At 60.5% G+C, this 57,671-nt stretch carries 45 protein-coding genes and 2 tRNA genes (1 of these 47 only partly in view); 35 read left to right on the forward strand and 12 right to left on the reverse strand.

The window, feature by feature from the left end; all coding sequences use genetic code 11:
• A protein-coding gene (locus tag ABVS03_RS00745) for an ATP-binding cassette domain-containing protein (protein ID WP_368017606.1) crosses the window boundary here: on the forward strand, positions 1–348 show its 3' portion. 297 nt of this gene lie to the left of the window's left edge; 348 of the gene's 645 nt are visible here — the last part of the coding sequence; the start codon falls outside the window, past its left edge; its stop codon occupies positions 346–348.
• Positions 345–1,334 carry a hypothetical protein gene (locus ABVS03_RS00750; protein WP_368017607.1) on the forward strand — a complete coding sequence of 330 codons (990 nt, stop codon included), beginning with the start codon at positions 345–347 and terminating at the stop codon, positions 1,332–1,334. The genes ABVS03_RS00745 and ABVS03_RS00750 overlap by 4 nt, the downstream gene beginning before the upstream one ends.
• Positions 1,335–1,483: 149 nt before the next feature.
• On the opposite strand, the gene ABVS03_RS00755 is transcribed toward ABVS03_RS00750, so the two are convergent.
• Complete coding sequence (locus ABVS03_RS00755; protein WP_368017608.1) at positions 1,484–2,257, reverse strand: nucleoside/nucleotide kinase family protein; 774 nt, start codon at positions 2,255–2,257, stop codon at positions 1,484–1,486.
• A gap of 371 nt (positions 2,258–2,628) precedes the next feature.
• On the opposite strand from ABVS03_RS00755, the gene infC reads away from it, so the two are divergent.
• The 3 genes from infC to rplT are packed head-to-tail and all read left to right on the forward strand — an operon-like array spanning position 2,629 to position 3,800.
• Positions 2,629–3,207, forward strand: a complete 579-nt coding sequence (gene infC / locus ABVS03_RS00760) for a translation initiation factor IF-3 (RefSeq protein WP_330971139.1) — start codon at positions 2,629–2,631, stop codon at positions 3,205–3,207.
• A 2-nt stretch (positions 3,208–3,209) separates the two neighbouring features.
• Positions 3,210–3,404, forward strand: a complete 195-nt coding sequence (gene rpmI, locus ABVS03_RS00765; protein WP_330971138.1) for a 50S ribosomal protein L35 — start codon at positions 3,210–3,212, stop codon at positions 3,402–3,404.
• 33 nt (positions 3,405–3,437) lie between these two features.
• The gene (gene rplT / locus ABVS03_RS00770) at positions 3,438–3,800 is read left to right on the forward strand and encodes a 50S ribosomal protein L20 (RefSeq protein WP_368017609.1); all 363 of its coding nucleotides are present in this window, start codon (positions 3,438–3,440) and stop codon (positions 3,798–3,800) included.
• A gap of 389 nt (positions 3,801–4,189) precedes the next feature.
• Here rplT and ABVS03_RS00775 read toward each other — a convergent pair whose 3' ends face one another.
• Positions 4,190–5,374, reverse strand: coding sequence for an MraY family glycosyltransferase (locus tag ABVS03_RS00775; protein WP_368017656.1), 1,185 nt, complete (start codon positions 5,372–5,374; stop codon positions 4,190–4,192).
• A gap of 477 nt (positions 5,375–5,851) precedes the next feature.
• Between ABVS03_RS00775 and ABVS03_RS00780 the strand changes: the two genes are divergently transcribed.
• The 7 genes from ABVS03_RS00780 to rho all read left to right on the forward strand — a co-directional run bounded on the left by ABVS03_RS00780 (position 5,852) and on the right by rho (position 14,084).
• A tRNA-Ala gene (locus tag ABVS03_RS00780) sits at positions 5,852–5,927 on the forward strand.
• 57 nt (positions 5,928–5,984) lie between these two features.
• The gene (locus ABVS03_RS00785; protein ID WP_368017610.1) at positions 5,985–6,923 is read left to right on the forward strand and encodes a radical SAM protein; all 939 of its coding nucleotides are present in this window, start codon (positions 5,985–5,987) and stop codon (positions 6,921–6,923) included.
• A 71-nt stretch (positions 6,924–6,994) separates the two neighbouring features.
• Positions 6,995–7,312: a hypothetical protein gene (locus tag ABVS03_RS00790; protein WP_368017611.1), complete on the forward strand. Its 318-nt coding sequence runs from the start codon at positions 6,995–6,997 to the stop codon at positions 7,310–7,312.
• A gap of 87 nt (positions 7,313–7,399) precedes the next feature.
• On the forward strand, positions 7,400–8,890 hold the full coding sequence (locus ABVS03_RS00795; RefSeq protein WP_368017612.1) for a nicotinate phosphoribosyltransferase: 1,491 nt from the start codon (positions 7,400–7,402) through the stop codon (positions 8,888–8,890).
• A 120-nt stretch (positions 8,891–9,010) separates the two neighbouring features.
• Positions 9,011–10,855 (forward strand): arginine--tRNA ligase, encoded by a 1,845-nt coding sequence (gene argS, locus ABVS03_RS00800; RefSeq protein ID WP_368017613.1) that lies wholly within the window; start codon positions 9,011–9,013, stop codon positions 10,853–10,855.
• 202 nt (positions 10,856–11,057) lie between these two features.
• A complete protein-coding gene (locus ABVS03_RS00805) occupies positions 11,058–11,729 on the forward strand; it encodes a MarR family transcriptional regulator (RefSeq protein ID WP_368017614.1) in 672 nt (223 codons plus the stop codon).
• A 306-nt stretch (positions 11,730–12,035) separates the two neighbouring features.
• The gene (rho, locus tag ABVS03_RS00810; RefSeq protein ID WP_368017657.1) at positions 12,036–14,084 is read left to right on the forward strand and encodes a transcription termination factor Rho; all 2,049 of its coding nucleotides are present in this window, start codon (positions 12,036–12,038) and stop codon (positions 14,082–14,084) included.
• Positions 14,085–14,205: 121 nt separating this feature from the next.
• Here rho and ABVS03_RS00815 read toward each other — a convergent pair.
• Positions 14,206–14,281, reverse strand: a tRNA-Ala gene (locus ABVS03_RS00815).
• Positions 14,282–14,621: 340 nt separating this feature from the next.
• Between ABVS03_RS00815 and ABVS03_RS00820 the strand changes: the two genes are divergently transcribed.
• Positions 14,622–16,148: a hypothetical protein gene (locus ABVS03_RS00820; protein WP_368017615.1), complete on the forward strand. Its 1,527-nt coding sequence runs from the start codon at positions 14,622–14,624 to the stop codon at positions 16,146–16,148.
• A 1-nt stretch (position 16,149) separates the two neighbouring features.
• Positions 16,150–16,608: a VanZ family protein gene (locus ABVS03_RS00825; RefSeq protein ID WP_368017616.1), complete on the forward strand. Its 459-nt coding sequence runs from the start codon at positions 16,150–16,152 to the stop codon at positions 16,606–16,608.
• A 59-nt stretch (positions 16,609–16,667) separates the two neighbouring features.
• Here ABVS03_RS00825 and thrB read toward each other — a convergent pair whose 3' ends face one another.
• On the reverse strand, positions 16,668–17,555 hold the full coding sequence (gene thrB, locus ABVS03_RS00830) for a homoserine kinase (protein WP_368017617.1): 888 nt from the start codon (positions 17,553–17,555) through the stop codon (positions 16,668–16,670).
• A 1-nt stretch (position 17,556) separates the two neighbouring features.
• Positions 17,557–19,050 carry a threonine synthase gene (gene thrC, locus ABVS03_RS00835; RefSeq protein ID WP_368017618.1) on the reverse strand — a complete coding sequence of 498 codons (1,494 nt, stop codon included), beginning with the start codon at positions 19,048–19,050 and terminating at the stop codon, positions 17,557–17,559.
• Between the two features lie 105 nt (positions 19,051–19,155).
• Between thrC and ABVS03_RS00840 the strand changes: the two genes are divergently transcribed.
• Genes ABVS03_RS00840 through ABVS03_RS00850 form a run of 3 tightly spaced genes read left to right on the forward strand, consistent with a single transcriptional unit; the run spans position 19,156 to position 22,638 of the window.
• Positions 19,156–20,289: a homoserine dehydrogenase gene (locus tag ABVS03_RS00840; protein WP_368017619.1), complete on the forward strand. Its 1,134-nt coding sequence runs from the start codon at positions 19,156–19,158 to the stop codon at positions 20,287–20,289.
• Between the two features lies 1 nt (position 20,290).
• Positions 20,291–21,613, forward strand: coding sequence for an aspartate kinase (locus ABVS03_RS00845; RefSeq protein ID WP_330971125.1), 1,323 nt, complete (start codon positions 20,291–20,293; stop codon positions 21,611–21,613).
• 11 nt (positions 21,614–21,624) lie between these two features.
• Complete coding sequence (locus tag ABVS03_RS00850) at positions 21,625–22,638, forward strand: aspartate-semialdehyde dehydrogenase (protein ID WP_368017620.1); 1,014 nt, start codon at positions 21,625–21,627, stop codon at positions 22,636–22,638.
• A gap of 88 nt (positions 22,639–22,726) precedes the next feature.
• Here the strand turns inward: ABVS03_RS00850 and ABVS03_RS00855 are convergent, their stop codons facing one another.
• Positions 22,727–23,098 (reverse strand): YegP family protein, encoded by a 372-nt coding sequence (locus ABVS03_RS00855; RefSeq protein ID WP_330971123.1) that lies wholly within the window; start codon positions 23,096–23,098, stop codon positions 22,727–22,729.
• Positions 23,099–23,214: 116 nt separating this feature from the next.
• A complete protein-coding gene (locus ABVS03_RS00860) occupies positions 23,215–24,762 on the reverse strand; it encodes a L,D-transpeptidase (protein ID WP_368017621.1) in 1,548 nt (515 codons plus the stop codon).
• A gap of 107 nt (positions 24,763–24,869) precedes the next feature.
• Between ABVS03_RS00860 and ABVS03_RS00865 the strand changes: the two genes are divergently transcribed.
• Positions 24,870–25,706 (forward strand): TrmH family RNA methyltransferase, encoded by an 837-nt coding sequence (locus ABVS03_RS00865; protein WP_368017622.1) that lies wholly within the window; start codon positions 24,870–24,872, stop codon positions 25,704–25,706.
• Between the two features lie 86 nt (positions 25,707–25,792).
• Here ABVS03_RS00865 and ftsH read toward each other — a convergent pair whose 3' ends face one another.
• Together ftsH and ABVS03_RS00875 are read right to left on the reverse strand one after the other, a co-directional pair.
• On the reverse strand, positions 25,793–27,694 hold the full coding sequence (ftsH, locus tag ABVS03_RS00870; protein WP_368017623.1) for an ATP-dependent zinc metalloprotease FtsH: 1,902 nt from the start codon (positions 27,692–27,694) through the stop codon (positions 25,793–25,795).
• A gap of 122 nt (positions 27,695–27,816) precedes the next feature.
• Positions 27,817–29,718, reverse strand: a complete 1,902-nt coding sequence (locus ABVS03_RS00875; RefSeq protein WP_368017624.1) for a fructose-1,6-bisphosphatase — start codon at positions 29,716–29,718, stop codon at positions 27,817–27,819.
• Positions 29,719–30,267: 549 nt separating this feature from the next.
• Here ABVS03_RS00875 and ileS point away from each other — a divergent pair.
• From ileS to ABVS03_RS00900, 5 genes are all read left to right on the forward strand, one after another.
• Entirely contained in the window at positions 30,268–33,084 is a 2,817-nt protein-coding gene (gene ileS, locus ABVS03_RS00880; protein ID WP_368017625.1) for an isoleucine--tRNA ligase, read from the forward strand.
• 68 nt (positions 33,085–33,152) lie between these two features.
• Complete coding sequence (gene lspA / locus ABVS03_RS00885) at positions 33,153–33,638, forward strand: signal peptidase II (protein ID WP_368017626.1); 486 nt, start codon at positions 33,153–33,155, stop codon at positions 33,636–33,638.
• Complete coding sequence (locus tag ABVS03_RS00890; protein ID WP_330971116.1) at positions 33,631–34,653, forward strand: RluA family pseudouridine synthase; 1,023 nt, start codon at positions 33,631–33,633, stop codon at positions 34,651–34,653. The genes lspA and ABVS03_RS00890 overlap by 8 nt, the downstream gene beginning before the upstream one ends.
• A gap of 51 nt (positions 34,654–34,704) precedes the next feature.
• Positions 34,705–35,988 carry a glycosyltransferase family 2 protein gene (locus ABVS03_RS00895; protein WP_330971163.1) on the forward strand — a complete coding sequence of 428 codons (1,284 nt, stop codon included), beginning with the start codon at positions 34,705–34,707 and terminating at the stop codon, positions 35,986–35,988.
• A gap of 138 nt (positions 35,989–36,126) precedes the next feature.
• Positions 36,127–37,641 (forward strand): IMP dehydrogenase, encoded by a 1,515-nt coding sequence (locus ABVS03_RS00900; protein ID WP_368017627.1) that lies wholly within the window; start codon positions 36,127–36,129, stop codon positions 37,639–37,641.
• 125 nt (positions 37,642–37,766) lie between these two features.
• Here the strand turns inward: ABVS03_RS00900 and ABVS03_RS00905 are convergent, their stop codons facing one another.
• Positions 37,767–40,598 (reverse strand): molybdopterin-dependent oxidoreductase, encoded by a 2,832-nt coding sequence (locus ABVS03_RS00905; protein ID WP_368017628.1) that lies wholly within the window; start codon positions 40,596–40,598, stop codon positions 37,767–37,769.
• Positions 40,595–41,425, reverse strand: coding sequence for an FAD binding domain-containing protein (locus ABVS03_RS00910; protein WP_368017629.1), 831 nt, complete (start codon positions 41,423–41,425; stop codon positions 40,595–40,597). The genes ABVS03_RS00905 and ABVS03_RS00910 overlap by 4 nt, the downstream gene beginning before the upstream one ends.
• A gap of 207 nt (positions 41,426–41,632) precedes the next feature.
• On the opposite strand from ABVS03_RS00910, the gene leuS reads away from it, so the two are divergent.
• The gene (gene leuS / locus ABVS03_RS00915) at positions 41,633–44,203 is read left to right on the forward strand and encodes a leucine--tRNA ligase (protein WP_368017630.1); all 2,571 of its coding nucleotides are present in this window, start codon (positions 41,633–41,635) and stop codon (positions 44,201–44,203) included.
• Positions 44,204–44,299: 96 nt separating this feature from the next.
• On the opposite strand, the gene ABVS03_RS00920 is transcribed toward leuS, so the two are convergent.
• Positions 44,300–45,244: a LysR family transcriptional regulator gene (locus ABVS03_RS00920; protein ID WP_304137739.1), complete on the reverse strand. Its 945-nt coding sequence runs from the start codon at positions 45,242–45,244 to the stop codon at positions 44,300–44,302.
• 148 nt (positions 45,245–45,392) lie between these two features.
• Between ABVS03_RS00920 and rimP the strand changes: the two genes are divergently transcribed.
• The 11 genes from rimP (at position 45,393) to ABVS03_RS00975 (ending at position 57,594) form a co-directional block, all read left to right on the forward strand.
• Positions 45,393–45,902, forward strand: coding sequence for a ribosome maturation factor RimP (gene rimP / locus ABVS03_RS00925; RefSeq protein WP_330971110.1), 510 nt, complete (start codon positions 45,393–45,395; stop codon positions 45,900–45,902).
• Positions 45,903–45,923: 21 nt separating this feature from the next.
• Positions 45,924–47,186, forward strand: a complete 1,263-nt coding sequence (nusA, locus tag ABVS03_RS00930; protein ID WP_368017631.1) for a transcription termination factor NusA — start codon at positions 45,924–45,926, stop codon at positions 47,184–47,186.
• A 52-nt stretch (positions 47,187–47,238) separates the two neighbouring features.
• Entirely contained in the window at positions 47,239–49,983 is a 2,745-nt protein-coding gene (infB, locus tag ABVS03_RS00935) for a translation initiation factor IF-2 (RefSeq protein ID WP_368017632.1), read from the forward strand.
• A 9-nt stretch (positions 49,984–49,992) separates the two neighbouring features.
• A complete protein-coding gene (rbfA, locus tag ABVS03_RS00940; protein ID WP_304137748.1) occupies positions 49,993–50,394 on the forward strand; it encodes a 30S ribosome-binding factor RbfA in 402 nt (133 codons plus the stop codon).
• 7 nt (positions 50,395–50,401) lie between these two features.
• Entirely contained in the window at positions 50,402–51,442 is a 1,041-nt protein-coding gene (locus ABVS03_RS00945; RefSeq protein WP_368017633.1) for a bifunctional oligoribonuclease/PAP phosphatase NrnA, read from the forward strand.
• Positions 51,439–52,368: a tRNA pseudouridine(55) synthase TruB gene (gene truB / locus ABVS03_RS00950; RefSeq protein ID WP_368017634.1), complete on the forward strand. Its 930-nt coding sequence runs from the start codon at positions 51,439–51,441 to the stop codon at positions 52,366–52,368. The genes ABVS03_RS00945 and truB overlap by 4 nt, the downstream gene beginning before the upstream one ends.
• Before the next feature lie 17 nt (positions 52,369–52,385).
• The gene (gene ribF / locus ABVS03_RS00955; protein ID WP_368017635.1) at positions 52,386–53,450 is read left to right on the forward strand and encodes a riboflavin biosynthesis protein RibF; all 1,065 of its coding nucleotides are present in this window, start codon (positions 52,386–52,388) and stop codon (positions 53,448–53,450) included.
• On the forward strand, positions 53,447–55,381 hold the full coding sequence (gene dnaG / locus ABVS03_RS00960) for a DNA primase (RefSeq protein WP_368017636.1): 1,935 nt from the start codon (positions 53,447–53,449) through the stop codon (positions 55,379–55,381). Before ribF ends, dnaG begins: the two co-directional genes overlap by 4 nt.
• A gap of 39 nt (positions 55,382–55,420) precedes the next feature.
• A complete protein-coding gene (gene rpoD, locus ABVS03_RS00965; RefSeq protein WP_304137752.1) occupies positions 55,421–56,791 on the forward strand; it encodes an RNA polymerase sigma factor RpoD in 1,371 nt (456 codons plus the stop codon).
• A gap of 64 nt (positions 56,792–56,855) precedes the next feature.
• Positions 56,856–57,050, forward strand: a complete 195-nt coding sequence (locus ABVS03_RS00970; RefSeq protein ID WP_368017637.1) for a hypothetical protein — start codon at positions 56,856–56,858, stop codon at positions 57,048–57,050.
• 142 nt (positions 57,051–57,192) lie between these two features.
• Positions 57,193–57,594, forward strand: coding sequence for a hypothetical protein (locus ABVS03_RS00975; protein WP_368017638.1), 402 nt, complete (start codon positions 57,193–57,195; stop codon positions 57,592–57,594).
• Positions 57,595–57,671: the final 77 nt, after the last annotated feature.

Here is a 57,671-nt window from a genome sequence, read left to right on the forward strand (position 1 = left end):
GCTGGCATCAGGAAGCTGATTGGCCCCGGAGAGATTGCAAAAACGCTCGAGCTGGTTGGGCTGGATGCTGATGACGGGCGGCCAGTATCTGAATACAGCCTCGGCATGAAGCAGCGGCTCAACCTTGCCCAAGTCATCATGGAAGAACCTGAGCTCCTGATCATGGACGAGCCCACCAATGCGCTTGATACGGACGGCATAGAGCTGGTGCTCAACATTGTTCGGAAGATGCATGCGTCTGGAGTGACACTCCTCATTTCCTGCCATAACCAGCCACAGCTTGAAGACCTGTTTGATCTCCATATCCATCTGCAGGATGGAAGGATTGTCGGGAAGGAGCGGCGATGAAGATGCATTGCAGACATGGGCATAGGCGCCTGGCTCTTGTCGCAATCGCTGCTGCAGCGGCATTCATTGTCGTAATTGCGGTTCTGTTCAGGACGAGCCTCACCAATGTCGATGGAAAGGATGCAGTCAGGCTCTCGTCTGCGGTCTATGAAGTGCACTATCTGCCCAAGCGATACGCTGCTCTGTCAGATGTAGACGAGGTGGAGCAGGCATGGAGAGTGCGCTATGGATCCGATGGGGATGCTTCGCTCACTCCAGCGCAGAAGTCTGCAGCTTTGGGTCTCCAGCTGGCAGATCCGGGCGAGTATGCCGATGCAATCATGATTGTTACGGCAACGGATGAGTCGCATTATGGGTACCGGGCTTTTGCAAGCAGCTATAGGGTAGACCGTGTGATTCGCGGCCTTGGAAAGGAATCTCGCCTTCTGGCTGATGGAGCAACTTTTGCCCTTCCTGGCGTGCAGCTCATGCCAGGCGACGAGATTTCCGTCTATCAGGAATTTGCAGTCAGCAAGGATGGACAGAACGATGGCGGAAGCGGTCTTCGGATAGGTGCGAGCTCGACGCGCAGCCCCTATACGGGCTATCTCACGCCGACATGTGCCGGACGCCAGTATCTCGTGTTTCTTTGCTGCCTCCCGTCGGATGGTACGAGCAATCCATCTGAATGCAGGTTCATGTTTGCTCCAACGGTCTACAGCGTGCTGCCGCTCGGTGATGTGGATGGCAGGCTGAGCCTCGATCTCAATATCTTGAATGGCGGCTTTCCTGAATCGCCCTATGAGGCGACAGAAGCCTCGTCCCTGAATACGCGGACCCAATCTGTACGGGATGAAACGTATGAGAACGCATATGCACAGGCTGAAGCGATGCTGGAGGAACAGAGCTATGCCGATGCGATGGATACCGATATGTATGTGGAGACAGACGAGACTGAAGCGCTGTTTCGCACGAATGCTCAGCGCATAGCAGATGCCTATCTTTGATGGTGCGTTATGGAGTCGGCCAGGACAGGCAACTGGATCGGGAAGCATGACGTACGTGCAGACGTATCTGATAGCGATAGGACATCAAAAGACGAAGGAAGGCCGGAAGCACGCTTCCGGCCTTCCTTCTTGCTGAGATGTGTTTTCGGCTAGCGGAGCTGGTCCTCTGGGCTTGAAGGTGCTGTCTTTCTGGAGAGATGGTTGATGCCTGACTGCTCGAGCGTAACGGCGCAGGGGACACGGTGCGCCAGAACGCGCTCGACGTTTCTCCTGTCGCTCTTCGCGTAGAATGCCTCGGCTTCTGCCTTCTTCATGCCGCCCTCGACCTTGCGCTCAACGAGGCGTGCCTTGAGCTCGGAGGGCGTGGCCTCGATGAAGACGGAATCGTTGCAGTAGGCGCAGAGGCCTCTCCAGCCCCGCTCGTCGAGAAGCAGGTAGTTGCCCTCGATGAGGACGATCCTCGTGTCGACGGCGATAGCGTTCTCCTCGACCTCGTGGGTCTTCCTGCTGTAGGCAGGCATGAGGACGCGCTTGCCACGCTTGAGCTCGATGAGCTTTGCGCGGAAGGCATTGAGATCGAAGGTCTCGGGTGCTCCCTTGATGTCGGAGAGGCGCACTTCGCGGCCATCGACTTCGGCCACATTCGATCTCAGATAGGAGTTGGGGTAGTGGAAGCCGTCGAGGCTTACAGCCGTCAAGGGCAGTGCCCCTTCGACCGAAAGCGAAAGCTCTTCAAGCGTCTGCGCGCAGCATGACTTGCCAGTGCCGGGCGCTCCTGCCATGAAGACGATCATGCGCCTGCCGAGGCCACGGGCGAGGTTCGACCAGCGCTTCACGAGAGGTATGAGCACTCCATCGATCGTAGCCGAGTCATAGGCGGCCTTGACCTTGAGGCCATTGACGCTAAGTTCGAATTCCTGCATGAGGTACAGCTCCTCGGTCCGTGCGAATGTGCATCGACTAGTGTAGCAAGTGGCAGGCAGCTGGGCAGCGAATGTTTGCAGGGATAAACGTTTCCCACAAAGCAGCGTACGAGCTGAGGGCCCTTCTGCTATGATGTGCTGTGAAGAGATAGCGAAGAGCGGCTCCGACTTGCATACATGCGGTCTGAGGCGTACACTGTCTTTTCGTGTTAACGAAGCGGGATGCGCATGCGTCCCCACCTTGCGGCGCCTTGAGCAGCTGTCTGGTCAGACAATATGAGTTCACCCTTTTGGGCCCATGTCTTCTGGCTGCTGCTTCGCGTGCCGGGAGATTTTCTTTTATATGGCAGGCAACTGCCAGAGAGAGGAAGGTGTCGGCGATAGCTAAGTCCGATGAGCCCCGCATCAACGGGGAGATTTCTGCTCGTACTTGCCGTCTGATTGGTGTGGATGGCTCGCAGCTTGGTCTGTTTGGCGTCCGCGATGCCCTGCGCATTGCCGAGGAACAGAATATGGACCTCGTGGAGATTGCCCCCAACGCAGAGCCTCCCGTCTGCAAGGTCATGGACTACAGCAAGTACAAGTACGACCAGGCCCGCAAGGCCAAGCAGGCCCGCAAGAACCAGGCCAAGATCGAAGTCAAGGAAATGAAGTTCCGCCCGAAGATCGACAAGGGCGACTACGAGACCAAGAAGAACCACGTGCTCCGCTTCCTGAAGAAGGGCGCCCGTGTCAAGGTCACGATCATGTTCCGCGGCCGCGAGATGGCGCATCCCGAGCAGGGTCTCATGGTTCTCGAGAAGCTTGCGGACGAGCTCAAGCCTTTCGCTACGGTTGATTCGCAGCCGAAGATGGAAGGCCGTAACATGCACATGCTGCTTTCTCCCATCAAGGGTGCCTTCGACAACGTGGACACGGGAGAAGATAGCGAGACAGAGAAGGAGAACTGAGTATGCCTAAGATGAAGACGCACAAGGGTACGGCAAAGCGCTTCCGCCGTACGGGTACCGGCAAGATCATGCGTGCCAAGGCTTACAAGAGCCACATCCTGACCAAGAAGTCCCCGAAGCGCATCCGTGGCTTCCGCCAGGAGACCACCGTCGCTCCTGCAGACGTGAAGGTCATTTCCGCCCGCATGGGCAAGTAAGCATTGCATCCAGCTAATAGGAGTTGATTATATATGGCACGTGTCAAGCGCGCAGTCACTGGCCGCAAGAAGCGCCAGACCCTGAAGAAGCTTTCCAAGGGCTACTACGGTACATCCTCCCGCACCTTCCGCGGCATGAAGGAGCAGGTTGCCCACTCCCTCCAGTACCAGTACCGCGATCGCCGCAACAAGAAGCGCGACATCCGCGCTCTCTGGATCCAGCGCATCAATGCTGCTGCCCGCATGAACGATCTGAACTACTCGAACTTCATGCACGGCCTCAAGCTCGCCGGCGTCGATCTCGACCGCAAGGTCCTCGCACAGATTGCCTACGACGACCCCGAGGCCTTCGCAAAGCTCGCTGAGGTTGCCAAGAAGGCCCTCGCTGCTGCCTAAGCCGTCTCGCTAGGTGAATGAATGAGCGTCCCTGCACAGATGTGCGGGGGCGCTTTTTTGCTGAGCACGAAAGGGGGAGAGCGCAGTGCCAGGCATCATGCCTGCATGTGTGGGGACACGCAGCCTGTTCACCCCTGCAGGATGGCCTGCATCCCAGACGCTCTCAGAGCGCATATGAGCTCATGTCTGAAGACTCATGGCTCCCTTGTTCACATGCAATATTGGAAGCGCTGAGGTCGATTCTGGAGGCGCTGGCCAGGGGACTCCCCTGAGGAGCGATCGAGACAGGATCTATAAATATCAGGCAAAGCGACGCTGCATTGCATACAAAGATTGGAGCCTCCGTCTTTCATAGGCGAAGGCTCCTTGTGCGTCTTGATGTGCCAGTCTCAGTGCAGGTGATGGTGGCTGTGATGCTCGAGCTTGTCCTCTTCTGCCTTGAAGGCAGGGTCGTCCGGCGTGATGAGGGTATCGTCTCCCGTGTCTGGGTCCTGGTGGTGCAGAAGCACCGGCTCGAAGAGGTGGAGATGGCGGCAGAAAAGCGCTGAGATCACGAAGAGCAGGAAGAAGATTGCGATGCGGGGCCACAGAGTCACTTGCGTCATGACGTACGAGCCGATGCAGAGGACGCTTGTCCAGGCATACATGAGAAGCACGGCCTGGCGCTGGTCGAAGCCTTCTGCAATGAGGCGGTGATGGATGTGGCCGCGGTCAGCCTGTCCGATGCTCACATGGCCACGCATGCGCCGGACGATGGCAGAGAAGGTATCGATGATGGGGATGCCGGCAATGACAAGTGGGACGATGATCGTCGTGAGGCCGGCAATGCGCGTGACGTTCAGAAGAGAGATCGTGCCCAGGGCAAATCCTATGAGCATCGATCCCGAATCGCCGAGGAAGATTGATGCTGGGTGGAAGTTGTACTTCAGGAATCCGAGGCAGGCGCCGGCAAGGGCAATGGAGAGCCCTGCGGCATCGAAGCGGCCGCCGCCGAAGGCGATGATGAACATCGTGAAGCTTGCGATGACGGCAATGCCTGAGGCAAGGCCGTCGAGACCATCGATCAGATTGAAGATGTTCACGTAGGCAACGAGATAGATGACGGTGATCGGGTAGGTCCAGATGCCGAGCTCGATGAACTCGCCTGTAAAGGGGCTCACGATATTGCCGATAACAAGGCCCGAGCAGGCAGCGAAGGTTGCAGCGAGCACCTGGCCGAATAGCTTCTGGTGGGGCTTCAAGGAGAACTTGTCATCGAGAAGGCCTGTCACGAAGATCGTGAGCATAGCCAAGCCCAGAAGCGGATAGCTGATGGCGCGGCTTCTGGGCGGCATGATCGAGAAGGGCCAGCCCAGATAGCGGTAGCCGAAGACCTGGAGAAGCAGCGCGACGAAAAGACCCAAGAAGACTGCAATGCCGCCCATGCGGGGAATCGGCGTCTTGTTGATGCGGCGCTTCTCCGGGTAGTCGATAGCGCCGACCTTCCAGGCAATCTTCGAAGCGAGAGGCGTCGTCAGAAGCGTCGTGACGAGTGCGCTCAGAAAGAGCAGGATATAGGGCACCCAGTGCTCGATATGCACGCCACACCTCCTGCTTCGGATCAGCTGTGAATGAGATAGAACCTCTCAATCATACCGGAAAGAGAAGGCAAGGAAAACAGAGCACTCACGCCTGCCACAAAGCAGGCAGAAGTATTGGCTTGCTGCAGCCAACCTCAAGTATTTCCCGTTTGCAGGCCACAAGTCAAGACTGTGCAAGGCACGATACATTTCCTATCATGAGTGGTGCCGTCCCCCTGCAGCACAAACTGGGTGAACCGACACGTATTTACAGGGAGTCCATATCTCGTTCCCAGTACAGGTATCCTTCGGTGTTAAGGAAGCTGGAACAGGCGACGAGGACACCCACCTTAGCAAGGTGGGTTCATAAACGTTCTGCAGGAGGCGGCATCTATTGCATCGTGCTGCTGCTGCCTTTACTATATGCAGCCAGAAATTGGGCATTGACACGACCTGCTCGAATTGCGAGAATATCTAACGCACTGCCCAGACGGGGATGTAGCTCAGCTGGGAGAGCGCTGCCTTCGCAAGGCAGAGGCCGAGGGTTCGAATCCCTTCATCTCCACCATTCGTCTATCGGACCCGGATGCTTCTGCATCCGGGTCTTCTTGCATGAAGGAGACTTATGGATTTCCTCTTGGAGGATGCATTCGCTTCCTGCACGCTCTGCCCCAGGCGCTGCGGCGCTGCACGCGCAGCCGGCAAGGCAGGGCTCTGCGGCGCCACGGCAGATCTCAGGATCGCACGCGCCGCACTCCATTTCTGGGAGGAGCCGCCGATATCGGGAGAGGCGGGGTCGGGTGCCATCTTCTTCACTGGCTGCCCTCTGCGCTGCATCTTCTGCCAGAACCACAACATCTCGCAGGAAGGCTTCGGCCACAAGATTACGGTCAGGCGCTTGGCAAAGATCATGCTCGAGCTCCAGGACCAGGGAGCCCTGAACATCAATCTCGTGACGCCTTTCCACTATGCACCCTATGTGCATGAGGCGCTCCTGCTTGCAAAGGATGCCGGCCTCACGCTCCCGATTGTCGCGAACACGTCGGGCTACGAGCTGCCAGAGCTCGTCGATGCCTTTGCAGACGATATCGATATCTGGCTTACGGACTATAAGTACGCATCAGCAGAGCTTTCTGGCAAGCTCTCTGGGGCCAAGGACTACCCGGCTGTGGCCCATGAAGCGCTCAGGCATATGCATGATGCGCTCATGGCAAAAGGCGGAAGGATTGAGGACGCAGACGGACGGATGCTCCAGGGCATCATCGTCCGACACCTTGTACTGCCGTCGCACGCCGATGACTCCTGCCATGTGCTTGACCGCGTCTGGGAGCTCTGCGGCAACGATGTCGACATCTCTGTCATGAACCAGTACACGGCAAACGAGCGCTGCCGGAAGATGGGCGGCCCTCTTGCAGGCGCTGTCACGGATGCGGAGTATGAAAAGGTGCTTGACCATTCGGACGAGCTCGGCTTCGAGCGCCTCTGGTGGCAGCAGGGCGGCACGGTCTCGGAGAGCTTTGTGCCTGCCTTCGATGCAACCGGCGTGGAAGGCCCGGAGCTCTGATGGAAGAGCGCCGTTGAGGGAATAAGCACATCAAGGCAATGCAGATATCTACCAATAGATTGGTGAAGGCAATGGATGAGAACAAGGGCACGGAGCTCACAGATGATGAGAGGCGCGAGCTCGAGGAGCTGAGGGCCGAGAAGGCAAAGCGCCAGGAAGCTGCCAAGGCAGCACAGGAGCGCGCCGAGCTCGAGCACCTGAGGTCCGAGAAGGCCGTGGCCGCAAAGGAGCAGGAAGAGATCAGGCACGAGCAGGCACAGCGCGAGCGCGGACGCAAGCTCATGGAGCCCGACGACGACCTCAAGATGCCGCTCGGCCAGAAGATCACGATTGTAGCTGTCGTCGGCCTCGCGATCATCTTTATTCTTGTCAACATCTTCTCCCACTAGTTGCGCGTTGCTGAGGGGATATGCAGGAAAAGTGGTACCCTTTACCTGCTTGCATATCAGGCTGACAGTACAGGGGGGTCTTCCTTTATGTCGCTGACCGATAGGACGAAGCCGACTGACGTCGCGCTCAACACCGATCTCTATGAGCTCACGATGGCTCAGGGATTCTGGGAGTCGGGACTTGCCGATACCCAGGCATGCTTCAATGTCTTCTTCCGCGAGAATCCGTTCGGAGGTGGCTACGCCGTTGCCTGCGGCATGGGCCAGATTGCAGACCTCGTCGAGAACTTCGTGTTCGACGATGATGCGCTTTCCTATCTCGGATCTCTTCCGGCACCGGGCGGCGGCAAGATGTTCAAGCAGGGCTTCATCGACTATCTCAGGGACTTCCGTCTCCATGTGAGCGTGTGGGCAGTTCCAGAAGGCGACATCGTCTTCCCGCGCGAGCCTATGGTCAGGGTCGAGGGACCGATCATCGACTGCCAGCTCATGGAGACAGCGCTTCTGAACCTCGTGAACTTCCAGACGCTCGTGGCCACGAAGACTGCCCGCGTCGTCCAGTCTGCCCAGGGACATCCTGTGTCTGACTTCGGCCTCCGCCGTGCCCAGGGTCCTGACGGCGGCCTTGCGGTCGCCCGTGCCTCCTATGTGGGCGGCGCCTCCTCGACCTCGAATGTCCTTGCCGGCAAGATCTACGGCATCCCCGTCTTCGGCACCCATGCCCACTCCTGGGTCATGGCATTCCCGTCCGAGCTTGAGGCCTTCCGTGCCTTCGCGAAGTCGAGCCCGAAGAACTGCGTCCTTCTTGTCGATACCTACGACGTGAAGAAGGGCATCCAGAACGCGATCACGGTTGCGAAGGAGATGGAGGCAAAGGGCGAGCGCCTCGCTGCCATCCGCATCGATTCCGGCGACCTTGCAAAGCTCTCGAAGCTTGCACGCAAGGAGTTTGATGAGGCAGGGCTTCCATATGTGAAGATCTCCGTCTCGAACGACCTCGACGAATACACGATCCAGTCGCTCTTCGCGCAGGGAGCGCCGCTCGATTCCTTCGGCGTCGGCACGAAGCTTGCCACCTGCGACCCGCAGCCGTCTCTGGGCGGTGTCTACAAGCTCTCTGCCACGAAGGCGCAGGGTGCCGACAAGTGGACCCCTGTCATCAAGCTATCCGAGATGAGCTACAAGCGCACGATTCCGGGCATCCAGCATATCCTTCGCTTCACCGATGCTGAGGGCGTGCCGGTGGGCGACATGATCGTCGACGACTCCGTCGCACGGGATACGACCTCGACCATCGTCGATATCATGGATTCCGACTACACCTATGATGTCTCCGGCTATGAGTCCCATGAGCTCCTCGTCCAGCTTGTGGAGGATGGCAGGCGCTTCGGCGAGCAGCAGACGCTCGAGCAGTCGAAGCACCGCTGCCGCGAGGCCCTCATGCACCTCGATCCGGCCGTCAAGCGTTTCCTGAACCCCCAGTTCTATCCGGTGGGCATGGAGCCAGGCCTCGCCAAGCTCAGGAGTGACCTTGCCCGCGAGGAGCGCGCCGGCTCTGGCCGCCATACGCTTGCCTAAGGCTGCATATTTCACGTAAAGTGGCGATGCCACCCTGCTCAGATGGGCAGGGTGGTATCTTTTCTTCTGTTGCATACAAGGGGCGCACATGCGCCTATATCAGAAAAGGAGCTGTCGGAGATGCCCGAGAACCTCGATCAGCTGGTGCGTGCCGCTATCAGCGCGGCTCAGGAGCAGGGAGACCTTCCTGCATTCGAAGTGGGAGATGTGGGCCTCGAGCGTCCGAACGATACGTCCCACGGCGACTGGACCTCGACCGTGGCTCTGCGCTCTGCAAAGCTTGCCCACATGAAGCCGCGCGATATCGCCTCTGCCATCGCGAAGCATATCGAGGGCTCGAAGGAGATCGACAAGGTCGAGATCGCCGGCCCCGGCTTCATCAACTTCTATCTCTCGACCGGTGCGAACAACGAGATCTTCCGCACGGTCATCGAACAGGGTGCCGACTTCGGCAAGTCCGATGTGGGACATGGCCAGAAGGTCCAGGTCGAATTCGTGTCTGCAAACCCCACCGGCCCCATGCATGTGGGCCATGGCCGCTGGGTTGCACTCGGAGACTCGCTCTGCCGCGTCCTCGAGCACACGAACTACCAGGTCGAGCGCGAGTATTACATCAACGATCACGGCTCCCAGATGGACGTGTTCGGCCGCTCTGTCTCGAAGCGCTATCTCCAGCTCTTCGAGATCATGGAGAAGGACTCCTGCGGCCTCGATGGCGCTGCCGAGGCGCTCTTCGCCGACCGTGCCCGCTATGTGGAAGACGAAGAGGATGAAGCCCCTGAGACCCATCCTTACATGGATGAATTCAATACCGATCTCGGCGGCAATGCCTATGGCGGAGACTACATCATCGAGCTTGCGCGCAGGTTCGCAGAGACCGACGGCGACCGCTGGGTCGAGGCAGAGGCAGATGCTCGTGTGGCAGAGTTCCGCGAGCGCGGCTACAAGGCAATGCTCGAGACGATCCGCCAGACCTGCCATGATGCCCGCTGCGACTTCGATGTCTGGTTCAGCGAGCGCAGCCTCTATGAGAAGGACGAGACCGGCACGAATGCCGTCGAGCGTGCCTTTGCTGCACTTGACAAGCGCGGCTATCTCTACCGCACGGACGACGGTGCCCTCTGGTTCCGCTCGACCGAGTTCGGCGACGATAAGGACCGTGTCCTCGTGAAGACGAACGGCGAGTACACCTACTTCGCCTCTGACATCGCCTACCACTGGAACAAGTTCCAGCGCGTCGACCATGTGATCGATATCTGGGGTGCAGACCACCACGGCTACATTGCCCGCGTGAATGCCGCCTGCGAGGCACTGGGATATCCGGGCGAGTTCGAGGTGCTCCTGGGCCAGCTCGTGAACCTGCTCAGGAATGGCCAGGCCATCCGCCTCTCGAAGCGCAAGGGTGTCATGGTCACGTTCCGCGAGCTTCTGGACGAGGTCGGCGCTGATGCCGTGCGCTATACGCTCATCTCCAAGAGCTCGAACCAGACAATCGACTTCGATATCGAGGCCGTGAAGAGGAAGAGCAACGACAACCCGGTCTACTACGTGCAGTATGCACATGCCCGCATCTGCTCGATCCTCAGGCGTGCTGCAGGCCTCGAGCTCGAAGAGGCCGAGCCTCTTGGCATGGACGCCGTGGCAGAGCGCTCGATCGGTACCGACTACGACCTCTCGCTCCTGTCCGACCCGGCCGAGCTTGCGCTTTCCCGCAAGCTCTCCGAGTTTCCGGAGCTCGTGGCAGGATGCGCGCGCGACAGGGCGCCGTTCCGCCTCACGCACTACGCCGAGGAGCTTGCAGGAGACTTCCACGCGTTCTACGGCGTCTGCCAGGTGCTTCCGAGCGAGGGACGTCCGGTCGATCCTGAGCTCTCGCGTGCCCGCCTTGCAGCCTGCGATGCGGTGAGACGCGTCCTTGCCCTCACGCTTTCCCTCATCGGCGTGAGCGCACCGACCCACATGTAGCAGCTGCATCAGGCAGCTTCTCTGCGCACCCTTTCCTTTGCAGGGGAGGGTGCGCTTTTGTTTCAGGAAGATGTGCGAATCGATTAAAAGCTTAATACGTATAGGTTCCGACGCTCCGAGCGTCTGCGGTGCATCCATATACTGTTTTCATGCAGCAAATGAATTCCGGGAATCCGGAAGCCAGGATGTTTGGAGGCACTTCTTGGAGCTCAAGGAATACATAGCTCTCAGGAGGGCCTACAGCCTGGAGAGGAGAGCGAGCACTCAGGCGCCGAGGCTCACTTTCGAGGAATTTGCCGTTCTCTGCCACCTGCGCAGTGCAGGCGAGCACATAAGGACATCCGATATCGCCACCTACCAGAGCTCGCTTAGGCCGACGATGACGCACAGGATGAACCATCTCGTGAAGCTCGGCTTCGTGAGCAGAGCTTTTGGCCTCGAGGACCGCCGCAATGTATGGTGTGCGCTGACCGATGAAGGGGCTGCATTCGTGGAGGAGCGCGCAGAGGCGATGAGGCACCAGATCATAGCCGATGCCCCGTCAAGGCGTCTCTCGAAGGACCGCATCGTGCGGCTGGTCGAGGCGATGGGCACGCATGCCTTCCATGCAGGCGACCTCATGATTCTGGGCCTTTCCGGGATGCCTGAGGAAGAGGCCACGATATCAGATCTCGTGAAGCTCCTGGGGCTTCTCCAGCCGACCGTATCGATGTCGATAGCGGCGCTCGAAGAGCATGGCTACGTCATCCGCCGCCAAGGAACGCGCGATACGCGCTCTGTCACGGTCGCGCTCACCGAGGAAGGGAAGAGCCGTGCCCATGAGCTCGAAGAAGAGGTTCAGAAGATGGTTCCTGCACGCTCCCGTGTATCCTGAGCACCCTGAAATGCTCAAGAGAGCGCCTTTTGATGCGTTCTGTGTCCCCTCGGTGGCAAAAATGGCTGCATTTCTTCGTTTTTGAGCGGCAGCAGACATGCTTGTGTTATAGTCACGTTGTTTCGGCACGCCTATGCGTGCATCCATACCTCAAAAGCAGCTGGCATCACATAGAAGGCTTCTGCCCTTGCTGCGGTGCTGCAGCTACCCCGACATGCAAACGCAGCTCATACATCCCGGCATGGCAGGGGATTCATACATATCTGCTCCTATGAGCGAGAAAGCAGGAACATTTTGTCGGACGACATGAACGAGGGCGGAGCCTCGGTACCCGAGGTGTCTGCTCAGCCGGTCCCAGGCGAGAACGAGGAAGCGCCGAAGCCGAAGCGCCGCCGCACGACGCGCAGGAAGAAGGATGCAGAGGATGCATCCGCAGTCGCAAATGTGTCTGCAGAATCTGCAGAGCAGGCAGAAAAGCCTGTTCGCAGGCGCCGTACACGCAAGAAGGCAGCAGAGGCTGAAAGTGCAGAGGCACCTGCAGCCGAGGCTCCGAAGGCAGAGGCCGCAGCAGAAGAGGCACCGAAGCCGCAGCGCCGCCGTCGCACAAGGAAGCAGGCAAGCGCTGAAGCTGCACCTGCCGAGCCTGCACCTTCTGAGACTGCTCCCCAGGAGCCTGCCGTGCATGCAGAGCATGAGAGCGCAGAGGCACCTGCAGAGCATGAGCAGCGCCGAGAGCATGAAGGCCGCGCGGAGCATGCAGAAGAGGCTGCTCCGGCTGCAGAGAAGCAGGAGCACGAGGCTGAGCCTGCAGCCGAGTCCTCCTCCGAGCAGCAGGAAGGCAGCGCTTCCGAGCACGAGCATGAGCACGAGGAGCGTGGCCGTGGCCGCAGGAGGCAGAACCGCCGCTTCGAGCGCAACGGGTCCGAGCATCAGGGTGGCCAGAACGGCGAGCGCAACGGCGAGCGACAGGAGCATGGCCGCTTCAACCAGCGCAATGACCGCTTCAATCAGCGCAACAGCCGCCAGAATGGCCAGAACCGCCGCCGCAACAACAGGCGCCAGGAGGTTCCGGAGCCGAGCCTCACGCGCGACGAGCTCAAGGAGATGAAGGTTGCCGAGCTCAGGAGCAAGGCAGCAGAGCTCGGCGTCGAGTATGTGGGCCTGCGCAAGGCCGATCTTGTCGAGAGCATCTTCGAGGCAGCAGCGAAGGCCGAGGGCTTCCGCCCCGTCACGGGCATCCTCGAGATTCAGCCCGAAGGCTATGGCTTCATCCGCACCGGCAACTACATGCAGGGCGACAACGATGCCTTCGTCTTCCAGCAGATGATCAAGCAGAACGGCCTCAGGACCGGCGACGAGGTCTCAGGCACCGTGGGTCCGAACCGCAACAACTCGAAATTCCCGCCCCTCATCTCCATCGACACTGTTGACGGCATGACCGTCGAGGAGCTCAGGCACCGTCCGCGCTTCCGCGACCTCACGCCTATCTATCCGAACGAGTGCCTCAAGATGGAGCATGGCAAGGACTCGATTACAGGCCGTGCCATCGATATCGTGTCTCCCATCGGCAAGGGCCAGCGAGGACTTATCGTCTCGCCGCCGAAGGCAGGCAAGACGACCGTGCTCAAGAAGGTCTGCGAATCCATTGCAGCCAACAATCCCGAAGTGCATCTGATCTGCCTGCTCGTCGACGAGCGTCCTGAGGAAGTCACGGACATGCAGCGTTCCATCAAGGGCGAGGTCGTCGCCTCGACCTTCGATATGCCTGCTTCTAACCATACAGCGGTCTCCGAGCTTGTCATCGAGCGCGCCAAGCGTCTCGTGGAGCTTGGCCAGGATGTCGTGGTCGTGCTCGACTCCATCACCCGTCTTGCCCGTGCCTACAACCTTGCAATGCCGGCAAGCGGACGCATCCTTTCCGGTGGCGTCGATTCTGCCGCCCTCTATCCGCCGAAGAAGTTTTTGGGCGCTGCCCGAAACATCGAGAATGGCGGCTCGCTCACGATTCTTGCCTCCGCCCTCGTCGATACGGGCTCCAAGATGGATGAGGTCATCTTCGAGGAGTTCAAGGGCACCGGCAACATGGAGCTCAAGCTCGACCGCGAGCTTGCGGACAAGCGCATCTTCCCGGCCATCGATCCGGTTGCATCCGGCACGAGGAACGAGGAGCTTCTGATCGATCCGGAGCTCCAGCCGTTCGTCTGGGGCATCCGCCGCATCCTGGCGAACATGAACAACACGGAACGTGCCGAGATGGCGCTCGTGAAGAGCCTCAAGGCCACCTCGTCGAACGAGGAGTTCCTGATTCGTTCCGCGAAGAAGGCTGCACAGAGCGAATACGTGGACGCGCTGTAAGGCCGAAGAGAGAACTGCCAGAGGGACCGTGCCGGAAGGTGCGGTCCCTCTTGCTTTGAAGAGCCAGCGCACCGAGGCAACAAAAAAGGCCTGCAGCATAATCTGCAGGCCTGAACATTCATGGTGGAGAATAGGGGATTCGAACCCCTGACCTCGTGACTGCCAGTCACGCGCTCTCCCAACTGAGCTAATTCCCCTTGGGCGAAAGATACTATAGCAGAAGAGATGCGATTCTCGCGCGAGAATATGCAAGTTGCCAGAAAAGGCATTCTGGCGCCCGTCTGCTCTGGATAGCTCGGTGCACGCGTATCGCTTTTCGAAATTCAATTCATGGTCTGCCTTGCATCAGGCGCTGCAACCGGTAAAGTAGGTGTAGCTGGTACGGGCCAGTGTCCGTACGGCGACGGCACATACACTCGATACGCAGCAGACCGTTGCCTTCCGCACGCAGGGCCTCCCAAAGACGAGGGATCCCGGGAGCCGAGGCAGCTCTTCGCTCAATGTCCTAGGTGCAGGCGCACCAGGGAGGTTATGCAGATGAAGCCAAAGAGGGTCAATCCTTGCGTCTATGCAGGGCTCATGGGGCCGGCCATGTGGGCCGTTCCCCAGACAGCATTCGCACAGACCGCAGGCCAGGACCTGGATCCCCAGACCATGCTTGTTCCGTTTGCAGCCGGTCTCGGCTGCGGCATAGCGCTTGCTGGCACCGTCTCTGCGATTGCCTGGCATCGCTCGAAGAAGCAGCTCGAGGCAGAGTCCATTGCCCGTGCCGAGGATGCCTGGTTCGGTACCGAGGAGAGCCCTTCCTACGTGCCGCAGCATCTGCGCGCTCCCGGCGAGGAGGCGCATCCCTTCCTCGAGGAGGAAGAGCAGGATGCTGGCCGCACGCTCGAGCTCGACCGCGAGGAAGAGAAGAAGCAGGAGCGCGTCGCGACAGAAGGACCGCGTCTGCGCTCCGTGCCGACGATTCCGGCTGTGGATGCAGACGACGAGCCGAAGCCGCCGACACCGCCTTCAAGGCCGCGTGTATCACCGTCTGAGACGGCATCGGTCTCCACGACGATGACGGGAGGCTTCCCGGTACAGACAGCCGAGAGCATGCCTTACAGCAGCATAGCATCGCGCATCCCTGACATTGCAGCATCTGCCAGCCCGGACGAGACGACGGTCTTCCTCCAGGAAGTGCAGAAGAAGGAAGCGTCCAGGAAGAATGCCCGTACGGCCCAGCCTGGTGCAGGAGCGCATGAGACTGAAGACTACGGCGATATCGCAGAGAACTATGTCCAGCGCCTGAACTGGGCAGAGCGCATGAGCAAGCGTGCCCGTGGCGTGCGTTCGGTCCTCTCAGAGCGTCTTGCGAAGGACTCGATGGACGATCTTCCCGTCATCACCCGTGCCGATGGCACGGTCGGCGATGTGGGCACCGACTGGTGGGAGCGCGAGCACGGCAAGGACATCTCGCGCGACCTCTCGATTCCTATATCTGATGACTACTCGGTTGTCCAGCCGACCATCGACGATATGCCGTTCGCTGCGAGCGTGACCTCCTCCCAGAGGAGCTTTGCAGCAGAGGATATCGCAGCTGCCACGACGCGACCGCGCCCTGACCGCTCCGAGATCTCCTCGCGCATCGCAGAGATCGACTCCGGTCTCTATCCCGAGAAGGAGAAGGACGGGGAAGACAAGGACGCAATGTGGAAGGCTGCGCTCGATGCGCTCGCCGAGAACGATACCGATGCCCCGCAGGCAGGCTTCACGCCGGTCGTGGCAGCTCCTGCCGGGCTCGACGACGATGAGGTGTTCGATGAGCCGACAGCATCTCTTGCACCGCAGGTGCCGGATGCTCCTTCGCCCATCGACACGGAGTCCTATGTCGACTACCTGATCAGCGACGAGATGTCGAAGAATCCGTCATATGCAAGGACCTCGCGCGACTACCTCAAGGTGATCGAGGGTGGCAGCCAGAAGAAGGATGATTCGTCCGCCAAGGCAAAGAAGCGTTCCACGAAGCTCAAGCATCTGAAGCCACGCGGGAACAGGGGCCGCTCGGCCAATGAAGCATAGCGTGCTGGAAGACATCAAGAGGCGGCGGGGAGCTTTCCTCGCCGTCTTTCTCTGGGTCCTCTTCATCTGGGGCCACTCGCTTGTCCAGGGAGGGGCCTCGCAGGCAGAAAGCGGCGTCTTCGTGACGCTCGTGCGTCCGTTCCTCGAAGCAATCGGTGTGAGAGATTCTACGACCCAATCATTCATCGTCCGCAAGTGCGGACATTTCTCCGAATATCTCGTGCTCGGCCTTCTCGTGCATAATGCTGCACGTCCGGACTGGTCGCATATGACCACGCGTCTTGTGGCGATGCTTCTCTTCATCGTCTGTGTGCCATCGCTCGACGAGACGATCCAGGTCTTCGTGCCGGGCCGCTCGAGTGCCGTGCGCGATGTCTTCATCGACCTCGCCGGGGCTGCGACAGGCCTTCTGATTGCGGCGCTCTTCTTCCGCCATAGAGCGAAGAAGGCGCACAGCTGAGCTGAACGCCTTCTGCATTCCATCTATAGCGCAGGAGCTTCTGAGGGCCTGTCTGAGCCTTATGTCTCGAGGTAGCGGGCTCCTTGTCCGCTAGCAGAGCAGATACGGATCCAGAAGCCTTCTGCGGAGCCTCTGACAGCGTCCACGACGTCGTGCGCTGCCGAGTCTGAGCCGCAGATCGCAAGCATCGTCGAGCCAGAGCCGGAGATCACGAACGCGGAGGCGCCTGCCTCAAGCGCACGCTCGCGCAGAAGCGCATAGTCGGGGATGAGCTTTGCACGGTATGGCTCATGGAGCTTGTCCTGTGCCGCCTTGGCAAGAAGGTCCATGTCTCCACACTCGAGCGCGCGGACGAGGGCGACGATGCGGCCCATCTGCCAGACGCAGGTCGAGAGCTCCACCTCGTGGGGCAGCACGCGCCTCGCATCTGCCGTCCTCACCTCGTAGGGAGGGGCGATTGCGACGAAGCGGAGCTTGTCTGCAACGGGGAAGTGGAGAGATACCGTGTCCTTGCCGTCGACAAAGCTCGAGACAAGGCCTCCGAGGATGGCAGGAGCCACATTGTCCGGGTGACCTTCGAGATGCGTTGCCAGATCGAGCGTGAACCGCTCGTCGTAGGGCCTGTCGGCAAGCGCCTGTGCAGCCAGGATGCCGGCAACGACGCAGGCAGAGCTCGATCCCAGGCCCCCTGAGAGCGGGATGGGGGATTCGATCGTGAGACGCAGCGGCACCGGCTCGAGACCGAGCCTTCTGGTAGCGCCGCGGTAGCTTGCGAGCACGAGGTTGTCATCGCCCCGGAAGCGCTCCTCGCAGCCCAAGATCTCGAGATGGTCCGACTTCTCGAAGCCGAAGCGTGCCTCGAGATCGAGGGCAAGCCCCAGGCAGTCAAAGCCGACGCCGACATTGGCAGATGTGGCAGGAACGCCCACCCATACGCTGTCTGCCATGCTAGCTCCTCGCAAAGATCTTGAGAGAGGCATCCTCGACGACGGCACCCATGCCCTCGATGTCGCAGACGCCCGTGTGGAGCTTCTCGGAGAAGCGAAGCGATGAGAGCTGCACGGGCGCTACCGTGTGTGTCGCAGCCTCGAGCGCGTCCATGCAGGCAAAGTCGTTCATGCCTTCGGTCGGCTCGCCGAGCGCCTGGAGCACGTCGGAGCAGAACTTGTAGGGGCTTGCTGTCGAGAGGCAGACACGCTCAGTGCCATCCTTGGGGATGCGGTCGAGCACGCACTTCGCAACTGCGGTGTGCGTATCGATCAGGACCTGGTCCTTCTCATAGGTGCTCTTGATCGTGGCACGGGTCTCGGCATCCGTTGCAAAGCCAGCACGGAACGTCTCCTGGATGCGTGCAAGGATTTCCGGCTTCACGGTATAGAGGCCCTTTTCATTGAGGTCGTTCATGAGGGAAGCGATGTAGTCGCAGTCGCCGTCCGACAGGTAGTAGAGCAGGCGCTCGAGGTTCGAGGACACGAGGATGTCCATCGAAGGGGAGATCGTCTTCACGAAGTCGCGGCGGCGGTCATAGGTGCCGGTCTCGATGAAGTCGGTCAGGACCTTGTTCGTGTTCGAGGCGACGATGAGGTGGCGTACGGGAAGGCCAAGCTGCTTTGCGAACCAGCCAGCCAGGACATCGCCGAAGTTTCCGGTCGGGACGCAGAAGTCGATCGCGTCGCCTTCCTTGAGGGCGCCTCTGCGCACAAGCTGGGCATAGGCATCGAAGTAGTAGGTGACCTGCGGGACAAGGCGGCCGACATTGATCGAGTTCGCGCTCGAGAGCACGATATTCTTCTTCGCCAGGCGCTCCTTGAGGGACGTGTCGGAGAAGATGCGCTTCACGCCGGTCTGGGCATCATCGAACGTGCCGCGGATGCCCGAGACGCAGACATTGGCGCCCTTCTGGCAGACCATCTGGAGATACTGGATGTCCGAGACCTTCCCATCAGGATAGAAGACCGTGACGCCGCAGCCTGGCACATCGGCAAAGCCTTCAAGGGCAGCCTTTCCGGTATCGCCCGAGGTGGCGGTCACAATCATGACATTGCGGCCATCTCCTTCGCGCGCGACGCTCATGAGCTGCGGAAGCATCTGGAGCGCGACATCCTTGAAGGCGCAGGTCGGTCCATGGAAGAGCTCGAGGAGCCAGTCAGCTCCCAGCTCGGTCACCGGCGTCACGGCTGCTGTATCGAACTTCTTGCCATATGCGTTCTCGACGCACTGCGAAAGCTCCTCTTCCGTGTAGTCGGTGAGGAGGGCGCCAAGCACCTTCTTCGCATTTTCGTGGTAGGTGCCAGCCACCATAACGGAGAGCGAAATCTTGTTCTTGCCAAGCTCATCGGAGACATAGAGGCCTCCATCTGGGGCAAGACCTTGAAGGATTGCTTGCTTGCTTGTTACGGTTTGCGCACAGCTGCGTGTACTGTGGTAGAAAGTGTTCACCATTTGATTGCCCCTTGCGTCTGGGTTTTACGGGCGCTTGTGGTCCATGATAGCGGTGTTCATCAGGAAGACGGGCTTCCGTCACACGTTGGAAAGATTGGATGATATATGAACGTAGCCCTGCTTGGCCACGGTACGGTCGGTCGTGGCGTTGTCCAGATCATCGAAAGCTCGGTACCCACCCTCAAGGTCACGCGCATCCTCGAGCTGCCGGACCGCTGCACGGAACCGCGCATGACTTCGAACTTCGATGATATCGCGAACGACCCTGAAATAACTGCCGTCGTCGAGTGCATGGGCGGCCTCGAGCCGGCACATACCTATATCCTGCGTGCCCTCGATGCTGGCAAGTCTGTCGTCACGTCCAACAAGGCAGTCGTCGCAGCCTACTTCCAGGAGTTCGCCGAGCATGCCGCAAAGAGCGGTGCCCGCCTCTTCATCGAGGCTACCTGCGGCGGTGGCATTCCCTGGATCGCCTCTATCCTGAAGGCGAAGCGCATCGACAAGATCTCTGCCATCTCCGGCATCATGAACGGCACGACGAACTACATCATCGAGAAGATGCGCGATGACGCGGTCGACTTCGATGTCGCTCTTGCCGAGGCACAGCGCCTGGGATATGCCGAGCGCGACCCCACGGCCGACATCGACGGCATCGACGTGAAGAACAAGACGATCATCGGCACGTCGGTTGCCTTCGGCTGTGCCTGCCAGAAGGACATTCCTACAACCGGCATCAGGAACTTGAAGATTGCGGACCTCACGTTCCTCGAGAGCAGGGGATACGTCGTGAAGCTTCTCGGCCGCGCGACTCAGCAGGATGGCCGCTACGCCGCAGCAGTCGAGCCGGTCTGCATGCCGCTGCGCACGCTCGAGGCGGATGTCCCCTCGAACTTCAACCTCGTGACGCTCGACGGTGCGACGATCGGCACGCTCAAGTTCTATGGCCAGGGTGCAGGAAGCCTGCCGACTGGCAACGCAATTGTCCAGGATCTCCTCGACTGCGCCGAGGGCGCCGAGCCCACCTACCGGTTCGACGAGCCGCTTGCCTGGGATCCTGCCCTTCTCAAGGGCAGCTACCTTCTGCGCACGAAGGCAGATGCGCCGGAAGGTGCCAAGCCCTATCTCGAGGGCTACTGGCGCCTCGACGGCCTGAATGTCGAGGCCGCCCGTGCGCTCTATGAGAAGCAGCTTGAAAAAGACCCTGCTGCCTTCATGGCAGCATTCCCGCAGGAGGCATAACGTGCTCAAGGTTGCAAAATTCGGCGGCTCCAGCGTCGCTTCGGCAGACCAGTTCAGGAAGGTCAAGAGCATCGTCGAGGCAGACCCTGCCCGCCAGTTCATCGTCGTCTCTGCAGCAGGACGCCGCTCGAAGGACGACGACAAGGTTACCGACCTGCTCTATCTCGTCTGCGCACATGTGAAGTACCACGTGGATGCAACGCCTCTCATGGAGCAGATCAAGGCCCGCTTCGTCGAGATCGCACGCGAGCTCGGCCTTGCCTATCCGATCGAGGAGGAGTTCGACGAGTTCGAGGCTCATGTGACCGAGTATTCGCCTGAGTACATCGTCTCACGTGGCGAGTACTTCACGGGCCAGCTCATGGCTGAATACCTTGGCCTTCCTTTCGTCGATGCTGCTGACGTCATGCGCTTCCACCGCAATGGCAAAGTGAGCATGACAAAGGCGACGCACAACATCCACGAGATGGCAAAGAAGATAGGCCCGTTCCTGATTCCGGGCTTCTATGGTGCGACGCCCGAAGGCGAGATTCGCCTCTTCGACCGCGGCGGCGGCGACATCACCGGCGCTATCGTCGCGCGTGCCATAGGCGTCGACCTCTATGAGAACTGGACCGATGTGTCAGGGTTCCTGTCCTGCGACCCGCGCATTGTCGAGCATCCCCGCCCCATCCACCGCATCACGTTCGACGAGATGCGCGAGCTCTCCTACATGGGAGCTTCGGTCCTCCACGAGGAGGCGATATTCCCGGTACGTGAGGTCGGCATCCCTATTGCAATCAAGAATACGAACGACCCGCATGCCGAGGGCACCATCATCTCCGAGGAAGCGACGGATGACTCTGTCGAGCACCTGATCACAGGCATCGCTGGCAAGAAGGACTTCCTCTGCGTCTACGTGAAGCAGAACCATATGTCGACGGCTGTGGGCGTGCTTCGCCGCGTGCTCTCCATCTTCGAGCGCTACGGCGTCTCGATAGAGCATGTGCCGACCGGCATCGACTCCTTCGGCGTCGTCGTGAATGCAGCCGATGTGCATGACTGCCTCTACTCGATTGTGGGCGACATCCAGGAAGAGGTCCAGCCGGATGAGGTCCGTGTCATCGATGGCCTGGCTCTCATCACGGTCGTCGGCCGCAACATGTCGAAGCGCGTCGGCACCTCGGGCCGCATCTTCTCCACGCTCGGCGAGAACGGCATCAACATCCGCCTGATCACGCAGAGCTCTCAGGAGATCAACATCATCTTCGGCGTGGACAACGCCGAATTCGAACGGGCAATACGTACCATCTACCTGGCATTCGCTGACGAGATGGTGGAATAGGAGCAAGAACCATGGCAGGAAAGCGCGTAGCTATCCTCGGCGCCACGGGCGTCGTCGGAACCCAGATGAGGCAGTGCCTCGAAGAGCGCAACTTCCCGGTAAGCGAGCTGGTGCCGCTTGCCAGCGCGAAGAGCGCCGGCAAGACCTTGACGTTCAAAGGCGAGGAGGTCGAGGTCAAGGAAGCAAAGCCTGAGGCCTTTGACGGCATCGATATCGTCCTCGGTGCAGCAGGAGACGGCATTGCCAAGGCACTTCTGCCCGAGGCGGCAGCACGTGGTGCGGTCTGCGTCGACAACTCGCATGCCTTCCGTCTCGATCCGGATGTGCCGCTGGTCGTTCCTGAAATCAATCCGGAAGACATCCAGAACCATCCCCGCAACATCATTGCGAATCCCAACTGCGCAACGATCATCGGCCTTGTGCCGACCTATCCGCTCCACAAGGCGGCAGGCCTGAAGCGCATGATTGTCTCTACCTACCAGGCAGCATCCGGCGCTGGCATGCCGGGCCTCACAGAGCTCACACGCGAGCTCAAGGTGCTCGCCGAGGGTGGCGAGGTAGGGGATACAAGCCCCTTCGCCTACCAGCTTGCCATGAACCTGATTCCGCAGATTGGCAGCTTCAAGGACGAGGGCTACACGTCCGAGGAGTGGAAGATGCAGAACGAAGGCAGGAAGATCATGCACCTGCCGGAGGTCCGCGTGAACTGCACCTGCGTCCGCGTCCCCATCATGCGCTCCCACTCCGAGTCCATCACGCTCGAGTTCGAGAACCCGCTCTCGCCGGATGAGGCACGCGAGATCCTTTCCACGGCTCCCGGCGTCAAGGTCGTCGATGACCCTGCGAACCTGCGCTACCCGATGCCGCTCGATACCTCCGACCAGGACCTCGTCTTCGTCGGCAGGATCCGCCGCGACCTCTCCGCTGCAGATGGCGTCAACGGCCTCACGTTCTTCTGCTGCGGCGACCAGATCCGCAAGGGCGCTGCAACGAACGCCGTCCAGATTGCCGAGTACCTCGTCTAGAACAGCATTCATAGACACAAAGAAGCCCTCCCATGCTCTGGCGTGGGAGGGCTTTCATGTATATGAGTTCACGTCTTTCGGCTGATGTCTACATATCGTCAGCAGCGATGGAGGAATCGCATTCATTGCGCATGCGCTCTATGCGCCGAAGGAGGCTCTCCTTTTTCTCGTAGCTGTGCGACTGGAAGATGTCGCCGTTGTCCTTCGTGAAGAAGCGGAAGAAGTAGTTGCCCGAGAGCGTCTCGTAGATGCGGTACTTCGGTGCCGGCTCGCGCTTGAAGGCATCGACGGTCGAATCCTCGACAGCAGCAGCCGGTGCATCCTCGCGCACGGCATCGATGCCGGCAAGGCACTCCTCGCGCGACGGGAAGACAAGAGACGTGCCCAGGATGTGGCCATTGCTGGAGCACAGGTTGAAGAGGTAGCGGCCATCCTTCTCGTTCAGAACATACTGGCCCATGGAGGCTCCTTTCGCTCGGGTGCGGATAGTGCCATAAATCTTGCAGCAGATATGGATGAATGCATCCCTTAGAGCGGCAAATGGCAGACCGTCCTGTGCGAACGGAGAAAGAGGCTCTACTCGTGCACGACCACGACGTCGCCGACATGCACGAGATCGTAGAGCTCGTTGGCCGCATCGAGCGGCAGGTTCACGCAGCCGTGGCTGCCTTCTGTCTTGTAGATGTCGCCGCCAAACTCGGTTCTCCACGTTGCATCATGGAGGCCCCAGACCGTGCTGATGAAGCCCATCCAGTTGTATACGAAGTTTTCGGAGGCATCCTCGCCCGTGAGCGTGATGGAGTTCATCATGTTCTGGATCGTGAAGACGCCCTGAGGTGTGTCATTGCCGGCAGCGACATTGCCGGTCACGACATCGGATTCCCAGAGCACCTGTCCTGCATCCACGAGCACGGCATGCTGGTTCGTGATGTCCACGTCGATGTAGCGGTCTCCCCAGTCAGCCGCACCGGCTTCCGTGAAGCCATCTGCCTCCTGTGTGACGTGGATATCGATTGTCGCAGTGTCCTTTGCCATGGCGGCGGCATAGGCCTCTTGAGCGAAGCTCTCAGCATCCACAAGCTGGCCATAGGTGCTTTCCGACTCGGGGTTCGTGTTGCAGGAGACAGTCTTCGTCTCGCCTGCATAGTTCGTGAATGTACGCGTGGTCCCCACGGTATCGAAATTGTCCTCTGCCCACTTCTCGATGGCATCCTGCGTCAGCTGCGGCATGAAGGAATCATCGAGTTCGATCCAGTCAGCGACGACGTTGTCGGAAGGCGTCGCTACGGTCGTGCCGTCGAGCGTGATCGTGAGCTGGGCGCCCATGAGGGAGTTGGCGGCAGGGATGGCAGTGGCGAGGCGCTCATCGGTCGAGAGGACCTCTGGCGCGATATAGGCAGCATCGTTCAGCTTGCAGGAGCTTGCCAGATGCTGGAAAGATGTCCGCACGGCGTTCTCGACGATGTCCTCGTGAAGCTGGGTGCCCCTCGTCTCAGAAGCGACGACAAAGGTTGACTGGCTTGCGTCGTAGGCAAGATGAGCATCCTCAGAGGGCGTGGCTGTCTCGTTCACGTTCTCGACGGCCGTGCTCACGGCATCCGAGAGGGCTTCCTCGTCGAGCGTGACGGCATCAGACGGAAGCACGATATCAGTCTTCGCGAAGAGGGAACGCACAGCTGCGACAGGCCACACGAAGCCGTTCTGGGCCTTGAGGAGCTCGGAAGCAGCCTTGTCTGCATCGTAAGCAAAGCCTGCACTATCGCCCGAGACCGTGAAGCTCTCAGTGCCATCCGCATCGGTGACGGTGACCGAGAAGCCATCAGACGCATCCCTGAGGGTGGCAGAGATCTTGGAGGAGCCTGCGAATGCAATGTCTCTGCCTGCTGCCGTGGTGCCAGGAAGGGCATGGCTCAGGAAGAAGACGGAGCCAACAAGATAGATGGCAGCGAGGACAGCGATGATGATGGGAGCCTTCGAGGCCTTCCTGCGCCTCTGCTTCCTCTGTTCTGGACGCTCCTGCCTGGGCGCCTTGTGCCTTGCCTCATGCTTCGGGGTGCTCTGCCCATCCTGTGCGGTCGATATATGCGCTGCGCTGCGGGCAGGCCTTCTCGTATCGCTTTCCATATGTCTGGACACTGCTCTTCGACTCTCTTTCCTGTCTTGGGTTCCGGAGATGCTATCGTAGCAGCATTGGAAGGCGTACGGCAGAGCTCAAACGAAAGGTCCAGAACGTGAAGCCAGAATTGATCGAAGACCTCGAAGATCCAAGGCTCGACCCGTATCTGAGGCTCACGAACCATCAGCTGAGATGCGAGCTCGAGCCGGAACGTGCCCTTCTCATCTGCGAGTCCCAGATCGCTATCGAGGTAGCGCTCAAGGAAGGCGTGCGTCCGATCTCGCTTCTGGCAGACGAATCGCAGGTCGGAAGCATTTCATCCCTTCTGGCTGTCTGGCCAGACGATGTGCCGGTGCTTCTCCTTCCGCATAACATGTCGGAGAAGGTCATAGGATATAGGCTCAACCGTGGTGTCCTCGCTGCGATGAAGCGCCCGCAGCTGCCTTCCGCAGAAGGGCTTCTGGAGCGCCTCTGCGCAGAGAAGGAGCGCGTGCGCCTCGCGGTGCTCGAAGGGCTCGTCGATGTCTCGAATGTGGGGGCGCTCTTCCGCTCTGCCGCGGCGCTCGACGTGGACGGCGTGATCGTGGCACCTAGCTGTGCCGATCCCTGGAACAGGCGGTCTGTGAGGGTATCCATGGGAACGATCTTCCAGGTGCCGTGGGCAAAGGCGGAGGACAGATGGCCTGGGGACTTCTTCGCACTCCTGGAACGCAAGGGCTTCGCATCGGTGGCATTGGCGCTCACGGATGATGCGGTGCCGCTTTCGGATCCGGCCCTGAAGGAACCTCTCCATGAGGCGCTCTTCTTCGGCTCTGAAGGCTATGGACTCTCCGATGAGGTGCTCTCGCGCTGCGACAGGCACGCTATCATCCCGATGAGCCACGGCGTCGATTCGCTCAATGTGGCAGCAAGCTCGGCAGTCACGTTCTGGGAGCTCTGCGCCAGGCGCTAGGGGAGAGCGCAAAGAGAATAGCTTGACATGAAAAAGCGGGAGGCACTGGTGAGTGCCTCCCGCTTGCTTGCGGCAGAGCAGATGTCCTACTGCTGGGCCGGGGCCTGTGCAGGGCGCGGAGCGAAGCCGTCATCGCGCGTGAACATTGCCATGAACTCCTCGCCCGTGATGGTCTCCTTCTTCTGGAGATAGCGGGCAATCTCATGGAGCTTGAAGCGGTGGTCCTGGAGCGTCTTGAGGGCGGTCTGGTGGCCCTCCTCGACAATCTTCTGGATCATCTCGTCGACCTTTTCGGCCGTGCCTTCGGAGCAGGTGAGCTCAGATCCGCCGCCGAGGTAGCGGTTCCTCTGCTGGCCCAGGGCGACCATGCCGAGCTCTTCGGTCATGCCGTACTGCGTGACCATGGCGCGGGCGATCTGCGTCGCCTTCTCGATATCGTTCGAGGCACCGTTCGTGGCTTCGCCGAAGATGAGCTCCTCAGCAGCGCGGCCGCCGCAGAGGACAGCGATCTGCTCTTCCATGTCCTTCTTCGTGGACAGGAAATGCTCGTTCTCGTCGACCTGCATCGTATAGCCGAGAGCGCCCGACGTGCGCGGCACGATCGTGATCTTCTGGACCGGAGCATCGGAGCGCTGGGTGGCGGCGACGATAGCGTGGCCGACCTCGTGGTAGGAGACGACCTGCTTCTCATGCTCGGAGAGCACCGTCGACTTGCGCTTCTCGCCGGCGATTACGACCTCGACGGACTCCTGGATGTCTTCCTGGGAGACGCGCTTCCTGCCCATGCGGACTGCGCGAAGGGCTGCCTCATTGATGATGTTGGCAAGATCAGCGCCGGAAGCGCCTGGGGTCGAGCGGGCAATGACATCGAGGTCGATGCCCGGCTCCATCTTCACGTCGTTCGCGTGGAGCTGAAGGATTGCCTTCCTGCCGGCAAGATCGGGGAGCTCGACGGGGATGCGGCGGTCGAAGCGGCCTGGGCGCAGCAGTGCCGGGTCGAGCGTCTCGGGCCTGTTCGTGGCGGCAAGCACGACGATGCCCTTGTGGTTGTCAAAGCCATCCATCTCGGAGAGGAGCTGGTTCAGTGTCTGCTCGCGCTCGTCGTTGGAGTTGATCGAGGTGTCGCGCCTCTTGCCGACAGCATCGATCTCATCGATGAAGACGATGCAGGGAGCCTTCTTGTTCGCTTCCTTGAAGAGGTCGCGGACCTTTGCGGCACCACGGCCGACGAACATCTCGACGAACTCGGAGCCGGAGATCTGGAAGAACGTGACGCCGGCCTCGCCTGCGACAGCACGTGCGAGGAGGGTCTTGCCTGTGCCCGGAGGGCCGACAAGCAGGGCGCCACGGGGGCAGCGTGCACCGATCTCGTTGTACTTCTCAGGGTGCTGCAGGAAGTTCACGATCTCCTGCAGGGATTCCTTTGCCTCGTCCTGGCCTGCGACATCCTTGAAGGTCGTGTGGACCTCTTCGCCCTTGACCTCCTTGGCAGAGGACTTGCCGAGGCCGCCTCCTCCAAGGCCGCCAAAGCCCGATCCGCCCGAGAAGTCCATCGTGTCGCCCATCTGCTTGCGCATGCGGCGGTTGATGAGCCAGCCCAAGAAGAACACGATTGCAAGCGGCAGGATGTAGCTCAGGAGCATATAGTAGAGCAGGTTCTGGTTCTCGTTCGGGATGGATGCCGACATGTCGACTTTGTGCTCGGTGAGCCTGTCCACGAGTCCGTCATCGTTCGGGAATGCGGTCGTCGAATAGGTCTTCTCGACACCCGAGGAGTCCTTTGCCTTGAACGTGATCTCGTTCGTGCTGGTATCCAGGTCGACCTTGGAGACCTGGTTGTCATCGACCATCTCGAGGAACGTGCTGTAGCTTACATCCGTCACCTGCTGGTACATGGTGGGGTTGAAGTACGAGTTCAGGCCGAAGATCAGCGCGATAGCGACGATCAGGTACAAGATCATCGACTGTCGTTGCTTCTTGTTGTCCATCGTCTTCTCCTTGCGGGCGCCTGAGCACCCATTTCCAACTGCATTGACAGAACATGTACCCTAAGGCCGGAAATAGAGACACACATCTCCGAATTCTGGAGAGAATGCGGCAAATCGTCCCGTCAGTGTGCGGCGTGCTCCACAAGTAGGCCGCATCGGTAGGCATCGAGAAGCGCCCTGAGATCTGCTATCTGCTGCCGGATCTCAGCGCCGGTGTCCGTGTCGCCGATCAGGAGCGGCCTCTCCTCATACTCGAACTTGTCGGTATCGGAGACGATGTCCTCGTTGAGGTCGAGCACATCATGGATGGAGCTGAAGGGGCGGTGCGCCTTGATGCGCATGCCTGTGGCCTCGGCGATGAGCGTGTATCCTGCAATGCCTGTCGTGTGGTGGTAGGCGCGGCAGAAGCCGCCGTCGATCACGAGGACCTTGCCGTCTGCGCGGATGGGGCTCTCGCCCGCCGAGGCGTGCACCGGCGTGTGCCCGTTCACGATGTGGCAGTGCGGTCCTGTGAGGCCGAACTCGGCAAGCACGCGGTCTGCGATCTCGGGCTTGCTCACGAGCGCATAGTAGGGGTCTCTCGGCTCCTTCCAGGTAGTCTGATCCTTCACATAGGTGCGCTCGAAGGTCCTGACCTCGCGGCCCGAGAGCGGCGAGAAGCGGCCGCACCAGAGATACCACATCCAGTCGAGCGAGAGCTGGTCATGCTGGTGCCAGGCGGTCCTTGCGACACGCTCTGCATAGTCAAGGTAGGCCTTGCCTGCATAGAGCGTATCCCCGTGCTTCACGGGATTGAAGGAGCCATCCTGCTTCATCGGCAGACAGGCATGGAAGAGGACATTCCTGTTGTGCACGAGATACATGGATCCATGGTCATAGAGGAAGCCGATGTCGCGCTGCAGGCGCTCCGATGAGCGTGCACTCTCGACGAGATGGGCCATGACCTTGGACTCCTCGACGCTCAGCTGATAGGGGTGCTCGGAATCGACGGTCGGGAAGTCGGACGTCGCGAGCTCATATTCCTTGTCTCCGATGCGCACACAGCCGCGCTCCTTGTCGATGTTGCCGAGAAGGAGACGTCCTTCCATCTGCCAGTTCGGATGACGCTGGATCGTCTGGCCTTCGAGCTTGAACATGATGACGGAAATGGCCTTCTCGAAGGGGGAGAGCACGTCGTCCTTCTGGTAGGTGCGTTCGGCGAAGAGGGCAAGCTCCCTCAGGCTTATCCCATAGGAGTTCTCGAGGATGGCAAGAGCGTCGTAGTGGATGTTGTTGCGGATGATGGCGGCAAGACAGACGGGAGACCCTGCTGCTGCCCCCATCCAGAGGATATCGTGGTTTCCCCACTGGATGTCGACCGAGTGGTAGCGCATGAGGCGCTCGATGATGAGCTCGGCGTGAGGGCCACGGTCATAGATGTCTCCGACCACATGGAGCGTGTCGACCGCGAGGCGCTTGATCAAGGAGGCAAGAGAGCAGATGAAGTCGTCAGCAGACCCCGTGTCGATGATCGAGGTGATGATGCGCTCGTGGTAGACCTGGCGCACCTTGCGCTCGTCCGGCGTGAAGTGAAGGAGTTCGTCGATGATGTAGGCATAGGCGACGGGCATCGCCTTCCTGACCTTCGAGCGCGTGTAGGAGCCCGAAAGGTAGCGTGCCAGACGCACGAGGCGTGTAAGGGAGATGGCATACCATTCCTCGGTCGCGCGCCCCTCCTCCTTCATGCGGCGGAGCTTCTCCTGCGGATAATAGATGAGGGTGCAGAGGTCCTGCTGCTCGCTTGTCGTGAGCTCCAGAGAGAACGTCGAGCGCACCCTTTCGCGGATGACGCCCGAGCAGTTGTTGAGGATATGCTCGAAGGCCTCGTACTCTCCGTGGATGTCGGAGACGAAGTGCTCGGTTGCCTTCGGCAGGTTGAGGATGGCTTCGAGATTGATGATTTCGGTGAATGCCGTCTGGGCGGTCGGGAACTTCTCTGAGAGAAGCTCGAGATAGCGCCTGTCGGCCGGTTCTGGTTCGCCCATGCTCTGCTTTCTTCTTGTCATATCTACATAGATGTGACCATACTGGCATACCAGATTGAGCAAGGATGCGACAAATCCATGAGCGGAAGGCATAAGAGCATATAAGAGCATATATAAGAGATGCGCCACGAGCGTTCCGGCAGCAATTGTTTCAGGGCGGCATCGTTTCTCTGTCCAGAATATATGAGCAGGTGCCTTCGGCGGCCGATGAGTGCTACTATGTGTCGCCAGAGGCAATGAAGAGGACGAGTACCTTCCAAGCACGGCCGCCAGAGAGCGGGGCTGCTGGAATCCCGTGACCGGAGCGGAAGGGAATATCACCTTGGAGCCGTGGCCCGAACGCAGAAGCCCTGCCAGTAGGCACCACCGGATTGGCCGCCGTCATAGGCCAGCCGAGTACGGCGGAGTTTCCGCTCGCTGGGTGGTCTACAAGCGAAGTGTGCCAAAAGCAGCGCTTCGTCCCAGCAAGAGGGACGGGGCGCTTTATTTATGCAAGGCGTCCTTTGGGAGGGAAAGCCCTAAAGCTTTCCGGAAAGCGAGGGTCTCAAGGTGGCTAACGAGTTCAAGAAGACGATGAACCTGCCGAAGACCGGGTTCCCCATGCGTGCAGGCCTTGCACAGCATGAGCCCAAACGTCTCGAGCAGTGGGAGCAGAACGATGTGTACGGCCTGCTTCTCAAGAAGAACGAAGGTCACGAGAAGTTCGTGCTGCATGACGGACCTCCGTATGCAAACGGCCCGATCCATCTGGGACATGCACAGAACAAGATCTCGAAGGACATCATCAACCGCTACTGGTCCATGCGCGGCTACCAGACGCCGTATGTTCCGGGCTGGGACTGCCACGGCCAGCCGATCGAGCACAAGGTCGAGGAGAAGCTCGGCACGGAGAAGTTCAACCAGCTCCCGACCGTCAAGATCCGCGAGATCTGCAACAAGATGGCTGTCGAGCAGGTCGACACGCAGCGCCAGGGCTTCAAGCGCCTCGGCGTCCTCGGCGAGTGGGCAAATCCGTATCTGACCTACACGCATGACTACGATGCGACCGACGTCGAGATCTTCAAAGCCATCTTCGACAAGGGCGCCATCTATCGTGGCAGGAAGCCGGTGCACTGGTGCATGCACTGCCATACGGCTCTCGCCGAGGCGGAGATCGAGTACAGCGACGAGGTGTCGCCGGCAATCTTCGTGCGCTTCGAGATGACGACAGTGCCGGAGGGACTCGAGGCCTACAAGGGAAATCTCTGGGTCGACATCTGGACGACGACGCCCTGGACCCTTCCTGCCGATGACGCCGTGATCCTCCATCCTGAAGCCGAGTACGTCGGCGTCGTCGTTGACGGACGCTGCGAGCTCATGGCAGAGGCGCTCGTCGAGAAGGACTGCGAGAAGTTCGGCTACAGCGACTACGAGCTTGCCCGCACCGCTGACGGCTCTGTCTGGAAGATGACGGGCACCGAGCTCTGCCACAATAAGTACAAGCAGCCGATCTTCGGCGACCAGGGCGTCGAGGGCGAGTTCATCTATGCTGACTACGTCACGCTCGAAGATGGTACCGGCATCGTCCACACCGCTCCCGGCCACGGCGTCGACGACTACAATGCCGGCATGCGCTTCAACATCCCGATCGTGATGCCGGTCGACGACGACGGCAACTTCTACAAGGGCGACGGCATGGGCACAGGCGGCCCCTGGTCCGGCATGAACGTGAACGATGCCAACCCGAAGATCATCGAGTGGCTCCAGGAGCGTGGCACCCTCATCCTTCATGAAGACATCACGCACTCCTATCCGCACTGCTGGCGCTGCAAGCAGCCGGTCATCTTCCGTGCCACGAGCCAGTGGTTCGTCTCCATGGACCAGACCGGCCTTCGCAAGGAGGCGCTCGACGCGCTCAGCCACGTCCGCTTCTATCCGGCCCATTCCATCAAGCGCATCGGCTCCATGGTCGAGCAGCGCCCGGACTGGTGCATCTCGCGCCAGAGGAACTGGGGCGTGCCCATCCCTGCCTACACCTGCCAGGACTGCGGCGAGACCGTGCTGAATGACGAGACGCTCGACAAGGTCATCGACCTCTTCCGTGCCAAGGGTTCCGATGCCTGGTTTACGGAGGATCCGAAGGACTACCTCGGCGATGCCTGCGTCTGCCCGAAGTGCGGCAGCCACAACCTCAAGGCGAACAAGGACATCCTCGATGTCTGGTGGGACTCTGGCGTCTCGCACACTGCTGTCTGCAAGCACCGTCCGTACCTCAAGTTCCCTGCCGACATGTACCTCGAGGGCTCCGACCAGCACCGCGGCTGGTTCATGAGCTCGCTCATGACAAGCGTGGGCGCCTACGGCGTAGCTCCCTACAAGTCTGTCGTCTCCCAGGGCTTCACGCTTGACGGCAAAGGGCGCAAGATGTCCAAGTCCCTCGGCAATGTCATCGACCCGAACAAGGTCTGCAACACACGCGGTGCCGATGTCCTGCGTCTCTGGGTGGCCTCTGTCGATACGTCGACCGATGTCCCCTGCGACGATACGATCCTGGACCACGTCGGCGATGCCTACCGCAAGATCAGGAACACGTTCAGGTTCCTCCTCGGCGAGCTCGAGGGCCAGTTCGAGCTTGATGCCGACGGACTTCCCTTCGAGGAGCTCACGGCCTACGACAAGCTGACACTTGCCCATATGTGCGAGGTCCACAAGGCTGTCGAGAAGGCGTATGGCGAGTATCGCTTCAACGTCGTCTACCGCAACCTCTACGACTACGTGACGGAGCTCTCGAACGGCTACCTGAACGCGACGAAGGACCGCATGTACTGCGGCGGCAGGGACTCGAAGGAGCGCAGGAGCGCACAGACGACCTGGGCATACATCCTCTCGATGCTCATCCACGACTTCCAGCCGATCCTTGCCTACACGACCGACGAGGCCATGGCATACCTGCCGAAGTCGCTCAAGGACGGCCAGACGTTCGCCGCCCTTCTCGACTGGTTCGAGAATCCGGTCGCAGACGAGGTCTTCGAGAAGTACCTGCCGGCCTACAACGCAATGACCGAGGCCAGGAGCGCCTTCACGAAGGCATACGAGGAGGCGCAGGCAGCAGGGACGATTTCCGAGAAGACGTCCCAGGCCGCTCGTGCCGAGCTCGTGCTGCCGCATGATCTGTATGAGCTCCTCGCTGGCGAGCTTGGCTGCGATCTCGCCGAGCCGTTCGTCTGCTCTGACGTGAAGCTCTCCGAGGGCGACGAGCTTGCCTGCACCGTGCTTCCGGCCGAGGGCGAGAAGTGCCCGCGCTGCTGGAACTGGCGCACGCTCGGCGCAGACGGCCTCTGCCCGCGCTGCCACGCAGCCGTCGAAGAGGCAAACGCACGCGCATAGCGATTCCGTGCAACAATAGGAGGCGGCCGTGCTTGGCATGGCCGCCTTTTCATGAAGAAGGAGGATGGATGGCAAAGGCAGGACGAAGGACAAGGATCACGCTCTTTCTGGCGATGGCGGCAGTGGCTGTCATCTTGGACCAGATTGTGAAGGCCTGGGTGAGGAGCACGCTCCCAAAGACAGGAGACACTGCCCCCTTCATTCCCGGCGTGCTGCGCCTTCTCCATGTGGAGAACACAGGCGCTGCCTTCTCGATGGGCGAGGGCAAGGGCTTCTTCTTCGTCGCAATAGCTGTCGCCATCTTCATCCTGGCTCTTCTCGCCGTCTGGAAGGAAGAGCTCTCGGTGCCGTTCGCACTCGCGCTTGGCGCTGTCGCAGGCGGCGGCATCGGCAACATGATCGACCGCCTCGTCCAGGGATCTGTCACAGACTTCTTCGCGACCCAGTTCATGGACTTTCCGGTCTTCAATGTCGCAGACATCTTCGTGACGCTGGGCGTCATCTGCGTTCTCATCTGCCTTATCCGTGAGGGAGGCGAGGACAGGCGTGGCTAGTGCACTCAGGACATTTCTCGTGGGGCCGGAAGGCGACGGCGAACGTCTCGACAGCTTTCTGGCATCTCAGGACAATATGCCGTCGAGGAGCGCCTGCGCCAAGCTCATCGAATCCGGTGCCGTCACGATCAACAGCACGCATGCCGACTCGAAGAGCGAGAAGGTATGCTTGGGCGACCGCATCCAGGCCGAAGTCGAAGAGCCGGAAGAGGTAGGCGGCCCTCTTGCCCCCAATCCCTATATACCGCTCGATATCCGCTTCGAGGACGAATATCTGATCGTGCTCTCGAAGCAGGCAGGCCTTGTCTGCCATCCGGCGCCAGGACACGTGGACGATACGCTTGCCAATGCGCTCGTCGCTCACTGCGGCTATGGACATCTCGGCATGCTCCAGGGAGAGGAGCGCCCCGGCATCGTGCACAGGCTCGACCGCGATACCTCGGGCCTCATGGTTGCTGCCAAGGATGACAGGACGCAGAAGGCGCTCCAGGACCTCATCCGCCTCCGTGTCCTCGACAGGCGCTATGTCGTGCTCGTGCATGGCTATGTAGCACCTGACGACGGCACGATCGTGACGGGCATTGCGAGGTCCACGAAGGACCGCCTGCGCATGGCGGTATCGGACGATCCGGGGGCACGCGAAGCGATCACGACGTTCAAGACGCTCGAGCGCTTCGAGGCGGGAAGGCGCGACGAAGGCTACAGCCTCCTCGAGTGCCATCTCTATACGGGACGCACGCACCAGATCCGTGTGCATATGCGCCATATCGGACACCCGGTTGTAGGAGATCCGCTCTACGGAAAGGGCAGCCTCCTTCAGAACAAGGGGCTCACACGGCAGTTCCTCCACTCCTGGCATATTCGCTTCGACCATCCATGTACTGGAGAGACCATAGAGTTGGCTGACAGACTGCCAGACGATCTTCTGAATGTATTAGAATCACTTCAAGGTACCTCGATGGGCCAGACCGAGCGGGGACGCGAGGTGTGCCCGGAGCTTGGCCTGTCCCTGTGAGAGCGCCCGACGTGCGCCTGAGGAAAGAGGGGTTGCTTCGTGGGATATACGATGATCAAGGCGGGCCTGACGCCCATCGTAATCTTCAACTTCATCATGCTGCTGTTCTTCACGCTGGCATACTTCTACCAGTTCGTCTATATCCTGCATGTGTGGAGACGCGGCGACGTGAAGATACCGCCTGCCAAGAAGCAGCACTGCTATGCCTTCGTGATTGCAGCCCACAACGAGGAGCCTGTCATCGGCAACCTCGTGCGCTCCATCCTCTCGCAGAACTATCCGCGTGAGCTCATGGACGTCTATGTCGTGGCAGATGCCTGCACGGACAACACGTACAAGGAAGCGCTCGATGCCGGTGCCATCACCTGGGAGCGCAATGACCTTGTGCGCAAGGGCAAGAGCTGGGTCCTCGACTATGCGTTCAACCGCATCCTCGACGAGACTGGCGACAAGTATGACGGCTTCTTCGTCTTCGACGCCGACAACATCGTCTCGCCTGACTATACGAAGATCATGAACGATGCCTTCGACCAGGGCTATCTGGTCCTCACGTCCTACCGCAACTCCAAGAACTTCGATTCCTCCTGGGTCTCTGCAGCCTATGCGCTCTGGTTCCTGCGCGAGGCGAAGTTCCTGAACAATGCCCGCATGGAGCTTGGCACCTCTGCTGCCATCTCGGGCTCTGGCTGGCTTGTCTCCTCGAGCATCATCCGCGGCATGCACGGCTGGGATTTCCACCTGCTCACGGAGGACATCCAGTTCTCGACGTTCTGCGCCGCGAACAACATCCAGATCGGCTACGCACCAGCAGAGTTCTTCGATGAGCAGCCGGTCACGTTCAAGGCATCCTGGATTCAGCGCATGCGCTGGACGAAGGGCTTCTACCAGGTCTTCTTCAGCTATGTGCGCGACCTTGCCCACGGCATCCGCAAGAAGCAGTTCGCTTCCTATGACCTGCTCATGACCATCGCTCCAGGCATGATCTTGACGCTCATCTCCGCGTTCGTGAATGCCGCCTATCTCGGCATCGGCGCGGCAAGCCATGGTTTTTTGGCAACGCAGGGCGAGCTCCTCATGTGTGTCGGCTCTCTTGTCATGACCTTCGGCTCCATGTATGTCGTGTTCTTCCTGCTCGCAATCATCACGACGGTCTCCGAGCGCAAGCACATCCATGCGCGCAAGAAGTGGCGCATCATCACGAACATCTTCACGTTCCCGCTGTTCATGATGACGTACATTCCGATCACGGTCGTAGCACTCTTCAAGAAGGTCGAGTGGGTGCCCACGAAGCATGACATTGCTGTCAACTTCCAGGATGTCATGAACGAAGGATAGGGGAGCTTATGCGGGGAATCGGGTTCTGCGCCCGATTCCCCGTTTTAGGTGAATGGATGCAAATAATAGGCAGATGGGTGCTACAATCCGTTCAACCAAAACGGACGTAGCGTTTCGAGCAGATGGAGGCAACGCTTCATGGCAACATTCTTCGAAGGAGAGTCCCACACTTTCTCTGAGTACCTGCTGGTGCCTGGCTATTCATCATCCGAGTGCATTCCGGACAATGTTTCCCTGAAGACACCGCTCGTGCGCTTCAAGCGTGGAGAAGAGCCTTCGATCACGCTCAACATCCCGATGGTGTCTGCAATAATGCAGGCTGTCTCCGGTCCGCGTCTGGCAATCGCGCTTGCCCAGCAGGGCGGCATGAGCTTCATCTATGGCTCACAGTCCGTGGAGGCCGAGGCTGCGATGGTCGCAGAGGTCAAGTCCTACAAGGCAGGCTTTGTCGAGTCCGACTCGACGCTCACGCCTGACATGACGCTCCAGCAGGTCATGGACCTGAAGGAAGAGACGGGCCACTCCTGCATGCCCGTCACGGATGACGGCACCGGCCACGGCAAGCTCCTCGGCATCGTCACGTCCCGTGACTACCGTCCTTCGCGCGACGACCGTGGCAAGCTTGTCCGCGACTTCATGACGCCGTTCGAAAAGCTCATCACCGCTCCCGACGACACGACGCTCAAGACCGCAAACGATATCATCTGGGAGCACAAGCTCAACCAGCTGCCGATTGTCGACAAGGATCAGCACCTCGTCTCCCTCGTCTTCCGCAAGGACTACGACTCCCACAAGTCGAACCCGAACGAGCTCCTCGACGCCCACAAGCGCTACATGGTCGGCGCCGGCATCAACACGCGCGACTATGCCGAGCGCGTCCCTGCCCTCATCGAGGCAGGCGCCGATGCGCTCTGCATCGACTCATCCGAGGGCTTCAGCGAGTGGCAGAAGCTCACGCTCGACTGGATTCGTGCCCACTACGGCGATTCCGTGAAGGTCGGCGCTGGCAACGTCGTCGATGCCGAAGGCTTCCGCTTCCTCGCGGACTGCGGCGCTGACTTCGTGAAGGTTGGCATCGGCGGAGGCTCCATCTGCATCACGCGCGAGCAGAAGGGCATCGGCCGTGGCCAGGCATCTGCTCTCATCGATGTCTGCCGTGCCCGTGACGAGTACTACAAGGAGACCGGCGTCTATGTGCCGGTGTGCTCTGACGGCGGCATCGTCTACGACTACCACATGACGCTTGCCCTTGCTATGGGTGCTGACTTCATGATGCTCGGCCGCTACTTCGCACGCTTCGACGAGTCCCCGACCCGCCGCGTGAATGTCAATGGCTCCTACATGAAGGAGTACTGGGGCGAGGGCTCTGCCCGTGCCCGCAACTGGCAGCGCTACGACCTCGGCGGCAAGAAGAAGGGCCTCTCCTTCGTCGAAGGCGTCGACTCCTATGTCCCGTACGCGGGCTCGCTCAAGGAGAACGTCGATGGCTCGCTCCTGAAGGTCCGCTCCACGATGTGCAACTGCGGTGCCCTCAACCTCAAAGAGCTTCGCGACAAGGCAAAGCTCACGCTTGTGAGCGCAACCTCGCTCGTCGAGGGCGGAGCACACGACGTCGTCTTGAAGGACCAGGATCCGAACGTGAACTTCCGCTAGGAGCGAAGACAAGATCTGCTCAGAGCCTCTGCTTTGTGCAGGGGCTCTTTTCATAGCAAGGCTGAGAAGAAGAGAGCGCCTCCCGGATGACCCGGAAGGCGCTCTGCCTGCGATATGAAAACTGCCTAGCCATCTTCGCCGAGCAGGACCTTCTCCGGCAGGATCGGAAGCGACCTCACGTAGCGGCCTGTCGCATGGGCGACGGCGCTTGCAATCGCCGGGGAGGGCGTATTGATGACGACCTCGCCGATGGACTTGGCACCGAAGGGGCCAGTCGGCTCATAGCTGGGCATGAACTCCACGCGCATGTCGGGTACATCGAGGCGCGAGGGGATCTTGTAGTGCATGAAGGAATCGGTGCGCATGTGACCGTGTGCATCGTAGACGACCTGCTCGGTCAGGGCCATGCCGATGCCCTGGACAAGGCCACCCTCTGCCTGCACACGGGCAAGCGGCACATTGATGACCGTGCCGCAGTCGACGACGGCAGCATAGTCGGTGAGCGTGACCTTGCCGGTTGCCTTGTCGACCTCCACTTCGGCGACGCCTGCCATGAAGGGAGGAGGCGACTGCGGCTGCGTGTTTGCGCCATGGCCGGAAAGATGGCCCTGGTTGAGACCGAAGCCGATGGCCCTGTTCGCAAGCTCCTTCACGCTCATCTGCTGCGTGCCGTCGGCGCTCGTGACGACGCCTTCCGAGAACGTGACCTCGTCGGGTGCGGCCTTCCACCAGGAAGCAGCCTGGGCGCAGATCTTTCTCTTGAGCTCCTCGGCTGCGCGGAGCACGGCACCACCCGAGGTATAGGTGCCGCTCGAGGCGTAGGCACCCGTATCGTACGGGGAGGTGTCGGTGTCCACGCCCTTTACCACGATATCGTCGACAGGGCACTCGAGTACCTCGGCGGCAATCTGTGCAAGGATCGTATCGGCTCCCGTGCCGACGTCGGTCGCACCGATATCGAGGATATAGAATCCGTCATCCTCGAGCGTGATGTCGGCATTCGCGATATCGACATTGCTGATGCCGGAGCCCTGCATCGTAAGCGCCAGGCCGATGCCACGGACACGGTCTCCGAGGTCTTCGCTCAAGGGTCTGTCCTTCCAGCCTGCCATCTCGAGCGCGCGTTTCAGGCACTCCACTGCCCGGCAGCTCCTGAGCGGCTCTTCGTTGAGCTGGTGGAGGTTCTGGCCTGCCGTGACGAGGTTCTTGAGGCGGATTTCGGCAGGGTCCATGCCGAGGGTATCTGCCATCTCGTTCACGGCAGACTCGACGGCAAAGCAGCCCTGTGTCGCGCCATAGCCACGGAAGGCGCCTCCCGGCATCGTGTCGGTGTAGCAGACGTTGTAGGCAAAGCGGCTCGGCACCTGGTTGTAGATGGGCAGGGTCTTTCCTGCCGCAAGTGTCACGGTCGTCGAGCCATGGTAGCCATAGGCACCGGCATTGGAGAGGACATGAAGATCTATTGCTGTGAGTGTGCCGTCACGCTTCGCACCGATTTTCACCGTGAGATACATCTCGTGGCGGGAGTTCGTGGCCGAGAGCGTCTCTTGGCGTGTCAGGATGCATTTGCAGGGGTGTCCGGTCTGTATGGCTGCAAAGGCAGCGTAGACCTCGCAGGAGCCTGACTGCTTCGCGCCGAAGCCGCCGCCGACGCGGGGCTTCACGACACGGATGCGGCTCTGGGGGATGCCCAAGGCTGTCGCCACCTGGCGGCGGATATGGAAGGGGACCTGCGTCGAGCTCACAATCGTGATGCGGCCGAAGGCATCGGTCGTTGCATAGCAGTGGAATGTCTCCATCATCGACTGTTCGGCTGCCTGCGTATGATAGGTATGCGCGAGCACGACATCGGCTGCTTCGAAGCCTGCATCCACATCGCCGTATTCATGGCCGCCTGTCGCGACGAGATTGCGCTTCGGGTCTCCGGTCTTGTCGCCGCCGAAGGCCCAGTCGTCCTCGTCGTGGATGATGCAGGGATTGTCGAGGGATTCGCAGACATCGAGCACGTAGGGCAGCTTCTCGTATTTCACCTTCACGGCGTGCATGGCAAGTTCTGCTGCGACCTCGTTCTCGGCGACGACGATAGCGACCTCATCTCCGATGTAGCGCACGGTGTCGTCCAGGATGCACGTGTCATAGGGACTCATCTCGAGGTAGCTCTGCCCTGCAAGCGTGAAGCGGTGATGAGGAACATCCTTCGAGGTATAGATGGCAACAACGCCCGGGATTGCAAGCGCTTTTTCCGTATCGACGGAAAGCACGCGGCCATGGGGGACAGAGGAGCGCACGAGACGCACGATGTAGGCATCATCCGGTGCAAGGTCGTCGGTATAGACGGGACGTCCTGCGAGGAGCGCCTCTGCATCCTTCTTCACGACGGCAGAGGAGAGCGTCTTTCCACGGTCTGGCGTCTCGATCTCGGCAGCGGCTTTGCGCACCTGCTCGACGGCCGCCTCTGCTTCGGCAGAGCCTTGGGAGATCTCTGCTCCTGCAGCGCGGTCACGGCCGAGGAAGCGCCTGATGGCACGCATCTGGGATGTGTAGCCTGTGCAGCGGCAGAGATTGTTTGCGAGGAAACTCCTCATCTCATGGTCGGTGGCATCAGGATTCGTGCGGTCGAGCGCAAGCACGGCCATCTCGAGGCCTGGGGCGCAGAAGCCGCACTGGTCTGCTCCTTCTGCAGCAAGGCACTCTGCAAGCTCCTTGCGCTCCCTGCCCATGCCTTCGAGCGTCAGCACATCATGGCCCGAGACGCGGGACATGATGAGGGCGCAGGAGAGTTCGGGCGAGCCGTCGACAAGCACGGTGCAGAGGCCGCAGTTCGTCGTCTCGCAGGCGCACTTCACGCTCTTGATTCCATGCTTCCTGAGCCAGGAGAGGAGCGTCTCGGCCGGGTCTGCCTTGGTCGTGACGGGGCGTCCATTGAGGGTGAAGGCAATCTCGATGCTTTCGCTCATCGTGCATCCTCTCTGATCTCAGAGGTTTCAGATGAAAGCGGATTAGCGGCTGCATGCTCGATGGCACGGCGTGCCAGCTTGCGCGCTGCCGCCTTTCTCCAGGAGGCAGAGCCACGCATATCGGATCCGAAGGGAAGTGCTGCGACAAGCTCTTCCACCCGGTCGAGCTCGTCATTCGATGGGTGCTCTGAGAGCGTGCAGGACGAGAGGTCCACAAGCTGTGCACGCTTCGGAAGCGATCCTACGGCGAGGCGCCAGGAGCCATCCTGCCAGACGGCGCAGACATTGAGGGCGCTGAAGTCCGTGGCAGAGAGCCTCACGCCTTCGAAGGCGGCGCGTGCCGGCGTATCGGATAGCGAAACCTCTGTGAGCACATCGTGCACGGTGCCCATGCGGGCAAACTCGGCAAGCGGCAACGTGCCAGCCTTTGCGAGCGTGACCTCGGCATCGAAGGGAAGAAGACAGCAGAGCACATCGGAGAAGCCCATGCGGGAAAAGACGGAGCCACCGACGGTTGCCTGGTTCCTGAACTGGGTACCGACAATGCCCTCCGTCGCCTCTGCAAAGGCGCCTGCGGTAAGGCGTGCAAATGCTTCGTCGGTGCGTGCACGCTCGATGCTCGCCATGGCACCGATATGGATCTTTCCGTCGACGTGCTTCACATAGTCAAGGCCCGCCGATGCAAGGTCGATCGCATAGGGGACGGTCCTGTCCTGGAGGCGGAGCCACATCATGCCACCGAGCACGGTGGCATGGGGATGTTCCTCAAGGAGCGCGAGCGCCTCTTCGGGCGAGCACGGACGCGCATATTCTTCAAAGCGGAGCAAGGATTGCCTTCCTCTCTCTGTGGCCAGACCCACTCATTGTGACGTTTATGGAGCCATTTCAGCAGTTCGCACGCTTTATACCACGAGGTATACATGCCCGTGTCGGCCTCGTGTCCATATGGGGACGAGATGTTTAAGCGCATGGAAATGCTGAGCCGTTATAATCAGAGTCCGTTACCTGCTTCCGCGTTAGAAGGAGCGCTCAGGATGAGTGACAGCACGAACGAGACGTCTGCCATCCCGGAGTACGATGCCCAGGCCATCGAGACCAAGTGGCAGCGCACCTGGGAGGAAGAGGATCTCTACAAGACGGATACCGATCCCGCCAAGCCGAAGAAGTATGTGCTCGAGATGTTCCCGTATCCTTCGGGAGACCTCCACATGGGCCATGCCAGGAACTATACGATCGGCGATGCAATGGCACGCCAGGCACGCATGCGCGGCTACGATGTGCTGCATCCGATGGGCTTCGATGCATTCGGCCTGCCGGCAGAGAATGCTGCCATCAAGCACCATACGCAGGCTGCAAAGTGGACATACCAGAACATCGCCCAGGCCGTGAAGACCATGAAGCGCATGGGCTTCTCCTACGACTATGACCGCATGTTCAACACCTGCGACCCCGAGTATTACCGCTGGGGCCAGTGGATGTTCATCCAGATGTGGAAGCGCGGCCTTGCCTACCGTGCGACGAGCCCGGTGAACTGGTGCCCGACGTGCAAGACGGTCCTGGCCAACGAGCAGGTCGTCGAGGGCCGCTGCTGGAGGTGCGGCTCCATCCCGGAGAAGCGCAACCTCTCCCAGTGGTACCTCAAGATCACCGATTACGCCCAAGAGCTCCTGGACGACCTCGACAAGCTGACTGGCTGGCCCGAGAACGTGAAGGCACAGCAGCGCAACTGGATCGGCCGCTCCGAGGGTGCAGAGATCGACTTCAAGCTCGCCGACACCGACGGCGTCACTCCGACGGACCGCACGATCACGGTCTTCACGACCCGTGCCGATACGCTCTTCGGCGTGTCGTTCATGGTGCTTCCGCCCGAGAGCGACCTTGCTGCAGAGCTCGTGGCTGGCACAGAGCATGAAGAAGAGTTCAAGGCGCTCAAGGCCGCAACGGAGAAGGTCTCTTCAGTCGACCGCCAGGGCACGGCGCGCGAGAAGCACGGCATCTTCACGGGCCGCTATGTGATCAACCCGATCAATGGCAAGCCGGCTCCCATCTGGGTTGCCGACTATGTCCTCATGGACTACGGCACCGGTGCCGTCATGGGCGTTCCCTGCGGCGACCAGCGCGACTTCGACTTCGCCCGCAAGTATGGCCTGCCGATCCCGCCGATCATTTGCGAGAAGGAAGATCCGCTCTACGACGAGCTCAAGGACCAGCGCGACCTCGTCGTCACGAACGTCGACTGGGATTCCGCGATGGCAGCAGAGGGCTACCTCGTGCAGTCCGGCGAGTTCACGGGCATGAAGGGCGGCAAGCACTCCGAAGCCGTCGATGATATCGTGTCCTGGCTCGAGGAGCACAACTGCGGCCGCACGAAGGTGCAGTACCGCCTGCGCGACTGGCTCATCAGCCGCCAGCGCTACTGGGGAAACCCCATACCGATGATCCACTGCGACGTCTGCGGCGACGTGCCTGTGCCAGAAGAGGACCTTCCTGTCAGGCTTCCTGAGAACCTCGACCTCGGTGCTGGCGAGACGCTTGCAGGGTATGCGCCGTTCTATGAGACGACCTGCCCGAAGTGCGGACGTCCGGCAAAGCGCATCACGGACACGATGGACACGTTCACGTGCTCGAGCTGGTACTACATGCGTTATACCGACCCCCACAACGACAAGGCGCCGTTCTCGAGCGAGGCCGTGGACCGCTGGATGCCGGTCGACAACTACATCGGCGGCATCGAGCACGCTATCCTTCACCTGCTCTATTCGCGCTTCTGGACGAAGGTCCTGCGCGACATGGGCCTCGTGAAATTCGACGAGCCGTTCACGAACCTGCTCTGCCAGGGCATGGTCAAGGATGCAAACGGCGAGACGATGTCGAAGTCGAAGGGCAATGTCGTTCCTCCTTCCTCTGTCATCGAGCCGTATGGCGCAGATACGATGCGTCTTGCCATCCTCTTCGTCGCTCCTCCCGAGAAGGACTTCTCCTGGGATGAGGAGGCAGTCGCAGGCTGCAACCGCTTCCTCAAGCGTGCCTGGAGGATTGTCTGGCAGCTCGTCGAGGGTGCCGATGCGAAGACAGCTGGCGCTGTCAATGTCAGCAAGCTCGACGAGGGCGGCAAGGAGCTCAACCGCGAGCTCAACCGTCTCGGCATCAAGTGCACGCAGGACTTCGACCGCACACAGTTCAACACGGCCATCTCTGCCATCATGGAGCTTGTGAATGCAGCATCGAAGTATGTGAACGCGCACCCCAATGGCACGGGCGATGCAGCGCTTGGCTGCGCCTGCGCTTCTGCGATTGTCCGCATGATGGCGCCGATCGCTCCGCACTGGTCCGAAGAGCTCTGGCATGCCGCGCTCGGCGAGACGGATTCCGTCTACAACGTTCCCTGGCCTGAGTTCGACGAGAAGCAGGCCCAGAGCCAGACCGTCTCGATCGCTGTCCAGGTCAAGGGCAAGGTCCGCGGCCACGCCGAGGTCGCTGCCGATGCATCGAAGGACGTGGTCGAGGAGGCGGCGAAGCAGGCTGTCGCCAGCTACCTCGAAGGCAAGACGATCAAGAAGGTCATCGTCGTTCCAGGCAAGCTCGTGAACATCGTCGCTATCTAGCCTGAGGGCTCAACGAGATTCGAGGAAGGGCTCCGCACTGAAAACGGTGCGGAGCCCTTCTGCTGTCTATGGAATGTTCCTGCCGGGATGCAGGCGCTAGCGCGTGCCGGCATCGTCTTCGAGGTAGGTGCACTCCGAGCTGTTTGTGCGGATGATCTCGCGCAGGCGCTCGATGTAGCGGGAGAGCAGGGCGCTCGGACGCCTTTCACGGTGGATCACATAGCCGACACGCATGGTAGGCGCTCCTGCGAGAGGGACCGAGGCGATGCCTGACTGCATCTCATCCGAGAGCACGCCTGTGGAGAGCGTATAGCCGTCGAAGTGGGTAAGAAGGCTCGTGAGCGTGCCGCGGTCGGAGTAGCGGATGGTCTTTCTGTGTGGAAGCTGTGAAAGCGGCTCTTCAGAATAATAGAAAGAGTTCTCCGTACCCTGCTCGAAGGAGTAGCGCGGATAGGGCTCGAGGTCTTCGGGCTGGATGAGGTCCTTCTCCGCCAGAGGATGCTGCTCGCCCACGAAGACGTGGACCGGCGCATCGAAGAGGGGATGGAAGTCGAGCCGTGCATCCTCGAATGCCTTCTCGAGGACCGGCCTATTGAAGCCATCGAGATAGAGGATGCCGATCTCGCTCCTGAAGTCGCGGACATCGGAGATGATCGCGCCTGTCGCGGTCTCGCGCATGACAAAGTCGTATTCGGGGCTTGAGCAGCTCTTCACGACGTCGACGAAGGCCTGCACGGAGAAGGCGTAATGCTGGGCAGATACGGCAAGGCGCTCCTGCGGGGCAGACCCCTGGATGAAGCGCTCCTCGAGCATGTCTGCCTGCTCAATGACCTGGCGGGCATAGCCCAGAAGCTCCGTGCCTTCCGCCGTGAGCTCGACGCCCCTGTTCGAGCGGGTGAAGATTTCGAAGCCGAACTCCTCTTCGAGGTCGCGCATCGCGCAGGAGACATTCGACTGGGCGGTATAGAGGTTTCTTGCCGCTGCATTGATGGAGCCGTGCTCGGCCACGGCGATGAGATAGCGGAGCTGCTGGAGAGTCATGGAGTTCCCTCTCAGAAAAATGTGCAGGTTTGACGATGGGTGACACTCGTATTAAACTACCACTGTCAAAGTTCAATCGTAGAGGAAGTGGGGTGGAGTTTTCGCCCCGCTTCCTTTGTTATGTAGGGCCGATAGCCCGAAGGAGGGGATGGCTGTGTCGAAGAGCGCACAGGAACAGGACATCATAGATGCCCTCGAGAAGGCAGCGCCTGCGCATGCGATCGATATCGTGGACGTGAGCGTCGAGGGCGCAAAGACCGCTCCGATCGTCTGCATCAGGATCGATCACGCAGACGAGGATGCAGAGCCGATCACGCTCGACGAGGTGACGGCACAGGGCGGCTGGATCAACGAGGTCGTGGACGAGCTCGATCCCTTCCCGGGGGCCTATACGCTCGAGATCTCGTCGCCGGGCATGTCGAGGCCGCTCAGGCGTCCGCATGACTTCGAGCGCTTCGCAGGCGAGACCGTCCAGATCAAGCTGGACAGGGCTGAAGGCAGAAAGCGCTGGACGGGCGTCCTCAAGGGCTTCGAGGATGGCGCAGTCACGATCGATACCGACGAAGGGGAGCAGCGCTTCTCGCTCGATGAGATCGCCAAGTGCACGATCAAGCCCGATTTCGATACTGCTGGAAAGAAGCGTGGCGGCAAGAACTAGGCCGCCAAGGAGGAATGAGATATGGCATCTGAAATGATGGAAGCGCTCATGGCGCTCTGCAAGGAAAAGCACATCGACGAGCTCTATCTGCTCGACCGCCTCGAGCAGTCGCTCGCAAAGAGCTACGCCGACATCCTGCACCTCGATTGGGGCGCAAAGGTCACAATCGACCGCCAGACCGGCAGGATATACGTCTACCGCCTCGAGCCGAAGGACGAGTCCTGGAACGACGAGACCGGCGAGTTCGAGGAGTTCGACGAGATCGACGTCACGCCGAAGGACACGAGCCGTCTTGCTGCCCAGCAGGCAAAGGCTGAGATCAACAACATCGTGCGCAATGCTGCCCGCCAGCAGATCTATGAGGAGTTCTCCGACCGTATCGGCGACATCATCACCGGTACGGTGCTCCAGTCCACACCTGACTTCACGATCGTGAAGATCCGCGAGGGCGTCGAGGCAGAGCTTCCGCACTTCGATCTCCATCGCCATCCTGACGAGCGCAACGAGCGTCCGGTCGGCGAGCACTATGCGCACAATCAGCGCATCAAAGCCATCATCGTCGACGTGCGCGACCCGAACAGCACGGTGCAGCCGACGCGCGGCGAGCGCCAGCGTCCGGCCATCGTGATTTCCCGTACGCACCCGAACCTCATCGCGAAGCTCTTCGAGCTCGAGGTGCCTGAGGTCTATGACAAGGTCGTGAAGGTGAACTCCGTCGCCCGCGAGCCGGGCATCCGCTCGAAGGTCGCTGTCTCCTCTGTCGACGAGCACCTCGATCCTGTTGGCGCCTGCGTCGGCCCGAAGGGCAGCCGTGTCCGCACGGTCGTCTCCGAGCTCCGCGGCGAGCGCGTCGACGTCGTGCTCTGGGACGAAGATCCGGCAAAGCGTGTCGCAAACGCCCTGTCGCCTGCCAAGGTCTCGCGCGTGCTTGTCGACCCCGAGTCCAACTACTGCACGGTCATCGTGCCGGACGACCAGCTCTCCCTCGCTATCGGCAAGGAAGGCCAGAACGCACGCCTGGCAGCTCGCCTCACGGGCTACCATATCGATATCAAGAACGAGTCGCTCGCAAAGAGCATCCTGAATGGGGCGCATATCCCGGCTGTGCAGCATGAGGAGGACACGCTGATTGCAGACGAGGGCGAGGAAGGTCATCGCTGCGAGTATGTGAGCCCTGACGGCATGCGCTGCCGCAACATGGCCCGTCCGGGATCGAAGTACTGCGGCATCCACGAGAAGCTCATGGACGCCGAGGTCACTGACGATCCCGATTCGCTGATCTGACAATGCGACGGAACGTCGCATCATACCCGTCGCATCTAGGAAGGTTGGTTACATGGCAAAGACCCGCGTACATGATTTGGCAAAGGAATATGGGATGTCGAGCAAGGAGATGCTCGACTATCTCGATCAGATGAAGATACCGGCAAAGTCGCCGTCCTCGACGCTTGAGGACGTCTACGTGAACCTTGTCCGCAAGAAGCTCAAGCCGATCCTCGAGGCCCGTGCCGCCGAGATCGAGGCCCAGAAGAAGGCCGAGGAAGAGGCAAAGAAGGAAGAGGAGCGCAAGGCTGCCGAGGAGGCAGAGCGCGAGCGTGTGGCTGCCGAGAAGCGCCGTGCGCAGGAGCGCGCTGTCGAGGAGCAGCGCCGCCGCGAGGCCGAGGCTGCCCGCAAGAAGGCCGAGGAGGAGCGCGCCGAACAGGAGCGCAAGGCCAAGGAAGAGGCAGAGAAGAACCGCGTCAGGGACACGGCTCCGAAGAGCGTGCCGTCCTTCACGAGCCTGCTCGACCAGATCGCCCAGCAGGAGAAGGTCCTGAAGCAGCAGGAAGAGGAGAAGGAGGCACGCAAGAAGCAGGAAGCCGAAGAGCGTGCTGCCAGGAAGCGCCAGCGCCCCGAGCGCAGGAACTCCTCCGACCGTGGCGGCCGTAACGAGCGTTCCGATCGTGGTGGCCGCGGCGAAGAGCGCAACGATGAGCGCCATGAGCGCAACGAGCGCCGTGGCTTCTCGATGGACGAAGTCAGAAGGAATGCTGCCCAGGCAGCGCCTGCTGGCGAGGGCAAGCCCGACAGCCGTGGCGAGAACCGCCGCAGGAACCAGAAGCACAGCCACAGGCAGAATGACGGGGAAGACCGCTACACCCGCATGGCACGTGCTGCCGAGGAATACAACCGCGAGCACGTGCTCGAAGAAGCCCGCGCCGCTGTCGAGGAAGCCTCGCGCGAATCGACCGGCCGCCGCAAGCGCCGCAAGGAGCGCCGTGTCAAGCAGGCTGCCGAGGCTGCCGAGGAGAAGCGTATCGAGGAGGCTGTGAAGAACGACCAGGACCTCTCCCAGCTCGATACGATCAAGGTTCCGCAGGGCTCGACCGTGGCCGAGCTTGCAGAGCTCCTCAAGGTCCCTGCAAATGACATCATCAAGCGTCTGTTCCTTCTCGGAACGCCGCTGACGATGACGCAGAGCATGACAGATGACCAGATCGAGCTCATCGCCGACGACCTTGGCCGCGACGTCAAGGTCATGACCAAGGAGGAGGAGAACTCCTTCAGCTTCTACGACGATCCGAAGGATCTCGTTCCGAGGCCTCCTGTCGTCACCGTCATGGGACACGTCGACCACGGCAAGACGTCGCTCCTCGATGCAATCCGCCATACCGGCGTCGCTGCAGGCGAGGCTGGCGGCATCACGCAGGCCATCGGCGCCTCCCAGGTCAAGATCCATGGCCGCACGATCACGTTCATCGATACGCCGGGCCATGCAACGTTCACGGCCATGCGTGCCCGTGGCGCCAAGGTCACGGATATCGTCATCCTGATTGTCGCCGCTGACGACGGCGTCATGCCCCAGACCATCGAGTCCATCAACCATGCAAAGGCGGCAAACGTTCCTATCATCGTCGCCGTCAACAAGATCGACAAGCCGGGCGCAAATCCGGACAAGGTGCGCCAGGAGCTCACGGAATATGGCATCATCCCCGAGGAGTGGGGCGGCCAGAACATGTTCGTGAACATCTCCGCCAAGAAGAAGATCGGCATCGAGGACCTGCTCGAGGCAGTACTGCTCGAGGCTGACTACCTCGAGCTCAAGGCGAACCCGAATACGTTCGCATCCGGCTATGTCCTCGAGGCAAAGCTCGACCGCGGCCGCGGCTCTGTTGCCACGATCCTTGTGAACAGGGGCACGCTGCATGTCGGCGACGCTGTCGTGGCAGGCACGGCCTACGGACGCGTCCGCGCCATGCTTGACCAGCACGGCAACAATGTGGCTGAAGCCAAGCCGTCCGACCCTGTCGAGATTCTGGGCCTCCAGTCGATCCCGAATGCAGGCGACGAGTTCCGCGTCTTCGACGACGAGCGCGATGCACGCCAGCTCGCCGAGCAGCGCCAGCTCAAGGCCCGCATCGAGGAGCAGAACAAGGCCAAGCATGTCACGCTCGAGAATCTCTTCGACACGATGGAGGAGCAGGACGTCAAGGAGCTCAACCTCATCATCAAGGCAGATGTCCAGGGCTCCATCGAGGCACTTGTCGATGCCCTCTCGAAGCTCGACCAGTCCGAGGTCCGCATCAACGTGATCCACACGGCCGTCGGTGCCATCAACGAGACCGATGTCATCCTCGCAGACGCCTCCAATGCCATCATCATCGGCTTCGGTGTCCGTCCTGATGCAAAGGCCCGCCAGGCTGCCGAGAAGGACGGCGTCGAGATCCGTACCTACTCCGTCATCTACAAGGCTATCGAGGAGATCGATGCAGCGCGCATCGGCATGCTCAAGCCGACGGAGGAGGAGAAGCAGACCGCCACGATCGAGGTGCGCCAGACCTACAAGGTTCCGAAGGTCGGCATCGCAGCCGGCTGCATGGTCCAGGAAGGCGAGGTTTCTGCCACCGACCAGGTCCGCCTGGTCAGGAACGGCATCGTCGTCTACGATGGCACGATCGCATCCCTTCGCCGCTACAAGGACGAGGTCAAGAGCGTCAAGGCCGGCTACGAGTGCGGCATCTCGCTCGAGAACTATCAGGATATCCATGTGGGCGACACGATCGAATCCTACAAGATCGTCGAGGTTGCCCGTACCGAGTAAGGTCAAGCCATGAAGCAGAACAGGAATTCCCGCCGCATCAACGAACAGGCGCGCGAGAAGATTGCAGACATCCTTCTGTTCGAGATCTCCGACCCCGATCTCGCGCTCGTCACCGTGACGGGCGCCGAGGTCGCGATCGACAAGTCCTTCATGCGTGTCTACGTGTCCTGCGATGCAGACCGCTACGAGGAGGTCATGGCGGCGCTCGACCGCGCAAAGGGCCGCATCCGCTCGCTCTTCGGGCACGCTGTTGCCTGGAGGGTGACGCCCGAGATCGAGTTCCGCATCGATACGACGACCGATGAGGCCGAGCAGATCGCCCGCGCCCTCAAGAACGTTCCGCCGACGCTCGCGGTCGAGAAGGACGAGGATGGCTACCCGATCCAGCCATCCGAGACCGAAGCCGAATAGAGGGACTGTGCAGTACGACGATATGAAGACGCAGGCCGCATCGTTTGCGGCCCTCGTCTCCCTGATTGAGGAGGCGCAGACGATCTGTGTCTGCGCCCATACGAGCCCGGACGGAGACGCCCTGGGCTCGGGCCTTGCCTTGGCCCACATCCTTCGGAGGCGCTGGCCGGAAAAGACGGTCACGAACCTCTTGGCAGATGCCGATCCGGTGCCGAGGATCTATGCCTTCCTGCCGGGTGCCGATGGCTTCGTCCAGGCCAAGGACTATGAAGGGGCACCAGACCTCTTCATCAGCGTCGATCTGCCGGCACCGTCGCGCCTGAATGAGGCAGAGGCTGTGCTCAGGCGCACACCGAAGGTTGCAGAGATCGACCATCACCCTTCCGAGAAGCCGTTTGGCGATGTGCACGTCGTGCGTCCCGATGCTGCTGCCACCGGTGTCATCATCGCCGAGTTCGCACAGCATATCGAGGCGGAGATGACGCCGGAGATTGCCGACTGCCTCTTCTGCGCCATCATGACCGATACCGGGCGCTTCCAGTACCAGAACGCGAATCCGGAGGCCTTCGATATCGCCTCCTATCTCGTCGATTCCGGTGCGAACCCCTCGAATGTGTCGCTTCATGTCTACCAGAGCTTCCGTCTGCAGTACCTGCATCTCGAGGCTATGGTCATGTCGCGGATCAAGACGTTTCTGGGAGGGCGCATCTCCTACAGCTACTCCACAGTGGACGACCTCGAGCGTACCGGTGCTCAGCTCGACGAGTGCGACGGGCTCATAGACGTCGTGAGAAGCGTCGACGGGGCTGAGGTGGCGCTGTTCCTGAAGGAGCTTCCTGGCGGCGGCGTCCGTGGCAACCTGCGCTCGAAGAGCGACTACGATATCTCGGTCGTCGCGCGCGAGCTCGGGGGAGGCGGCCACAAGGCTGCTGCAGGCTTCACGCTGACGGGCGACCTCGACGAGGCGCTCTCTGTCGTGCTGCCGCGCCTCAAGGCACTGCTCACGAACGAGCCCTGCGCTCCTGCCATGGGCGGGGTGAGCGAGTGAAGCGCGGACAGAGCGGACTGAATCTCCTTCTGGCTGTCGACAAGCCAGAAGGCATCACAAGCCATGATGCGGTGTCGAAGGTGCGCTATGCCTTGGGTGAGCGCCGCGTAGGCCATGCCGGCACGCTCGACCCTGCCGCCTCTGGCCTTCTTGTCATCGGCGTCGGCCAGGGCACTCGCCTTATGGGCATGCTGACGCAGGACCAGAAGTCCTATGAGGCCCGCATCTCGTTTGGCCGCGAGACCGATACCGATGACCGCGAAGGCAAGACCGTGCGCGAGGCCGAGGTGCCGAAGCGTCTCTTCGATGAGGAGGAAGCACGCCTAGCCCTGGCTGGCCTTGTCGGTGTGCAGGACCAGGTGCCGCCAGCATACTCTGCCATCTCGATCGACGGCAAGCGTGCCTATGCGCTCGCCCGTGAAGGCGAGGCGGTCGAGCTTGCTTCGCGCCGGATAGAGATATACCAGGCCCTGCTTCTTGCAGTCGGCGAGAACGACGAAGGGCTCTTCTGGGACTGCGCGTTCATGGTATCGAAGGGCACCTATATCAGGAGCATTGCCCGCGACCTGGGACGCTCTCTGGGGAGTGCCGCGCACCTCGGGGCGCTCCGGCGCCTTTCATCCGGAAACCTCACGCTGAAGAATGCGCATGCGCTCGAGGAGATTGCCGAGGCAGGCGCCGATGGCATCCTTTCCTTTGCGGCAGATCCGGTGCGTGCGCTCGGACTGCCGAAGCGTGCTGTCACAGACTCTGAGCTCGAGAAGCTCCTCCAGGGAAAGACGCTTCCCCTCGGCAGTGTCGACCTCAAGGAAGGGGAGCGCTGTGCGATGGTCTCATCCGGCAAGGTATACGGTGTGTGGGAATGTGTGAACGACCGTCTCAAGACGATCGCGAATTTCCCGGCGGGCATATCAGGCGTCCGCTAGAGACAAGGAGAGAGAATATGCAGGAGCAGTGTGGCGGCTTCGCACTGCCGCTCGATGCAGCGGCAAAGCAGGCGCTTGTCGATGCAGCCACCTTCGGACAAGGCAGGCTGCCCGAGCCACGTGCGCATGAGCTGGGAACGCTCTATGTAAGCAAGGCAGCCTCTCAAAAGCTCTCCTCCTCATCGGTCATTGCGCTCGGCGCCTTCGATGGCCTGCATCTAGGGCACAGGGCCCTGATTGCCCGCCTTGTCGCAGATGCCTGCAGCCGCGAGCTTCCCTCTGTCGTCGTGACCTTCGACCCCGATCCTTCCGAAGTCGTAGGATTGCGTCCTGAAGCGAGGCTCCTCTCTGTCTCTGACCGCGTACGGGGCCTTTTTTCTCTCGGTGCAGATGCCGTTCTTGTCATGCACTTCACGCCCGAGCTTGCAGGCCTTGCTCCTGCTGCTTTCTGCACACGCATCGAGGAAGCGCTTCATCCCGTATCCGTGCATGTCGGCACGAACTTCCGCTTCGGCGCACGTGGCGCAGGTGATATCTCAACGCTCCAGGAGATTCTCGGAAGCCGCGGAATCGATATCGTGCCGCAGGATCTGGCTCTCGGAGGCACGGAGCCTGTGAGCGCGACAAGAATTCGGCATCTTCTCGCGCAGGGCGCGCTCGATGAGGCGGCAGAGCTTCTTGGCCGCTGCCATTACGTCCGTGGCTTAGTTATGCACGGCCGCGGCGAAGGCACCGGCATGGGCTTTGCGACGGCGAACGTCCAGTGCGAGCCGCTTTCTGCCATGCCCGCTGAAGGCGTCTATGGGGGATATGTCGTCGTGGAAGGCGTGCCCTATGCCTCCGCTATCAATGTCGGCGCTCCCAAGAGCTTCGAGGAAACCAAGCGGCCCAACTTCCTCGAAGCGCATCTCCTTGGCTTTTCCGGCGATATCTATGGGCGGGAGGTGCAGGTCGTCTTCTGCCGCTGGCTCAGGGCACAGCGCAGGTTCTCTTCGATGGCGGAACTCGAAGCAGTGGTTCGCGGGAACATCGAGTGGGTACATGTGAACCTGAGTGCCGACAGCGAGGGGGCGATCTGTTGATAACCGACGAAGACAAGGAGCGCGTCAGGCAGGCGACCGATATCGTCCAGCTTGTCGGCGAGACCGTCGTGCTGAAGCAGCGTGGCCAGGAATTTTGGGGCTGCTGCCCGTTCCATCATGAGAAGTCTCCGTCGTTCAAGGTGAATCCCCAGACTGGCCTCTGGCACTGCTTCGGCTGCGGTGCCGGCGGCGATGTGTTCAGCTATGTCCAGCGCAGGGAGAACCTCGAGTTCCCCGATGCCATCCGCTATCTTGCAGACCGTGCCGGCATAGAGCTCACCGAAGAGAAGACGGCACACCATGGCCCGAAGAGGCAGCGGCTCCTTGCCTGCCTGGCCGAGGCAGAGAGCTTCTACACGACGATGCTCATGCGTGGCAAGGGGGAGGGTCCTGCTGCGGCGAGGAGCTATTTCTCCGGACGCGGCTTCGGCTCTGCCATCTGCCGTTCCTGGAACCTCGGCTTTGCGCCGGGGCATGGCATGCTTGCGGCACATCTGCGCTCGAAGGGCTTCACGAACCAGGAGATTGTGGCGGCAGACCTCGGGCGCGAACGCTCGGGGAGGATCTCCGACCGCTTCTTCGACCGTGTCATGTTTCCCATCCACGATGAGCAGGGACGCACGATTGCCTTTGGCGGCAGGATCCTCGAAGCGACGAAGCATGACGGAATCGCGAAATACATCAATACCGGCGATACGCCGGTCTTCAACAAGAGGAAGCACCTCTTCGCGATAGACAAGGCACGCGATGCGATGGTGGAGACAGGCACGGCAATCGTGTGCGAAGGATATACCGATGTCATTGCCCTCCACGAGGCAGGGTTCAGGAATGCGGTTGCAGCGCTTGGCACGGCATTCTCGCTCGACCATGTGAAGACGCTCGAGCGGCTGCGCGTGAAGCGCATCATCTGCATGTTCGACGGCGATGCGGCGGGTCAGCGTGCTGCCGAGCGCGCAGTCCAGTATGTGGACAAGACGACAGCCGAGCTTCTCTGCGTCGTGCTGCCGAACAACCAGGACCCGATGGAGTTTCTTGCGTCGCATCAGAAAGAGGAGATGGAAAAGCAGCTCGCAGGCGCGCGTCCTCTCATCGATTTCGTGTTCGCAAAGCGGCTCGAAGGCTACGACCTCACGATTCCGGGTGTCCGCGTGAAGGCGCTCGACGACCTCGCGGGACTTCTGGCTCCGCTCAAGGACTCGCCCCTGATCGACTCCTATGCCCTGCAGCTCGCAGATGCTCTTGGCATGGATCCCGAAGAGACGAAGCGGACGATTCGTAGAAAGCCGCTGCCGAGGGAGACGGCGCAGGCACCTGCCGCCCGCAGGACCGCGCGTCCCGAGCAGGAGCAGATACCGACCTATGACGGGCCAAGCTACGACGATGCGGACTACTACGAGGAGGAGCAAGCGGAATACGCGCCAGATGATGCCTACGGAGCAGCGGCGCCGGTACCGGCTGCACTCTCCTCGGACGAGCGCCGCCAGATCGATGCGGAGCGCGAGCTTCTTGCCCTGACTGCCGCCTATCCGAAGGAAGCGCGGGCCTACTCGCAGAGGATTGCAGGCTTTTCCTGGGCGGACTCGAGACACGAGGCGATGGCATGGGCGATGCTCGCGACGCCTGAGGATGCAGCGCCTCAGGATGTCGTGGCAGCAGCGACCTCTGTCTATCCCGAAGCGGCACAGCTTCTGGGTGGCGGCAGGCTTGCCTCGGCTGAAGGGATGACGGCGGGGCAGAAGATGGCTTTTCTCGTCGATACCGTCGAGCTCTATTCCACGAAGCGCAAGATCCGTGCCATCAGGACCGAGCTCAGAAGCACGCCTGATGCGCTCTCCGACCGTACGAAGGAGCTCTTCGTCGAAGCGACGCAGCTACAGCGGCATGTGCAGGAGCTGTCAGGCAGACTTTCTGCGTCTGCAGACGCTCAATAACGGGTAAAGTAGTAACGATTGTGCGTCGAAAGGAAATACGTGGCTACAAAGAAGTCGAAAGAGGATATCAAGTTGTCCCCCGAACTGATGCAGGCCGTCGATGCCCTTGTGACGAAATCGTCCAAGAATGACGGAACGGTATCTGAGGATGATATCCAGGTCGCAACCCGTGATATTGATGTCGATTCCGAAGAACTGTCGGATCTCTATGACGTGCTGCGCTCCAAGGGCGTAGATATCGCGAGCGACGATGCGGCAATGCCGAATGTCGATGGAAGCTCGATGGACGGCATGGACGACGACCTCGATTCGGACAGCTACGAGGACGATCTCGAAGACGGCCTCGACGAGGATGAGGACGAATCCCGCGCAAGCGAGGCAAAGGAAGTCAATGCCGCGCTGCGCTCCACTGCCACGAAGGGCAAGACCTCGAAGAAGCGCTCGACCCGCAGCCGCAACCGCAGAGCTGATACCTCTACGGTCATGCTCACGGGCGACCCGGTCAGGATGTACCTCAAGGAGATCGGCAAGGTCGACCTTCTGACTGCTGACGAAGAGGTCCATCTTGCTATGAAGATCGAAGCCGGTGCCGAGGCAACGGAGAAGCTCGAGGCTGCCGAGAATGGCGATATCGAGCTCACGCGTGCCGAGATGCGCCGTCTCATGCGCATCGAGCAGGTAGGTCTCGACGCAAAGCAGCAGCTGATCTCAGCCAACCTGCGTCTCGTCGTCTCCATCGCAAAGCGCTATGTCGGCCGCGGCATGCTCTTCCTTGACCTCATCCAGGAAGGCAACCTTGGCCTCATCCGTGCTGTCGAGAAGTTCGACTACACGAAGGGCTTCAAGTTCTCGACGTACGCGACGTGGTGGATCCGTCAGGCCATCACCCGCGCTATCGCCGACCAGGCACGCACGATCCGCATTCCGGTCCACATGGTCGAGACCATCAACAAGCTCGTCCGTGTCCAGCGCCAGCTCCTGCAGGATCTGGGTCGCGATCCGACACCGGAAGAGATCGGCAAGGAGATGGACATGTCGGCAGACCGTGTCCGCGAGATCCAGAAGATCTCCCAGGAGCCGGTCTCGCTCGAGACGCCTATCGGCGAGGAAGAGGACTCCCAGCTCGGCGACTTCATCGAGGATTCCGGCGCTGTCGCTCCTCCTGAGGCAGCTTCCGAGTCGATGCTCCGAGAGCAGCTTGACCAGGTCCTCGACGGCCTTGCAGACCGCGAACGCAAGGTCATCAAGCTGCGCTTCGGCCTCGAAGATGGCCATCCGCGCACGCTCGAGGAGGTCGGACGCGAGTTCGGCGTCACGCGCGAGCGCATCCGCCAGATCGAGAGCAAGACGCTTGCCAAGCTCCGCCATCCTTCCCGTTCGGGACGTCTCAAGGACTACATGGAAGAGTAGGCACAGAATGCACGTCCAGGCAGCTGCAGGCATGCAGCTGCCTTTTTTCATGGAGGAGGGAGCAATGGACAGGGACCATATCGAGCGGATAGTCGAGGATCTCATCATCTGCATCCTCCTTGCTATCATCATTGCCCTGATCGTCCAGCTCATCTTCCCGAGTTCGGGCATATCTATGGGCATCCCCTTGGTGATTCCGTTTGTCTTCGTCTTCCCGATAGGGTGGAAGCACCGGGGCGGGAACGGCGGGAAGAAATGATGCTGCAAGAGCGCAGCAGGATTCAGGCCTGCTGCGCTCTTGTCATATCTGGGACGTCTGGAAAGCCTTGCTGCAAGGAGCGCTCGGGGATGGCGGGCAGGCTGTCCGCATCTGGTGGCTTCTGGTGCTCGTGGAGGCGGCTATGCCAATGACTGCGGCAGGATTCCCATCCCTTTTACGCGACCTCGACTGCATTGTCGTGAATTACCTGGAGCCCGACCACTGCACCTCGATGGTCGAGGTGCTCGCCCTCTATCCGAACTGCCAGATCGTGTCGATGGAGAAGTCGTTCATGCTCATGCACAGCTTCGGCTACGATATCGACTCCCATAGCCAGCTCCAGGTACAGGAGGGAGACTCGCTCTCTTTCGGCAGGCATGAAGTGACCTTCATCGAGGCACCGATGGTCCACTGGCCTGAGGTCATGGTCACGCTCGACCTCACGGACGGCGTCCTTCTCCGCCAATGCCTTCGGCAGCTTCAAGGCAATCGATGGCAGGCTCTGGGCAGACGAGTGCGACTGGGACCGGGATTCCTTCGATGAGGCCCGGCGCTACCACTGCAATATCGTCGGCAAGTATGGCCCGCATGTCCAGCTTCTGCTCAAGAAGGCGGCAGGCG

This window comes from Olsenella sp. AGMB03486, assembly GCF_040884255.1.
GTDB classification, from domain to species: Bacteria; Actinomycetota; Coriobacteriia; order Coriobacteriales; family Atopobiaceae; genus Olsenella_L; species Olsenella_L kribbiana.

Excerpts from the sequence above, each read along its gene's own strand:
- ABVS03_RS00750 (WP_368017607.1), top strand. The coding sequence starts at position 345 with ATGAAGATGCATTGCAGACATGGGCATAGGCGCCTGGCTCTTGTCGCA.
- ABVS03_RS00755 (WP_368017608.1), bottom strand. The coding sequence starts at position 2,257 with ATGCAGGAATTCGAACTTAGCGTCAATGGCCTCAAGGTCAAGGCCGCC.
- rpmI (WP_330971138.1), top strand. The coding sequence starts at position 3,210 with ATGCCTAAGATGAAGACGCACAAGGGTACGGCAAAGCGCTTCCGCCGT.
- rplT (WP_368017609.1), top strand. The coding sequence starts at position 3,438 with ATGGCACGTGTCAAGCGCGCAGTCACTGGCCGCAAGAAGCGCCAGACC.
- ABVS03_RS00785 (WP_368017610.1), top strand. The coding sequence starts at position 5,985 with ATGGATTTCCTCTTGGAGGATGCATTCGCTTCCTGCACGCTCTGCCCC.
- ABVS03_RS00790 (WP_368017611.1), top strand. The coding sequence starts at position 6,995 with ATGGATGAGAACAAGGGCACGGAGCTCACAGATGATGAGAGGCGCGAG.
- ABVS03_RS00795 (WP_368017612.1), top strand. The coding sequence starts at position 7,400 with ATGTCGCTGACCGATAGGACGAAGCCGACTGACGTCGCGCTCAACACC.
- argS (WP_368017613.1), top strand. The coding sequence starts at position 9,011 with ATGCCCGAGAACCTCGATCAGCTGGTGCGTGCCGCTATCAGCGCGGCT.
- rho (WP_368017657.1), top strand. The coding sequence starts at position 12,036 with ATGAACGAGGGCGGAGCCTCGGTACCCGAGGTGTCTGCTCAGCCGGTC.
- ABVS03_RS00820 (WP_368017615.1), top strand. The coding sequence starts at position 14,622 with ATGAAGCCAAAGAGGGTCAATCCTTGCGTCTATGCAGGGCTCATGGGG.
- thrB (WP_368017617.1), bottom strand. The coding sequence starts at position 17,555 with ATGGCAGACAGCGTATGGGTGGGCGTTCCTGCCACATCTGCCAATGTC.
- thrC (WP_368017618.1), bottom strand. The coding sequence starts at position 19,050 with ATGGTGAACACTTTCTACCACAGTACACGCAGCTGTGCGCAAACCGTA.
- ABVS03_RS00840 (WP_368017619.1), top strand. The coding sequence starts at position 19,156 with ATGAACGTAGCCCTGCTTGGCCACGGTACGGTCGGTCGTGGCGTTGTC.
- ABVS03_RS00850 (WP_368017620.1), top strand. The coding sequence starts at position 21,625 with ATGGCAGGAAAGCGCGTAGCTATCCTCGGCGCCACGGGCGTCGTCGGA.
- ABVS03_RS00855 (WP_330971123.1), bottom strand. The coding sequence starts at position 23,098 with ATGGGCCAGTATGTTCTGAACGAGAAGGATGGCCGCTACCTCTTCAAC.
- ABVS03_RS00860 (WP_368017621.1), bottom strand. The coding sequence starts at position 24,762 with ATGGAAAGCGATACGAGAAGGCCTGCCCGCAGCGCAGCGCATATATCG.
- ftsH (WP_368017623.1), bottom strand. The coding sequence starts at position 27,694 with ATGGACAACAAGAAGCAACGACAGTCGATGATCTTGTACCTGATCGTC.
- ABVS03_RS00875 (WP_368017624.1), bottom strand. The coding sequence starts at position 29,718 with ATGGGCGAACCAGAACCGGCCGACAGGCGCTATCTCGAGCTTCTCTCA.
- lspA (WP_368017626.1), top strand. The coding sequence starts at position 33,153 with ATGGCAAAGGCAGGACGAAGGACAAGGATCACGCTCTTTCTGGCGATG.
- ABVS03_RS00895 (WP_330971163.1), top strand. The coding sequence starts at position 34,705 with ATGATCAAGGCGGGCCTGACGCCCATCGTAATCTTCAACTTCATCATG.
- ABVS03_RS00900 (WP_368017627.1), top strand. The coding sequence starts at position 36,127 with ATGGCAACATTCTTCGAAGGAGAGTCCCACACTTTCTCTGAGTACCTG.
- ABVS03_RS00905 (WP_368017628.1), bottom strand. The coding sequence starts at position 40,598 with ATGAGCGAAAGCATCGAGATTGCCTTCACCCTCAATGGACGCCCCGTC.
- leuS (WP_368017630.1), top strand. The coding sequence starts at position 41,633 with ATGAGTGACAGCACGAACGAGACGTCTGCCATCCCGGAGTACGATGCC.
- ABVS03_RS00920 (WP_304137739.1), bottom strand. The coding sequence starts at position 45,244 with ATGACTCTCCAGCAGCTCCGCTATCTCATCGCCGTGGCCGAGCACGGC.
- rimP (WP_330971110.1), top strand. The coding sequence starts at position 45,393 with ATGGCTGTGTCGAAGAGCGCACAGGAACAGGACATCATAGATGCCCTC.
- nusA (WP_368017631.1), top strand. The coding sequence starts at position 45,924 with ATGGCATCTGAAATGATGGAAGCGCTCATGGCGCTCTGCAAGGAAAAG.
- infB (WP_368017632.1), top strand. The coding sequence starts at position 47,239 with ATGGCAAAGACCCGCGTACATGATTTGGCAAAGGAATATGGGATGTCG.
- rbfA (WP_304137748.1), top strand. The coding sequence starts at position 49,993 with ATGAAGCAGAACAGGAATTCCCGCCGCATCAACGAACAGGCGCGCGAG.
- ribF (WP_368017635.1), top strand. The coding sequence starts at position 52,386 with ATGCAGGAGCAGTGTGGCGGCTTCGCACTGCCGCTCGATGCAGCGGCA.
- ABVS03_RS00970 (WP_368017637.1), top strand. The coding sequence starts at position 56,856 with ATGGACAGGGACCATATCGAGCGGATAGTCGAGGATCTCATCATCTGC.
- ABVS03_RS00975 (WP_368017638.1), top strand. The coding sequence starts at position 57,193 with ATGCCAATGACTGCGGCAGGATTCCCATCCCTTTTACGCGACCTCGAC.